Raw genomic sequence first — 57671 nt, 5'->3', positions numbered from 1 at the left:
ATACCTCGTTACTCGGTCATCTGCTCGATCTCGACCTTGGGACCGCGATTCCACCACAACTCTACGACGTCATGGCAGAACTCCTCTTATTGATCGAAGAACTGGACCACGCGAAAGGACGACAGACATGACAGAACAAGAACTGTATCAGATGACCCCACAACAATTGACGGAAAAAATGTTACAAGGACTCGTTTTCCAGTATGAACAAGCGATCACGGCGATTGAAGCAAAAACGTTTGATCACATGAATGAACGTCTTCAAAAAGCCTACGCGCTACTGACGAAGCTCTCAGAAGGACTGCATGACGACGGCGGAATTATCACGTCTCAACTCGAAGCGTTGTACTTCTACCTCGGTCAACAGACACTGCTTGCTTACACAGAACATCACGTGCTCACAGAAGCACTTTTTCTTGCTGAAGAACTGCTGGTTACATGGCAAGCAGCAAGTACAAATAAGCGCCCGCTCGCTCGGGCAGCCCATCATGCAGGATATGAAAGGATGGCATACGAATGAAAATCTCAAACAATGTCCAAGCACTAAAGGCGTATCGTAACCTGACGGCGAATCAATTGAGTATTAAGACGACGATGGACAAACTATCGAGTGGACAAAAAATCAATCGGGCTGCGGACGATGCAGCTGGTCTCGCTCTTTCTGAAAAGATGAGGAATCGCTTGCAAGCCCTCGATAAAGCGGAACAGAACGTCCTTGACGGAATCTCGATGGTACAAACGTTAGAAGGTGGTATGACTGAAACACATAGTCTCTTGCAACGGATGCGCGAACTTGCCGTCCAAGCAAGTAACGGAACACTTGCTCCTGAAGACCGTTCTTCACTTCAATCAGAAATTGACCAGTTGACGAATGAGGTGACGCGCATCGCGAAGACGACTCAGTTCAACGGAAAAGATATTTTGACGGGTGACTTCAGTGAAGGAAAGAATGCTATCTTCATTCAATCGAATGCTGGTGCAAATGAAGGAATTTCAATCACTGTAGAAGACATGCGTGCATTATCACTTGGAATCAGTACCACAGTACGCCCTTCACCAACAAGTGCACAGCTATCAGAGACAAGTGGTTCGATAGAATACTCACTGAGTGTAATGACTCGTGAAAGTGCTGATTCAGCTATTTCTTTATACACCAAAGCGATTGATAGTGTCTCCAATCAACGAGCAAAACTTGGGGCTATCCAAAATCGCTTCGAAGCAACAAACTCCGTCCTCGGAATAAGTCGTGAAAATCTGACAGCATCTGAGTCGCGAATTCGCGATACCGATATGGCACAAGAAATGATGGAGTATGCAAAATATAATATCCTCAACCAATCCGGTATGGCCATGATTGCGCAAGCGAACGCGTTACCACAAGGCGTCTTGCAACTACTCAACTAAGAAGGGAGTGTCAGTTATGGACATTCGCCGCATTCAAGAAACCCAACGGCTCCAGCTAGCTCGGTCCGGTACTCGGGAAGTCGAGGCATCGACGACCTTCTCTGCCTTAATGCAGGATAAACGAGAACATAAAGGTTATGAACGTCTTCAGCAAAAGTTACTGCTTGTTGAAGAACATGGTCAACTCCTCGCTGAGAGTCATACGATCGAAAACCTAGAGAGCTACAAGGAGAAGATCAAGGACTTCCTGAAGGATGCACTGGATCAGTCACAACAACTAGAAGAGAAACGCGGCTTCAATCGTCGCGGACGAACGAAAATCTATAAAGTCGTCGAACAAGTCGATACGAAACTATTGCAATTGACGGACACCGTCTTATCCGGAGAATCAAGACGACTTGATATTTTAGATCAAGTCGGTGAAATCAAAGGCATGCTTGTCAACGTCTTTGTCTAATCCGACAACACGAGGAGATTATCCATGCCTGAGTTATATTCAAAAAAATGTAAGTGTACGTATTGCTTAAAAGAAACAGAGACGAAGCGTGTCTTGTCGCGTCATATTCGGGTCGAGCGAACGGATTTTGATGGTTTCGTCCATTACCAAGGATCGAACCCCTACCTGTACGAACCGATTCAGTGCTCCCACTGCCGCTTCATCTTTCATGAGTCGTTTGAAAAGTTGCGGACGGACGTGCGTCAGACGCTCGAAGAGCAAATCTTGCCGACGCTCCCAGTATTACCGTTCGCAGCCACAGAACGAACGATTGAACAAGCTTTACAGTTGTATAAATTAGCACTCTATACCGCCCAAGTAACGGGACAAAAAGAAGCGATTCTTGCCATGCTCGGCGTCCGGATCGCTTGGATGTACCGGATACTCGGTGACGAAGCACAAGAATTGCAGTGGATGGAACGATCGGTCACGAAGTACGAAGCCCTGTATCTCAACTATACCGATGCGGTTCGTACCGGCATTCCCCACGATGTCCTGTTATTACGCATCAGTGATTTGTATGCTGTCTTAAAACGGACAGATGATGCAAAACAATGGTATGGTCTCATCTTCCAAAGTAAGATCGTGTCGGACCGGACAAAAAAAGAAGCACGGGAACATTGGGAATTGTACCGTGAAACACATAACGTCTAACGAAACTACATAAAAAGGAGGATCACGCATGCGGCACATGTCTTGCGTCCAGTGGTATGTCATCGTTACCTACATTGCCATTCTCGGATCAAGCTGGTTTCATGCTGGTCCGATTTTTGCTGTCTTCAGTACGATTGCTGGACTCCTCTACTGCTCATGGGTAGCTCGTTCGTCCGGTACGTTACCGATTATCCGGCGAGCAATCGAGTGGTTCACGATCGGTATCACCTTGAACTTTGCCTTCAGCTTCTTACCAACTGCCTGGCATCCACCGGAGCTCGATACCGTCGTCAACCTGACAATTACCGGCTTTTTTATCCTGACGGCACGGACATTCGCGAAACAGATTAATTGGACGACGGTCCGGCGCTTACCGCTTCTTTACGTCGACGGGATTTTACTCTTCGGTATGACATTCGTCTTCGGCTATACGATCATCTTACGGTATATACCGGATATTGCTCGTTCTTCCATTGAACTCGTTGGGATGAGCGGTTTTGCGCTTAGCTTTATCGCACAACTGTTCTTTTTCTTCTTACTTTATACAACCAGCTTGCACAGTACATCACATCGCTTACTGATTCGATCGATGCTTCTCTTCATCTTTGCAATTTTTGGTTACTATACGTTTTTCATCCGGGATCAGCTCGACATCGCCAGTTGGTTCTTCCCGTTGTATCCGGTCAGCTTATACGGTCTCTTGCATTATTATCGAAAAACACACTCGCCCGAAGCCTCTGAACGATGGACGATCTCGTATCTTCCCTACCTCAGTCTCTTAATCGTCGTCGGTGGGATCTCGTATGTGTCGATCCCATCTACCATCTACTGGAGTAGTCTCATTGGTTTCTTCTCGCTCTTTTTCGTACGCCAATTTTTCTCCGAGCGTCAAAACACACTACTCTTGCGTGAGTTGGGCCTCTCGGAAAATGAGTTGTTGCAACGCGTCAACGAAAAAACGGAGCGCCTGGAACTGCGAAAGGAAGAGTACCGACGGCTATTTTTGAATCATCCGTACCCAATCGTTCGGATGGATGCCAACGGTCATGAAAAAGCGATGAATCCGATTGCGGAACAGTACTTTCCTGCCGGACAGCTTCCGGATCAACTGATGGAACAGATCGTTCCGATCAGTTGGCAAGGAACACCAATCGAACATCAACTAATGCAACTCGACGACGGGCGCGCTTTTGAAGTGACCGTCATTTCGATTCCGCGCGAGCATGACTTCTACATCATCTTAGCGGACCGAACACATGCTTTGACAGAAGAACGGATGCTACGTTCGCTCGGATACCAGGACGCGCTCACTGGATTACCGAATCGTCGTTACTTCGAGGAAGTTCTATCAAATGAATTACCACATTGGCAAGAAGGATCGTTATTGTTCATCGACTTAGATGGCTTTAAAGACATCAATGATCAGTTCGGTCATGACGCGGGGGACTTCGTTCTACAAGAGACCGCAAGACGGCTAGAAGCGAACCTACAGGAAGCGGAGATGGCAGCACGGCTTGGCGGTGACGAATTCATCGTCTTCTTGCATCGGAATCGAGCGGACACGATCCATTACGCAGAAAGTATTCTCAAGCATCTGAATGAGGTATTTCTTTATCAAGCGCAGACGATGCACGTCACGCCTTCGATCGGGATCGCACGTTACCCGGAAGATGGAACGACGACGAGTCTTCTACTGATTCGTGCTGACGAAGCGATGTACACCGTTAAACAAGCAGACAAAAATGCCTATCGCTTCAAATAAAAAGAACGGAATCCGCAGATTCCGTTCTTTTTATCGTGTCATGATTCACGGCGATACTTTTCTTCCTCATACACATCCGGTTGTTCCGAAATCGGACGCTCGAGCGCTTCCCACGATTCGGTCTCGACATCCGGTTCAATGAACTGATCATACGAACCGTCCGATTGGAAATAGGTTTGTGGGACACGGCGTTTACCCTGCTCTTGTTTCTTCACGAAAGATTCCTCCCTCACGCAAAAACATTACTGACGCGAATCAAAATACGGTGAAATCGTACCCTCGACCTCTTCATAGGGGTCAACATAAGACCGACGATTTGTTTGTTTCTTTCGAATGTGACCTAATTGTAATCCTAATTTAGCTGTTTCAGCAGATAATTTCAAGTCAATTTGTCGACTATCATCAACTAGCTCCTGAATGATCGTTTGATTGGCTTCAGCCAACAAGTTAGAATGTGCTGCAATAAACGCTTCGCGTTCATCAAGTAAATGTTGAATCTTATTGATCCAGTCATCATAACTTTCATCGTTAGGTATTTGATCAAGTAATTCCATTAGTCGTTTCGTCTTGAGGCGAAGCGGATCAAGCGGGCTCATCGTTGCTTCGCGAGTTTCATCGCTTCTTTCCAAGTCTCACGGAATTCTTCTGCAAATCCAATGACTTCATCAATCGCAACGATATCATTCTTGATATTCGCATCGATTAATCGTACTTGCATATAATCGTATAAAGCATTTAAATCTTTTGACAGTGCAATCGACTGATTAAGCGTCAATTGAAGTTCACTGATGATCGCTTGCGCCTTTTGAATATTTGTATTTTTTTGTTCAATCATTCCTTGTTCAATTGCTTGCTTTGAAAGCATCGAAAATTTAATCAACCCTTCGTATAACATAAGCGTTAAATCTTGAGGTAACGCAGTAGTTACTGAGTTTGTTTGATAGGATGCGTATGGGTTCATCTAATTCTCTCCTTACTGTCCTAAATAGGAAGCTAACGATGCAGATTGGCTATTCGCCTGATTCATTGCTTTCTCCATAGCTGCAAAACGACGATAATATGAATTTTCTTTAGTGGTCAACATATCATTTAATCTTTTAATTCGTGAATCCATTTCAGTCATTTCACGTCCCATGGAATACGTAGGAGATCCAGCCCCTTCGAAACCAGCAATACGTGTAATATTAGTTCGTGCGTCAGCAGCTGCATCGCGTATTTGAGGAAGTAGACCTTTTTCTGGATTCGTAAATAATTGATAAACCTCTTCAGGATTGCGTTCAATCGCAGCTTTCAATTTTTCTTCATCTAATTCAATTTTGCCGCCATTCGTAAAATCAGCACCTGTCGCTAAACCGATTTGATACAGTTGGCTCGCTTCTTTACTGTTTGTCGTTGCTGTAGATGAAGTCCATTTTCCTCTTAACGAGTCCATGGCACCTCGAACGATCGTATCACTTTTGAGCATGCCACTCATTGCTTTCTCTTCCCATTTTTTTATCTCGTCTTCAGACAGTTCATCTCTTTGGGCTTTTGTTAAAGGCGTAAAGGTACGATAGCGCTCTTCACGTGTTTTCTTGTTCATCAAATCAATCGTTTCATTATACTTATCAACGAAACCTTTGATATTATCAAAAATCTTTTGAGTATCAGTCGCTGAAGATAAATTTACTGCCTTTCCATCTGTAAATGCTGATTTCAGTGAAATCGTCAGATTATCGATGGTGAAGGTATTTGATGATTGAATTAAATCAATACCATTGACCTTCACTAATGCATCTTTTCCAGCAGTATTCGATGGTAAATTGAATAATGTTTTCGAGGCACTATCCGTGAATTCAATAATTGAAGAAGACCCTGTCGACTTCCCAGTAATGGATATTTTTCCTGATGCCTCATCAAAGAACGCACTGACACCCGTTTTAGCTCCGTTTAAAGCACTAATCACATCTTTAAATGTAGCACCTTGATCAAGAAAAACAGTTTGTGGCTGTCCCGTAGAAGAAGTACGCAATTGTATTTGATACCCAGCTTCATACTGAACAGTTGCTCCTTCCGGAATAACGACTCCATCATCAAATGTTATTTTCCCAGTCGAAGCATCAAATGTATGAGCAAGTGTCAACGTATTACCATCCTTATCCTTAAAAGAAGGAGCATTGTTTGGTAAAGGCTTAATGGTAATCTCCTTTGCCGAAGTAGATAATACCTGACTTCTTTTTCCGACATCCAATCCTAGTGTAGAAACTGCTGTCGTATTTTTAACAGCACTTCCTCCATTACTCACTGTTGCTACATGCGATGGTGATGTTGCTAATTGTGTGACAGAATCAATTGAGATAGCGGTATTTCCACTAGATGGTCCACTGACGACCGTAGCTTTACTTTCATCTGAAGAAGTCGCCTTTTTAGCATAAAAGTTACGACTAAATATCAAATCAACTGCACTACTACGCAAAGTCAAGAGAGAGCGGTTAATTTCACGATAAGCATCTCGTTTCCATTCCGTCACTTGCTTTTTCTGCTCTAAGCGATCGACTGGCACACGCTCCGCCTGCATTAACTGCTTGATTACACTATCAGTATCAATTCCACTTGCTAAACCACCGAATCGAATAGGTGATGACATAGTACTCCTCCTTTTGATGTGTTAAATTCGCTGATCAAAAAGATGATTAAATTCCATGAAAGCAGCAAAAAAATCTAATGATTTCTTACTAGGAATTTCACGAATCACTTCATTTTTTGAATCAACAATTTGAATATAGTAATCGTTTAATTTTTCATGTTTTACGAATTTCAATCCAGTACGTTGCTGTTCCAATACGCTGTTCGCTTTTTCCACTGCTGTTTCTAGTTTTGTAATATGCTGTGGAGTAGGCAACACGACGACTCCTTCTTCAGCGAGTCGATCCTGATTTGCCTCAACGAACACATTTTTAGTTTGTTCATAAGGTAAAACGGAAGACGGTAAATGGAGCCTTACTTCAGATAAGGTCGGATTCATAGATTTCTCCCTCACGTTTTTATTCTCATGTTTTATATCGACCAAAATGTATTTTTTTTTAGTTTTCTTTTTTGTTCTCTAAATCGTTAAAAATAAAAAAGAGGTAAAACATACCTCTTAAAAAATATTAATTCTATTTAATTTATTTGATCCCATTGAAGAGGAGTTCCACGTTCGATATCATATCGCGCTGTTTTTCCCATGATAGAAATCATATACTTAGGGGGTAATCCATGTCCCGGTCGAATTGATTTCACATGCTCTTTTGTAAAAGCTTCGCCTGCTTTTATATCTTTTACGACAAAAAGAGATCGTGAAAAATTACGATTTTTCACCTTTTTTTCATTTAGTTGGTAGTCTATTTTCCCTAATGATGCTTCTGCATCACGCACAGCATCAACCATTGCCTTAAACTCTTGTGGATCAAGAGAAAACGAAGCATCTGGTCCTCCGATTGCTTTATCAAGAATAAAATGCTTTTCAATTACTTTAGCACCTAATGTCGTCGCAACAACTGGTGCTATGATCCCTAATGTATGATCTGACAATCCGACTTCCACATCAAATGTTGCTTTCATGTTCTGCATAGTTTTTAAATTCGCTTCTTCAATTTTAGCAGGATAAGACGAAGTACATTTTAATAAAATAATTTCTTCATTACCAGCTCGTTTGCAAGCAGCTATCGCCTCGTCAATTTCTTGCATCGTCGCAATACCAGTCGAGATGATGACTGGTTTTTGTTTAGAAGCAACATATTCAATAAGAGGTACATCCGTAATTTCAAACGATGCAATTTTATATGCGGGCACGTTGAGACTTTCTAAAAAATCTACGGCAGAAGAATCAAAAGGACTTGAAAAACAAATAATTCCTATCTCTTTGGCATAATCCATTAACTCCTTATGCCATTCCCATGGCGTGTACGCTTCTTTATATAAATCGTACAGCGTTCTTCCGTCCCAAATCGTTCCTTGATTTAATTGAAAATATTGATTAGAGCAATCAATCGTGATTGTATCGGGTGTGTATGTTTGTAATTTAATCGCATCTGCTCCTGCTTCTTTCGCTGCCATCATTGTCTTTTTTGCAATTTGAATGTCATTTCCATGATTTGCAGATAGTTCAGCAATGATAAATACGCCATTTGAAATATCTTTATTCGCAATCTTCATTAGTCTTATCCCCTAATCTCGTACGTATATTGAGAAGCACCATTTAAAATTGATTGTGCAAATGATCGTTTGAAACCAACTCTTTCAAAAGTTTTTATAGATGCTTTGTTTTCATCTGAAATCCAAGCAAATACTTGTGAAACATTAGGAAATTTTTGCTGGAGGTAATCTATACTTTGGTAAATGAGAGTTTTGCTTAATCCTTTACCTAAAATAGATTGAGCTAGACTAATACTAATTGTTGCTGATTTATCATTAATTTCATATCTTATTTGACCTACTAATTGATCAAACTCGTCAATAACTACTAAAAACAAATGAGTTTTAGAATTTATTGTTTCTTTGAACCACTGGATATGAGATTCCCATTCAATTGGTCGAGCATTCAAAGAATATTTTCGAACATACTCTTGATTAGATAGTTCAAAAACAAAAGCACAATCGCTTTCTTTCGCAGTTCTAATACTTAGTCGATGACTAGTTACTTCTTCGTAACATAAAGCATTAATAATTCGTTCTGAACCTAGTCCATCTATCAATCCATCTAGTCGTTCCATGATTTTTTTACGAAATGGTATCGAAAACATCCGCTGCAATTCTATCTCAAATTTCTCAGAAAATTTTTCCTCTTCCCAACAAAGTATCGTTTGAATGAGTTGTTTATTTCTTAATGAGCTTAGATTTCCTCTTTGATTATCTGCGATTTGTATCGGAATGAATGGTGTAGAGGTTGCAATCAATTCGTAAATAGTTTGCCCGGCTGCAGTAATTGCAAAATCCGAAGCAATCATTAATTTTTGCATTTCGTGACTCGATAAATAATTATGTAAAACGATATTCCTATATTCCTGAATCAATCCTTCTCCGAAATGCGACGAATCTAAATTCCCTAACACAATATTAATTTTACATTCCGGATAAATTTCGTTGATTTTTTTTAATATCGTTCGAATTAATTCTATTTGATTCGTTCCACCCATCGTTAATAGAATTTCATTAGTCTTCTGAACATGCTTTTTGTTGGCAATTGATTTATAAGCGTCTCTTAATATAATGTATTTGCTACCCATTAGCAGATCTCTAGTTTCTTTTGTAGCTTGAAGAGAGGCCCTTACAACAATTCCTTTAGGATATTCAATTCTTGACGTATCGTCTAGGTATAATACTTTTTTTGAATGTTCACTAACGAATTGACAGACTTGTTTTGAAGCAATATATGAATCCACAATATAATGAACAGATGTTTGAATATTATTTCTTAGATATTCGAAAGAAGTCCAATCAACAATGGAATAATTTCGATTCTGTAAAATATCGATAGTAAGAAGTTCACTATTAATAATCATTTCGACATCAATTTTCCTTTTTACTAATTCATCATATAGTGAACTGCACCTCGAAAGATGTCCATAACCAGTTTTCTTTCCTCCCTCAGTCAGAATTACGACCTTCATTTCCATCTCATCCTTTTGATTTAATTTCTTTTTGTTGAATATGCATATTAATATCATTCAACTTCTTTTCTTGCTTAAAAATTTCTAAAATATCATTTAGATAGAAGTCGTGTTTTCCATAATAAAGCCGTTCATAGATTTCGTTAATTAGTTTAAAATCTTCTGGAGTATCTAATGTCCATCTGTACATAGAGTAGTTAACTGGATTCTTCAGCAATTCTACTTTTGAAATATGTTCGTACATAAATGGTGTTACATGTTCACGTTGGTAATCAAAATCGGCTTTCTCAAAAGCCTGTTGTAATGCTTGAAAAGAAAAAATTTCTGCATCTAATCCCCTAGGAAAAGTCCTATCTTCGACTTTTTTACCAACATTCGTAGCGATTTCGCAATTTGATTCATGATATTTACGGACTAATTCATTCAAAACAATAGGATCAACTAAAGGGCAATCCGAAGTAATCCTAACGATATGATCAGCATCACTTGATACTGCAGCTTGGTAGTAACGTTCTAGTACGTTTTCAGAACTTCCACGAAATACCTTTACCCCATAACGTTTAGCTTCTACTTCCACTACATCATCTTCTTTTAAAATTGTAGTTGCTACAATAATTTCATCTATTTCTCTCGATTGTTGTACGCGTTCAATCACATGATTCAAAACCGTCTTCTCTTTTAACTTCATCATGATTTTTCCAGGTAATCGTGTTGATCCCATTCTCGCTTGAATGATTGCTACTGTTTTCATCAGGTCTCTTCACTTTCTATACTGATTCAGAATTTTTATAACTGCGGTAATGACATCATTAATATCATCTACACTCATTTTAGGAAAAAGTGGAAGTGTCAAAATTTCTTCGTATAATTTCTCAGCAACTGGATATGTCTCTTTACCGTACCCAAGTTGCTGATAGTAAGGCATCTTGTGAACAGGGATATAATGAACGTTGACCCCGATATTTTCTTTCATCAGCTCTTCGTAGATCACTTTTCTAGAAACTTTCATCTTTTCTGTTTGAAGTCGAATGATGTATAAATGCCAACTTGAATCACCGTCAGGATGTTGAGCAGGAATACGAATCTCATCCCTACTTTCAAATGCTTCATTATATAAAGAAACATAATGTTTTCTTCTCGATAAGAAGTGGTCTATCTTTTTTAATTGATTTGCTCCAAGAGCTGCTTGTATATCTGTCATTCGATAATTGAAACCTAAAGACTGCATTTCATAGTACCAAGGCCCATGAGATTCGGTCATTAACTGCTGATCCTTGATAATGCCATGTGAACGGAATTGTAATAATTTTTGATAATAGACGTCATCGTTAGTCGTAATGACACCACCCTCACCCGACGTGACGTGCTTTACCGGATGGAAGCTAAACATCGTCATATCACTTAATCCACCAATGCGCTTCTTTTTATACGAAGCACCTAACGCATGTGCAGCATCTTCAATAACGATTAAGTTGTGTTCTTGAGCGAGACGATGAATTTCATCCAACTCAGCTGGTTGTCCGGTAAAATGGACTGGAATGATCGCTTTCGTTTTTGAGGTGATTTTTTCTTCAATTTGCTTAGGATCTATATTGTAGGTACTATCATCGATATCAGCAAATACTGGAGTTCCTCCCTGATAGAGTACACAATTCGCACTGGCAGCGAACGTCATCGGGGTCGTGATGACTTCATCCCCCTCTTGAATTCCTGCCGCAAAGCATGCGCCATGTAAAGCTGCCGTTCCATTTGAAAAAGAAACTGCATACTTTGCGCCGACATAATGAGCAACCGCTTCTTCAAACTCCAATATGGCAGGTCCTGTTGTCAGAAAATCACTTTTTAATATCTTTACGACAGCCTCGATATCATCATCTTCAATCCATTGTCTACCATAAGGTAAAAATGTATCTCTTACTGGCGCTTGACTCACTGTAAACATCCCCCCATCAAACTATTCAGTCTGTCACCAATGCCCGTAGCTCTTCTACACTCAACCAATCATCATTCACATTACTTATGTAAGTAAAACCCTCTGGAAGAGATGTGCCGCCATTCATATGTTCATTACTCCACCATGGGAATTCTGGTTGAATTACAAAATGGTCCGCATACTCTAGTGTATGGCGAGCATCATCTTCGGTAATCATTGCCTCATGCAATTTTTCTCCAGGTCGAATACCTACGATTTCAGTAGCACATTCCGGTGCAATCGCTTTAGCTAAATCGAGGATATTCATACTTGGGATTTTAGGAATGAAGATTTCCCCACCTTTCATGCGTTCTAGACTATCAATCACGAATTGTACACCTTGATCTAAAGTAATCCAAAAGCGTGTCATGCGCTCATCGGTAACCGGAATGACCGTCGCTCCATCCTCTTTCAATTTTTTAAAGAACGGCACCACGCTACCTCGGCTACCAACTACATTTCCATAGCGAACTACAGAAAAGCGAGTTTCTTTATCCCCAGCATATGAATTCCCAGCAACGAACAATTTATCAGAAGCTAATTTCGTCGCACCATATAGGTTGATTGGACTCGCCGCTTTATCTGTACTTAAAGCAATGACCTTTTTTACACCACGATCAATAGCAGCTTCTATGATATTCTGTGCTCCATGAATATTTGTCTTAACTGCCTCGAATGGATTATATTCGCATGCTCCGACATGTTTTAATGCTGCAGCATGGATAACAATATCGACGCCATCAAAAGCACGATATAAGCGATCCTTGTCTCGGACATCTCCGATGAAAAAGCGAACTCTCGGATCCGTAAATTCCTGAGCCATTTCATACTGTTTTAATTCGTCACGACTAAAGACAATCACTTTTTTTACATTTTGTTTAAGTACTGACGCTATAAACCTTTTACCAAATGAACCTGTTCCACCTGTAACTAATATCGTCTGATTCGTAAACATTTTTAAATACTTCCTCTCTCATGCAAAAATGCATCAGTTAAATATTTTTGTTACCTTATCGTTTCTACACATGTTTGCTTAATGGTATAAAGTTGATTTTCTAGTTCTTGAATCGATTCAACCATCCGTGACAAAATAGAAAGACGCATTGCGCTTGTCCGATTATATCGATTATGAATTTTTATTTTGTTTTGAATGATTAACAAATTAACTAGTTGCAGCGGCATTATATGTGTACGGAAAAAAGGAGCCTCAATCATCGCATCCCAATCAAGTAGTATTTTTTCAAATTCATCTACGGTTACTGCTTTTTTATACATGGTACGCTTCAATCGTTTTTCGAGTGTTTGTAAGCGTTTCAAAATACTATCTAATAAACCTTGAACATACTGGATTGATGCGTCCAGTTCTAAAATATTCTTGTTATCCACTTTTTTTAGGTTGCGTTTTTTGATTAAATTTGTTTGTAATGATTTAAGTGATTGATAGGGTACACCTTCAATAAGGGCACCTTTTTCCGCAAAGTTAACTAATTTTTCTGATAAGCCACAGTTTAATTTGATTAAAGCTTGATATCCACTTAAAAATCCAAATAAGATTGGTGTCGTCTTTCCCATCTGACCATTATTTAAAGGAACATCGTATAACGTTTCATGCATTTGGCCATCTGTAGAAGAAACCTGTTTAACAGAAGCACTATAATATTCGCCTTTCCTTAATGCTAAATCCTGTCCAATTAATCCAATAGAATCAAATCCTAAATAATTTGCAAAGGCAACTGCTGCTAATGCCACAGTAGGGTAAGAGGTAAATGATGTTTTTGAATACGCCAACAATTCTTGTGATATTTGTGAATCTGCATATGGAATCAACAGCCCTTTTGCACGTTGTGGTATCTGATGGTTTACTTGTAACGAATAAACTAATGGGACATCTAATTCAATGTCTTTAAAGAAGTGAGCATTTGCTTCTCCTGCATCAATCGAAACTACAAAATCAGGACGAATTCCATGTTCATACAATACTTTTACCGTCTGACCAATCGCAATAATGTAATATGCGTTCTGTGCTTGTTTAAGATATGGAATAGCTTCTTCTAATGAAGGTCCCCCTGCGATCATCAAAGCATTACTTCCTATATATTGATGTTTCAAACAGCTAACATCTAAAATATAATCTGATTTTCCACTTAAGTACTTAGCATTTCGAAACGATTCTTGATACCAACTTTCTGTATATACTTTTCGTGTCGTTAAATTGATTAAGCTTTCTCCCAAATAGTTTCTAACCAATTTTAAAAGTTCAAGCAATACTTGGGTATCTTTGTAAAGAGGATGTTTGATGACTTCCGTTTTCAAACCAACAAAGGATTGAAACTTTGATTGCAATAACATCTTACTATCGTCTTTTGAATCAAGAAACGATAGTACCGTATCGGTTTTCACATTCGAAGGTAAGTTGAATGGATCGATTGTAAGAACATGATAACTTTTTAACAACTCTTTATGAATCATTCCACTTCCATATCCTAAAAGAATGATTGCTTCTGTATCATCATTAATTTCTAATTGTAATTGCTTTAAAGTTGACGTTGTTTCATTTATAAAGTAATAACTGTCGTCATGTTGCTTCACAAGAGCCATTTCATTCTCGTGATATCGAAACGGATAGACGATTTGCTTCTGATGTTCAACTGCTAATAACGATTCGTATTCTGTAATTAATAATTGTAAATTATCGTAGACTACATTAGCATACAATGGTAAATTTTTTTTCTTTATAGATTGAAGATCCAACATATTTTCCGCCGTTCTAATACCATTAGAATGAATACTTTCCCCAAACAGCCGAATCATTTCAACAATTTCGTCGAATAAATCCCATTCTTCGTTTTCACCAAGTACGGAAATCTGATTCGAAATATCTCGAAGCTCTTTTACTATGTTCTGTAATTGTGACATAAGTAACTCCTTTATTTTTCAAAAAATATATCCATATATAGTATACATTTTCAATGTATGAATATCGATAGACTAACAATTTTATAAAAAAAAGGGAGACAGACATAATGTCTGCACCCTCTTTTTTAAACGGATCAAAGTTATGATTAACGTAACAACTGAAGTACAGCTTGTGGCTGTTGGTTTGCTTGAGCAAGCATAGCTTGAGCAGCTTGGTTCAAAATGTTGTTTTTCGTGAAACTCATCATCTCTTTAGCCATATCCACGTCGCGTACACGTGATTCAGCAGCTTGGAGGTTTTCAGATCCAACATTTAAGTTGTTGATTGTATGTTCAAGACGGTTTTGTGTTGCACCGAGTCTAGAACGTTCAGAAGAAACAGTTTTAATCGCAGTATTAACTGTAGTGATAGCAGCATCAGCACCTGCTTGAGTAGAAATATCAACTGCATCTACACCTAAACCAGTCGCTGTCATATTTGAAATTTTCAATTCGATGTTTTGAGTAGCGTTAGCACCGATGTGGAACTTAAGACCAGAACCAGATGCTGAGAAACCACCGCTCATAAGTGTTTTTGTATTGAATTCTGTGTTGTTTGCAATCCGTGAAACTTCACTTGTGAGTTCTGCTACTTCTTTTTGAAGCTCAGCACGGTCTTCATTTGTGTTCGTATCGTTTGATGATTGAACAGAAAGTTCACGCATCCGTTGAAGAATCGAATGTGTCTCGTTCAAAGCGCCTTCAGCTGTTTGAATGAGTGAGATACCGTCCTGTGCGTTACGCGAAGCTTGATCCAAACCACGAATCTGACCACGCATTTTTTCAGAGATTGCAAGACCAGCTGCATCATCTCCAGCACGGTTGATACGAAGACCTGAAGAAAGTTTCTCCATTGATTTCCCAGAGTTGACTGTGTTAGCTGTCATGTTACGGTGCGCGTTCATTGCATTAAGGTTGTGATTGATAATCATTGTAATTTCCCTCCATAGGATAAGTTTTTTGTCTCTTCGAAGATCCGTCTTCTCCGAGATGTGCCCCCTGGCCGGCCCAAGGGCGACACGGTAGAATTAGTCGATGACTGCTTCCACCCTATATATCGTCGTTCTCCCGAAATGTTTAATGCTTTTTTCAAAAAAATCCAAAAAAAATCATACATCCTGTTTTTAGGATGTATGATTTCTCATCAATCAGAGACGCGTTGCTCCTGTCTCTTCCTGTAATTGCTCCGCCACCGCAACTAGTTCTTCCATCGCGCCATTCACTTCACCAAGTGAAGCCGCTTGATGGCTCGATGCCTGTAAGACTTGCTCTGCGTGTTTTGATGCTTCCTCGACCATCGCGAGGATATTCGCTGTTGTCAGACCGACTTGATCAATTTCTTGATCGGATTTGACGACGAGTTGGTCAACTGATTTCACGCGTGAGTAGACATGCTCCGTCGAATGATGAATCTCTTCAAATGATGAACCAGCTTGTTCGACGAGTCCGACACCTGTCGCGACTTCATTTTGGACATCCGTCATCGCGTTCGCCGTATCATTGACGAGACGTTTGACACCTGAAATCAAATCCGTGATCTCTTTTGCTGATGTTGCAGTTTGTTCTGCGAGCTTCTTAACTTCTGCTGCAACGACAGCAAATCCACGCCCTGCTTCACCCGCACGTGCCGCTTCAATCGAAGCATTCAAGCTGAGTAAGTTCGTCTGAGCAGAAATATCACTGATGACATCTGTGATGCGCGAGATTTCTCCAGTCATGTCCGTCAATCGACCGTTGAGCGTCGCTGACTGCTCCATCTTCTTCGAAATCATATGCATCGCTTCGACCGAATCCGTCGCAAGCGTTTTCCCGTTCTGCGCTTCCGTCTGCATGACTGTTGCTGATTTCAACGCTTCGTTCATTTCTGCTGCGACTTCATCCATCGTCCGCTTGACCGCACCGAGTGCATCCATCGATAGGTAAGCTTGATCGACGTTTTCGTTCATTTTTGCGGATAGTTCCGCCATCGCCGAGCGAATGCTTTCGCCAGACGCGTTGCCTTCTTGCACAGCTGCTGCGATTTCTTGCGCTGAAGCCGTCAGTTTATCGCTTGAGCTCCCCATCTGTGTTGCTTGTTTGCGGATATGTAGGACCATTACTTCGAGCTCATGCATGAGCTGATCGACTTCATCTCCACGTTTCGCTTCTTCAAAATCAACATCGAAGTTGCCGTTTGCGACTTCGCGTGCTGTCTCAGTCGCCTTTTCGATCGCTTTGATCGGTTGACGGAGAATGAGTTGTGTCAACGTCGTTCCAATCAATGAGAGGAGAAGACCGATACCGGCTCCGACCCAGATCGCATTCGTATCCGCGACATCGAGCCCTCGGTGTAGATATAAGACGAGTTGTGCTGAGATACCACTTGTGACGGCTGAGATCACCAATACCCAAAAGAACAATCGTAACTTCAAGTTTCTTCGAAATCTTTTCATAACTGCGACTTCCCTTCTTGGTTCTTCTTTTCACCGTTCTCTCTATCGGCTGATGATGAAAGCGGTTTTAGTGAATTGACCTGATTTCAGAATAAAATTACCAAATCTCTCCCATACAAAAAATCCTCTTTTCCTTGTGTCATCAGGAAAAGAGGATACGGGTGTCAGTTACGGTTGATTTCGACATATTTATAGGAAATATCCGTTCCGACATTGTGTCGCGCGAGATTCTTCACTTCTGTGTTTTGCAAGAAGGCATTCTTCCGTTGGTAAACCGGTGAGATCGCTTGATCATCAAGCAAGACGCTTTCTGCTTTACTGAGTAAGGCAAGACGCTTATCCTGGTCGAGCTCACTTTCAGCCTGTTTCAAGAGACGGTCATACTGTTTGTTCGAATAATCCATCATGTTGAAGGGGTTACCGGTCGTGAACAAGTTCAAGTAAGTCGTCGCGTCTTGATAGTCTGGTGCCCAGCTTGCGAGTGATAGATCGTAATCCCCTCGTCCTTCACGGGCGAGACGCTCTTTCTTCGGTAGTGACAACAATTTGACTTCGACGTTCTGTTTCTTCAACGCCCCTTGAATATACTCACCGATTTTTTTCGAGACATCATCGTCTTCAATCAACATCGTCAATTCAAGGTTTTGTTTTGTGAGCACCTTGCTTGCAGCTGCTGCATCATACGACGATTCGATTTGGCGCGCATTGTCATACTTCGGATCGAGTTCTTGCGGCACGATGTAGTCCGCCGGCAGTGATCCATTTCCGAGTAACGTCTCCGTCAACGCCTTTTTATCGTACGCCGCGTCGATTGCTTGACGTGTTTGTTTATCTTTCAACGCGTCCGTCTTTTCGTTCATCCGGATGAAGAACATCCGCGAATCGCTGAACGTGTTGTACTCTTTTTTGCCTTTGTACGTGACGACGTTCTCCGAGTTGAGTGGTGCGACATCGAGTTCACCTGACTCGAATAGATTGATCGCAAGCATCGGATTCTTGATGATCTTGACGTCGACTTCGTCGATCTTGACGTTCTTCCGGTCTGCGTACTCAGCGTTTTTCGCGAGCGTATAACCTTGCTCCGCTTGATACTTCTTGAACGTAAACGGTCCGTTGTAGACGTTCGTTTTCGGATCCGTCCCGAACTGCTCGCCTTCTGCTTTGACGATATCTTCTCGTACAGGCATATAGGTACCGAACGTCGTCATGCTGAGGAAGTATGGTGTCGGGCGTTTCAGTTCGATCCGGAGTGTCTCGTCGTCGACCGCTGTCGTTTTTTCAACTGGCTCGAGCAAATAAGCGAATGGTGAGTTCGTTTTGATGACGCGCTCAAATGCATAACGGAAGTTCTCTGCAGTGACGGGCTTTCCGTCAGACCATTTGGCATTCGGGTCAAGCTTGAACGTATAGACCTTACCGTCTTCAGACACACTATGTGATTTCGCTGCCGCCGGAACAAGTTCGTTGTTCGCGTCGAAGCGATAGAGTCCTTCGTAGATTTGGTTGAAGATGTTTGACGTGATAGCATCTGCCGGATCAACCGACAGAAGATCATAGCTCTCCATAGTATGCAGGACCTTCTTATCTGCTTTTTTCTCTTCTGCTGGTTCTGTCGTTGCACATCCTGCTAGTAGGACTGCCGTACTCGCCGCTGCGATCAATGTCTTTTTCATGTGTCGTGCCTCCTGAGAAATATGATGAGCGTTGGATGATTCGGCATACCTTGACGTACAACAAAAGGCGCCCTCTACGCATAGCTAACAGCTAATGCATAGAGGACGCCTGTATCCGCGCGGTGCCACCTCTGATTGAGACGAAGAATCGTCTCCACTTGTCGCTGGTCCAACAACCAGCTAGCCCGGTAACGGGGGCAACCGTCCTGTCTACTCGAAGGTTCAACAGGCTCTCAGCGGTCCATTCTCGTTCAGCTTACCGTGTCAGGCTCTCACCATTCCTGACTCGCTTGGTCGGCAGTGTTGACGATACTTACTCCGCGTCATCGATGTAATTGATATGGCTTAACTTGTTGTTTACTTTACACGGCTTGTTTTTCGCTGTCAACGAAAAAAACTCAGAACGGATGGTCTTCTTGTTTTTCTTGCTCCCGACGGACCGGACGTGGTCGAATCGGTTCGACATGTTTGACATGTGTTCGTGTAACGATTCGGTTGCTGAACGCTGCGTCAAGTAAGATCGTAATCGCTGCTGCCATGTGTAACAGCATCCCGACGACCGGAATGACACCAACCGTTGATGCGACGATTCCGACGATGTTCCCTTTTGAGACATTTCCGGCACGTGCCGTCAATACGACGACGACGATATGAAACGCGAGCATTAACCACAGGGCATTGTAACCTGAGAAAATGACGATTGAACCACCTAAGAGCGGAATCCCAAGCACCGCTTCCATTCCACCTGATACCCACTTCAACGTCCGCAATGAATCCTGTCGACTCTCCATGACGTCGCCTCCTCTTTTTTTCCATATGTCTAGTATACGACGGATTGCAGAAAAGGTTCCAACGTTTATTTTACTAAGTAAAACTTATTTAATTCGCTGTATCTTGTTTTAAAAGTTCTAACTGAATCTCATTGTTTAGAGACTTCATCATTTCATTGACAATTAAATTGTTCATTGTATCAAATTCATTTTTTATACCTTCCACAATTTGATCAGGTAATTGTTCAGCCATTTTATTTGGTAAGTTTGAAATTTCATAAGCTAAAAAACCAACTAATACAGGCAACAATATCCATAGAATTGGCATACCGCTCGATATTCCTACTAAGCCCAAAACAGCAATTAATGCTTTTCCGATAGCTAACTTAGCTATTGTAGCTAGACTTAGTGTACCTAAAACTTTAATAACAATAGGTTTTAATACCGAAACTATAACTGAGGAAGTTAATACTTTAGCTATAATGACTCCTATAGCAGTAGATGAGGTCGTAGCAAGAAGTGAAGAGATTTTAGACATCGCTACATCACCTACATAATTCATTGCCATTTTACCTCCGCGATTTCTAATTTCCTCAGCAAGCGATTTTGATTTAGATAAGTTAGTAGTGACATTATTTGAAACACTTAACTCTGCTAATTGAATTTGATATACGTTAGAAATTTGATCAACACTTTTACTATTCCCGTAAAAATCTAATACACACTCCTCAACGACTTTCAAAATCTCAGGGGTTAAAAAGCTATCGACATCAAAATCTTTATATTTTTTTTTCATAATAAATGCAATTAATATCGAGGCAAACTCTTTGTTTGCTGAAGGTTTGATAACTTTAAAAATTTTTTCATCTTTTTTTAAAACTAATGTCAAAATTTCTTTAGCATTCAGAGATAAAATTTTTTCTGTAGTTCTAATTTTAATATCGTTATACAGTTTACCTTCACTTTTTTTGAAATAGTCAATTATCGGTCTATTGTTTATGTACATATCAAGAACACTATTATTCATCACTTTCACACCCACCTTTTTAAAGTTAAGCTAATCAGGATATAATTTACATTTAAAAGTTTATTCAATTTTATCAAAAAAATATCACTGTCCTATTGAGATTTCAAAAGTAGGATAGTGATATTTCGAGTTAATTTTTATACCGCCAACACGTGGAACTGATAGCCACGATGCACAACGAATCCTGCCTCTTTGTAAAGATCGAGTGCGCGATCGTTATCTGTTTCAACGTCGAGTTCGAGTTGTGTCCGACCTGTTCGGAACAACGCTTGAACCATCAGCTTCAGCATCTTTTTACCATAACCATTACCTTGCGCTTCTGGACGAACCGCGAACGCATGGATGCTCGCTTGCGTATCGGAAGCAAGGTAGGCACGGATGACGCCGACCGGTTTGCCGCTTGCGACACCGATGAACGTGATGCGGTCATCAGATTCGATTGCTTGATAGATCGACTCTGCTTCTTCATCCGTGTTCCCGAACGATTTACCAAGCGTCTCGACGATGAACGGACGATCGCCCGCTGTCGCTTCGCGTAATTCGAAATCCGGATCGGCTTTTAAGAACAACTGTGCCTTCTTCAAAATCATATTGTACTCGGTCATCCGGTACTCGGCACCTAATCCTTCAAGGACGGCTTGACCTGAGCTACTTGCATCGTCAATGACGAACGTGAATGCTTCGACGCCTGCTTCCGTTGCGCGCGCCCGTGCCGCTTCAACGAGTGCCGTGAAGATTCCTTGTTTCCGGTAATCCGGATCAACGAAGACGTTTAGTTCCCATTCCGTCGGTAAGTACGCGAATGCTTGTAAGTACCCGACGAGTTGCTCACCGTCATAAATTGCGAAGTCGTTCTCGCCAACCCAATCGGCTGCGACTTTTAATTCAATGCCATCGTGATCGTTGACACATTTTTCGAGTTGTAATACATCTGTTGTTTGTTTGACGTCTGTGACGTTCCATTCCATATTCATTCACCTCATTTTCAACTATACCGAACGAACAAAAGAAGCACTAGCAAAAGCTAGTGCTCATTGCAGTTTAAATGTCTTCATCATCTGCGGGACGTCCTTGACGATCAAGTTCTCGACCGCTTTCTTGCCGACAGCGCCTTTGACAGCTTCCGTCGGTAAGACGTAGTAGTACGTTTTACTCCCTTTCGTCCCGAGATATGTACCATATCCGATTTCACGGTCGAACTGTTTTTTCGAGAGCTTCTTCGGCTCGTAGTTCAAATTGACGAGCAGCTGATCCGCGCCTTTGACTTTATAATACAACGCGAACGTACCGCTCCGCGTGATGACACCGTATTTCGATTTGACCGTCTTGTTCTTGACGAGCTCGACTTTATCTTGTTGGATCGCCTTTTTTAACGCGTCCGTCGTCTTGACCGTATAGCCGAACGATTCGTTCGCGACGACCCCTTTACTATATGTCACGTTGCTTGCAGCAAAACCCGTCACCGGAGTCAGACATGCTCCGAGTAAGACTCCTGTCATTGCGATTCGTTTCATGCTGACTCCCCCTTAAAATAATCGATAGTAATGGATTCCCTTTTGTGAAATAGGTAAACTCTATTCTCGAAAAAGATTTGACGGAATTGTCTAAATTTCTTACGATAGGGATAACGAAACGAAATGGGGTTAAAGCGATGACTGAACAAGAACAATTAACGCAAGAACAGCTCGATAACTTGCTCAAAAATGCGTTTGCAATGCAGGTTCCAATCCTCGAGAAGTTCATGAAGGATACACACGATCGCTATGCACTCGCAACGACGTCGTTCAAGCGTGATATGGAAGCGATGAAAGAGACGGAATGGCATCAGTTCTTCGCGAGTAAACTGTTACCACACTTCTTCCTCGAACACCTCGGATTCGGTGCCTCGTTCCGCTTCAACGGACACGATAAGGAAGTCGATCTTCCGGAAAACGTCGTACCGGTCCGTAATGATGCCGATGAGCAAATCGATAAAGTCGTCCTTGGGGTCAAAAAGGCGATGCAAGACGAGCACATCAAGAACCACGATCTCGTCGCGAACTTCTATAAAGAAACACTCGAACTCGCTTGCCAGATGGGCAGTCGTGTCGGGATGAGCGATGAGTTCTATACTCTCGTTAAACCAAGTCTCGTTCATGCGAACGAAGGCGAATAATCGTTGAAATTCAAGAGAGGTCAGTTCCGGAAAGCTTTCCGAGAACTGACCTCTCTTTTTGTGTAACGAATTGGTCCAATCAAAACCGAACGTAGAACACCGCTCCCCCACCACTCCGGTCTCGAACACCATAATCAAATTGATGACTATCAAGTATCATCCGACTGATCGCAAGACCAAGTCCATGACCGGCACTGCCTTCTTGTTTGACGTAGACGTCCCAAATCGTCGCCCGGTCTTCTTCTCGGACTCCCGCTCCTTCGTCCTCGACCGTCAATTCGTCATGCGTTAAGCGAACGGTAACCGTCCCGCCGACGGGTGAAGCAAAATGGGCGTTCATCAGAAAGTTCATCAAGACGCGTTCAAACATGCGTAGATCAAGGGACTGCCTAACCGGTTGCAACTCTGTCGCCAGCGTCAGTCCTGCCTGCGTGAACGTCCCGCGCAGGCGTTCGACTGTCGCAAGCACGAGTTCATCGAGTGCCACATCCGTCTTTTCAAGCGGCATCCGTCCACCAGCAAGCTTCGAGTAAAGCAACGTCTCATCAATCAGATGACCGAGTCGATCCGTCTCCTCGATGATGCTTGTCGTCACGTCGGGCAGTTCAGCGACGGGAATGACACCTGCTGCGAGCGCCTCCGTCTCGTTTCGAATGATCGCGAGCGGCGTCCGCAAATCGTGGGTGATGCCGGCAATGAACGTCTTCTGCAGATGATCCTTTTGTTTCAATTGTGTCTGCATCTCATCGACCGCGTCAATCAACTCTCCGACTTCATCCTTCGGTCGTGCTGGCAAGACGACGTCTGTCTCGCCGGCACCAATCTTTTGAGCGACAGACCGAAGCGTGACGATCGGTCGCGTCAGGTGTCGTCCCATATAGTAGGCGAGCAAGGATGCCAGCAACAACGTCACGAGTAACGCGAGTCCGATTGCAAGATAAACACCACTCAGCGCACTACTCGCCAGTGGTGCTTGCCGGACCGTCGTGATGCGCGTTCCGTCAACAGTCAGCTGATACGTCAGCAATCGTTCGTCTTGTACTTCGATGACGTCTTCCTTCTTAAGATTATCGAGAAGTGGTAACCGTCCGGCCGGTCCGCGCGCACCGATCCGTTGCGTTAATCCATCGGTCGTCAAAAATCCTTGGATGTCACGCGGAATTGGCGTGTCGGCTTCAAGCGCTTGTTTGATGATGTTCGCTTCCCGGGCGAGTTGATCGTACCGTTCACCTTCTGCGAACCGATTGACGAGGAACGCCGTCAAGACGAAACTGAGGATCCCCATCACGAGCAGCGGACCAACGACAGCGTATAAAAACTTACGCATCAAAGAACGTCGTTTCATTCGATCGCCTCCAATCGATAGCCGACCCGGTGGACCGTCTTCAGTTGTCGTTTAATGATAGGCAGCTTATCCCGCAATTGTTTGACGTGTGTATCGACGGTCCGGGTATCGCCACCGAATGCATAGCCCCAGACATCGTCAAGAATCTGATCCCGACTGAGTGCCTCCCCGAGATGTTCAATGAAATAGAGTAACAGTTCAAACTCCATCTTCGCGAGACTGACCGCCCGCTCACCTGTTTTGACTTGGCGTCCCTTCTCATCGATCGTCAAGTCACCGAACGCATGGCGAGCGACCGGACGGACTTTTAATGCCCGTTCAAGCCGAATCATCAACTCCTTCAGGACGACCGGTTTGACGAGATAGTCATCAGCACCGAGTTCAAGTCCGAAGACGCGATCATCCGCCTCTCCACGCGATGTCATCATGAAGACGACCGGCGGTTGAACTTGTGATTTGATGCCTGGCACGAGCGACCAACCGTCACCGTCCGGTAAGCGGACGTCGATCAAAACGGCATCAAACGCTGTCGTCAGATATTGTTTCGCCTCTGCTAACGAACCAGCAATCGTCACCTCATACGCATGGTGCCGAAGGAAACGTGCCGTCACCTGCGCTAATTTTTGCTCATCTTCAATCAATAGTACGTTCATCATCATCCCTCCACTCTTAGTGTAGCGCCTTTTTGCCTTCATTTGCCTTTCTTCGCAGTTTCTTTGCAACTTCCTCACAACTTCTCTTTCCTGACCCTCTACCATAAAAGGTGAAAGGAGTGATCATCCCATGACATTCAAAAAACAATGGATCACTGCATTGACAATTAGCGCATTAACAGTCGGAGGCGCATCAGCATATGCTGCGACGAACGACGACTCGAGCACGACAAAACAAGCGAAACACGGGCACCACTTCGAAGGTATGAAAAAACACGACATGACGTTACTGTTGAAAAAATTAAACCTGACACAAGCTGAGGCAGACACTGCCCGCGAGAAAGGACAATCGATCGCCGATCTCGCGAAAGCAAAAGGGATTTCGTTCGCTAATTACAAGAAGGCGGAACTCGCAGCAGCGAAAGAACAACTGGCAAGTCTCGTCAAATCAGGCGACTTAACGCAAACGCAAGCAGACGACATGCTGAAGCGTCAAACGGAACGGTTCAGTGGCGTCAAGAGCTACGATGAACTCAAAGACAAGATGCCGATGGGTCGCCACGGTGGACCCGGTTTCTTCAATGAATCATTGATCGCCGACGTCCTGAAGGCACTCGGACTGAGCCAGTCGAAATTCGACGCAGCGAATCAATCGCTCGCTGCTTATGCGAAGGCACAGTCGATCAAGTTCGCCGACTACAAAAAAGCATTACTTGCGGCACAGACGAGTGAACTCAGTCAACTCGTCAAAGACGGAAAGATGACAAAAAAACAAGCAACGGAAATCAAGTCTCGTCTGACTGAGGAATATAAGGACGCGAAGAGCTACGACGATCTTCCGGAGCGCGGCGAACACGGCAAGCGTGGTGACCATGGACCAGGTGGTGTCTTCGGCGACTCGACGTCAGCGATTCTAAAAGCACTTGGACTCGATGAAGCGAAGTTCAAGGAAGCGAATCAACCCTTACCTGAATTCGCGGAAGCAAACAAGATTGCTTACGCCGATTTCGAGAAAGCCGTCCTGACAGCACAAACTGCTGCGATTGATCAACAAGTCAAAGATGGCAAGCTGACAGAAAAACAAGCGAAACAGATTAAGGAACACATCCAGTCCCGCGCAGATGATGTCTCAAGCTACGCTGACCTCAAAAAAGGTCCAGCACGCGATGGTCATGGTCCAGGACACGGACATGGTCCGGATGGTGACATGCCAGGCGCACCGGATCAAGGAGCAGATGCGGATCCGAACGCCAGTGACACTTCGATCGATTTAGCGATTTAACATATAAAACGAAGCTCATACCGTTGAGCTTCGATTTTTGTCGTACTTGACCTCTTAATTTTGAAATAAAATTGCATCGTTTTCTAACTTTCCATTCGTTTTTTTGAAATAATAGTCTATTGTTTAAGGAATCATTGCAACGATTCTCCCCTTCATCCGATAGTAAGACTGAAGCGTTACTACGTATGGAGGTGAAGAGATGGCGTTTTTTGAGGCCATGAAAACAATCCGACGATCGGATACGGCACCGATTCATATCGGCGGGCTTGAAGTATCTCGTCTTGAACAATCAGAAGCCTTTTTCCATCATCAAACCGATGCGATTTTTGTCTTTGATGCTGCTGGTACGATTATCTATTTCAATGAACATCTTCCAGAAATCCTAGGATACTCGGAACATACCTTATACGAGCACTTTTCCGTGTTTAATCCTCCGGATCAAATGGAGGCGGTCTCGCAATTTTTCCAGCGTGCGTTACAAGGGGAAACGGTTCATTATACAGCAAGAGGATTGCACGCAGACCAACATCTCGTCACCTTAAAAATCACGAATATGCCGATTGAACAGGAAGGACATGTCATCGGTGTCTATGGAGTCGCGCGTGATGTGACACGCGAAAAACAACTCGAAGAAGACGTCTCGGAAATTCGCTCCCAACTGGAGCTGACCAAGCAGGTGCCTGAGTTAGTCTTATTCTATTATGACTTGCGGTCGCATCAAATCGAGCCTTCGCCTTCGCTCCTGAAGTTTCTCGGTTTAAGGGAGGATCAGTCATCAATTGAGCAACAACGGTTACTCGAACGGATTCATCCTTGGGATTTTGACCCGCTCCGCTTTGAAATCGAGCGCATGGCAGCAGGAAAGCAGGATCAGTTCGAACAAGAGCTGTCCTTGTTGACGTCAGACGGTTCGTATCAATTGTTGCGCTTGAAGGCAGTACGTCGCGCAGGGCATGCGCATCAGGCTTCAATCGTCTTGTATGACTTATCGGAAATCGATGCGGCCCGTCAACAATTGAAGATGGAACGCGCACAAGCCCGTGACATTTATGAGGCTGTGAACGCGGCGATCTCACAAATTGATTTGACGACCGGACGGATTTTATTTCATTCGCAAGGTTTTTTGCACATCTACGAGGAGTTACCAAAAAATTTGATTTTAAATGATACGTGGTTATTGTCGCGAATCGATCCTCGAGATCACGATGCGATGCGAAAGTTCATGCAACGCTTGTTACAAGGACATGCCGGAACACTTCAGTATCGCCTCCGTTTTCCCGATGGGCGGATCAAATGGGTCGAGGATCAACAAATTCCGATCTTTCACTCTGACGGATCGATTGCGTATTCCAACAGCATCTTGCATGATATCACGTTACAAAAAGCGTACGAAGAACAGTTACGGCAACTCGCTCTCCGGGACGTCGTGACCGGTCTTCCGAATCGCCAAGCACTGATTGAGACGATTGAATCGTGGCAAGCACGCACTGTTCCTTTTTTCGTTCTCTCGGTTTCTTTCAACCGCATTACGGAGATCAATAACGCGTTCGGTCACGGTTCCGGCGATCAGTGGCTCCAAGCGACTGCTGCCCGCTTAAACGATGTCAAACCGGACGAGGTCTTTCTTGGTCACCTCGGTGGGGATGAATATGCACTGCTCGTCTCGACCGACTATGAACAAGATGTCACGCCGTGTGCGGAAAGACTACTTACGATCTCGACACAACCGATTTCAATTGAACCCTACGCCTTGTTCGCCCGGGTTTCGATCGGTATCAGTCGCTATCCTCAAGACAGCACGGACGCCGTTGAGTTATTAAAGCATTCTTACACAGCACTACGCCGCTCACGACGCGACGATCACAGTGCGTTTCATCATTATGCTTCGAATCTCGATATTGACTATTACCGGCGCTATCGTTTGGAGCAAGACTTGCATTATGCCATTGAACGTGATCAGTTGTTCCTCGAGTACCAACCAAAGGTCGATAGCTGGACGGGGAAGATCGTCGGAATGGAAGCCTTGATCCGCTGGCAACATCCGGAATGGGGACGAATCCCGCCGAACGACTTCATTCCGCTTTCAGAAGAAAGTGCGCTGCATATCGACATCGGGGACTGGGTCCTCGAAGCAGCCTGCCGGCAGATGAACGAGTGGTCCAAGACCGGTGCCTCTCTCGTCCCGATCTCGATCAATGTCTCACCAAAGCGGCTGTTGATTCCAGGATTCGAGCATCAAATCGAACAGACCTTAATACGATATGCGCTCGACCCGGCCCTGCTTGAACTTGAAATCACAGAAGCGGCCCTCATCATGGATGATCCGATGACGAGTCGCACGCTTGAATCGGTCAGTGCCCTGGGTGTCCGGATCGCCTTAGATGATTTCGGTAAAGGTTACTCTTCGATGGTCTATTTGCAACGTTATCCGATCGACGTCATCAAAATCGATCGTCAGTTCGCGACGCACATTTACGATGATGCGAAAGCGCAAGCGATTGTTAAAAGTATCTTGTACATGGCGAACGAATTTAACCTACATGTCGTAGCAGAGGGCATCGAGACGATTCAGCAGCTCGATACGTTTCGGATGCTCGAATGCCCACGTATCCAAGGATATCTCTTCAGTCGACCGGTTCCGAGTGATGTGATGGAAGGCTTTTTAATCCGCGAAATCCTCTATCCGATCGAGGCTTGTGCTCTATCAAGTGATACGGTTCCACGGTTTTCCGTTCCCGGAAAGATTCGGATGCTGACACATCATACGGAGTCCTTCACGCTCGCTTTTTCTGACTTACAGGCACATCAGACAAGTACGAAGGTCTTGTATTTCTCGACTGAGACACCCCTTCCTTCACATGCCGCGACGTGTGACATTCGATTAAACGAAGGGCTGCAACTCGTCACCTGTACTGTCACGATCATCGGTCAGCAAGACGGACAATATATGGGGGAATATACGAACGAAACGGAAGCCGAACAGATCATGCGCTTCTTCCAATCGTTACGTTACACCCCTTGACTCACTCACGAAGACGTTCACAGACGTCTTCGTGCTTTTTTGTTATATTAATCTTAAAGTAATTTACTCTAGATGGGAGGAATGACATGCAGTCCCCACTACCGATGAAACATCATCGTCGTTCGACGAAAGGTCAACTCTTTCGACGTCTCCTCATGCTAACGATCGGTGCCATCATCTTTGCTGTCGGTCTGAAAGGATTCTTAGTTCCGAATAACATCATCGATGGCGGAATCGTCGGGATCTCGATCATCGGCTCGAAAGTCACGGACACGACCCTCGCCTTTTGGTTATTCTTTCTGAATATCCCGTTTATCTTCTTCGGCTACAAACAGATCGGGAAGACGTTCGCCCTATCGACGTTATACGCGATCTTCATCATGGCGATCGCAACGAAACTCCTCGAACACATCGGTCCGTTGACAAGCGTCGACTTACTCGCGACCGTCTTTGGTGGATTGATTCTCGGAATCGGTGTTGGCATCGTCATCCGTTCGAGTGGATCACTCGATGGAACGGAGATTCTTGCTGTCTCGTTTAGCCGTTCGACACCGTTTTCGGTCGGTGAGATCGTCATGTTCTTCAACGTCTTCATTTTGGGTGCCGCTGGTTTTGTCTTTGGATGGGACCGGGCGATGTATTCCTTGATTACATATTTCGTCGCTTTCAAGACGATTGACGTCGTCATCGATGGACTCGATCAATCGAAAAGCGTCTGGATCATTTCCGAGAACTATGAAGAGATTGGTCTTGCGATCATGGATCGTCTCGGACGAAGCATGACGTATTTAAATGGAGAAGGTGCCTTTACGGGTGATGGGAAGAAAGTGATTTTTTGTGTCATCAGTCGCTTGGAAGAATCAAAGTTGAAGGACATCGTTCGTGACTTTGATGAACAAGCCTTTATTGCGATCGGCAACATCCATGATGTCCATGGCGGTCGCTTCAAGAAAAAAGATATCCATTAACCGAACGAAAGGAAGGAACGCGGGTGTGGAAAAAACATCGTAAAAAAATCATCGCTGCCATCATCATCATCGTCACCTTAGTCGTCGTCATCATCGTTGGTATTTCCGGTTATGTCGGCTCATCCTTGACACAACCGGAGCGCGAGGCACTGACGACAAATCCGAAGAAGGCAGAAAATCTAGACTATGAGGACGTGACATTTCGGTCCTATAAAGATCGAACCCGCTTATCCGGCTGGTGGATGCCGAGTGAGGATGCAAAGTTAACAATCGTCTTTGCGCATGGATACGGGAAGAACCGGGAGCAAGAAGATGTTCCGGTTTTACCGCTCTTTAAGAAGTTTCATGATGCCGGTTACAATGTGTTGACGTTTGATTTCCGAGGTTCCGGCGAATCGGACGGCAAACGCGTCACTGTCGGAGCCAAGGAGCAAGACGACTTGTTGACGGCTGTGCGGTACGCGAAGTCACGTTCGGCGAAGCCGGTCGTGCTCTATGGTATCTCGATGGGCGCGGCGACTTCGCTCGTCACCGCTCCGAATGCCGATGTCGTAGGTGTCATCGCCGATAGTCCATTCAGTGATTTAGAAAACTATCTCGCCACGAATCTTCCGGTTTGGAGCGGGCTGCCGAACTTCCCATTCACACCAATCATTCTAGAAATCACACCTCCGTTGACAGGACTCAATCCCGAACGCGTCAAACCGGTCGAATCCGTCCGGCGGATTGATTACCCGATTCTGTTGATCCACGGGAAAGATGACGATGCGATTCCAGTGACGGAAAGTATGAAGATTCAAAAGGCAGCGCCACGATCGGAACTTTACGTCACAGAAAACGGCGGTCATGTCCAGTCGTATGCCCACGATCGAAAAGCCTATGAAGAGAAAGTGCTCGCGTACTTAGCTGACTTGCACTGATAGGAGGAAATCGGAATGCAACAACTCTCCGTGTTCTTGACGTTTTTCATCGCACTGACGGTCATGGGGATCGGTTTACTCATTTCGCGACGTGCTGGGTATCGGTTCCCTTACGGACGAGCGGTTCTTCTCATTTGGATCGGTTCCGCACTCATTGGATTGACGATGTATATCTTACGATGACAGACAAAAACAGCTGCCCGCTTCCTATATGGAAACGGGCAGCTGTTTGTTTGTGCTTATCGTTTTAATACAGCAGCACCGACGATTTTCAAAACTTCCGGACGACTGAGTTTCTCCTTCCCTCTTGCAAGGGCATCCAGCGTTCCATGCGCGAGTGCAAGTGGAATGTGACAGAATTCATAAATCGTCGTCTCCTTCGGAATGGACGCAAGGTAGGCGTCGGCTTCTGCGAGATTCTCACGCGCATAAGCAAACATCGTATCCGTCGTCCAACCAGGTGGGAAGTAACCGACACCACGCTCCGCATCCTCCTGTTGGTTACGCAGAATGTTGACGGCTTGTAAACCACGACCAAATCCAATCGCTTGTTGCTTATCCGTGACAATGCCTGCTTTCCAGTACCAAATGTCTGACAGCATCACACCGACAAGTCCAGCGACATAATACGTGTACTCATCGAGATCCGCTTCTGTTTTGACTGTCCAGTCGCGCTCTGCCCAGACCGCCATTCCTTCTGCCATCTCCGCCGTCGAATCGAGGACCTTCGGACGAATTGCGGCCGGACAATAGGCAATCCACTCCGGTAGACGGAGTGTCACTTCCGGCAGATGCGCCGTGTAAGGCGCGATCAACTCGAGATAGGCCGTAGCGGAGAACGTGCCACGCATCATCAATGCCGTCTCACGTAGTAACGTCGTCTTGATGTCCGTCGCTAGTTCTTCATGGTCTTCGATCTCATCGATGGCACGCATGCATAGATAAGCAGCACCGACCGCTTCCTGTAAGTCTTGCGATAGTCGACTAATCGGGATATAGAAGGTGCGACTCGTCGCTTTTAGTACACGGTTCGCGTCTTTTTTCAGCTGCTTCGTCTCATTCATTCCTGACAACTCCCTCTTTGATTCAAAAGGTTTCTTTTCTTCTCCATTTACTATACACGATTCAACGCGTTTGAGCATTTATTTCATGATAAGAAAGACTCCCTGCACTCGTATGATACGTGCAGGGAGTCGATTTGTATTCTTTTTTCCAGAGAATGCCTGAATCACGAGAGGATACACTGGCATTCACTTGACCTTACTTTTCTTGTTGTTTCAAGAGTTGTCCGATCAACCCTGTACTCCGTGATGCTTCCGTATTCTCTTCTTGGATGGCTAAATAGACTTCCTTCCGATGGATGTCGACTTGTCGCGGAGCACGGATTCCGAGCTTAACTTGATCTCCTTCAATTGCAAGAATCATCAGTTCGATATCGTCTCCGATTTGAATCGCTTCGCCGTTCTTTCGTTTTAATACGAGCATCAGCGTCCACCTACTTCTGTCAGACTTCCAATCTTTTGACGATTCGGATATGTATCTTCTAAGATGATTTGTTTCGCGAGCCGCTGTTTCGTTTCCATAACGAATGGTGCACGTAAATTTGTCGTCGATTCCTGGAAAGGCTCACGTAACGTCACCGTCGTGTATACAGCGACTTGCGCTGTTTCTTCGATACTCAACTGTTCTTTTGCAGAATCCGTTAACTCAAAGACATAATCTGGATCAATCCAAAAAGGATTCGTGACGATGAATGCGCATTCCGGCTGATCAATGGATTGGAAGGACCAAAACGGTACCCCTTCTCCAAACGGCAACAAGACAAATTGTTTGGCATCCGGAAACCCCGGTAATTCAGAAGCGAAGGTAATGATCTCACTTGGCTCGATCGTAATCGCCCCAAAAAAATCTGTTTCGATTTGCATAATATTATCCTTTCTCGTCGTATATGCCACCCACTGGCCATATATCTAGCTGATTTCGTTCCCGAAGGAAAATGTCGGTTTTCCCTTCTGTGACCTCTAATTCCGGACGATGCGTCGTGACATCGATGACCGGCTTACGAGCAGTGTAACGAACATTCACTTCAGCCGGTGTGAAATTAATTTTGACCCGGTCCAAACTCCGAGGAATGAAGCCCATCGTCGTCACTTCTGCTGGAGGCGTATCGTTCATCTTCGCAATCCGCGCGATGACCTCGCCTTTTTGCTCGATTCGCATCAATTGATCTCCTTCACTCGCGACGCGTCCCGTTCCTTCACGTACCATTTGTTGACCAAGATCCGCATACCGTCTGACGGATTCGAATGCTGGGATTCGTCCCATCTCGATCCAAGCTTGCGACGAATCGATTTCGAGACGAGCCGCTACAGTTTCAATCGTTAGCTCCCCTTGCGGTTGTTCAATCGAAAGATCAGCCGGACGTTGCGTTTGCCGCATCTCAAGTGGTATCGTCTGCATACCGATTTTAGCAGAGGTCTGTCGCATCTCTAAGTGAGGAAGATTCATCCCGGTTCACTCCTTATCGAAGAAAATCAAGTAACGATGGTTGGATGATGCGTGCTCCGGCACTGAGTGCAGCACGGTGCAACGTTTCATGTGACTTCAGTTCCATAATGACCTGTTCGGTTTCGATGTCTTCGTTATCAGACATGACCGTTTTTGCGATGATTTCTTGATCTTCTAAGCGCGACGCATTTAGTTCTAGTCGATTCACGCGTGCCCCTAAATCCGAACGTACTTCGACCGTTTTGTTCAACATCGCTGTTAAGTCTTTCAACATGCCGGATAATTCAGTTCCGTTATTCGTGCTACTGCCAGGACTTCCATCTGCTTTTGTACCACCGAGTGCATTAAATAACTTCTTTAGCGTCGTGAACGTATCTTTTCCAAACACACCACCGTCACCACCATCTGTAGGTGTGACGTTGACTTGTACCTTGATTCCTGAAGACACTTCATACTCGATCTTTCCGTCACTTGTTCCGAGGGTTTCTGTAAAAATCTTATCAACGTCTGCGGTATTTACAGTGTCTTTTAAAAATGCTTTCAGTTCTTCCATATTGATGAACGGTTGATCCGTTTGTGTACCGTTAAAGATTTGCTTCTCGTTATATTTCGTATTCGCCAGTGTCCCGATGTGTTCAATCAACTGTCCAACTTCGCTTTGGATGGCTTTCCGCTGTGTGCCATCATACGTATCGTTTGCTGCTTGTGTCGTCAATTCGTTGATCCGGCGCATGGCAGACGTCACTTCATCTAAAGCAGAATCGGTTAGGTCCATCCAGCCTGTCGCTTCATCGACATTTTTCTTGAACTGATCGACTTCCCGGACTTCTGTCCGGTACCGGATCCCCTGCATTGCAACGACTGGATCTTGAGACGGCTTTTGAATTTTTTTACCGCTAATTAGTTGTTCTTGTAACGTACTTAGTTTTTGGTAACTCGAAGATAAATGACCAATATTCGTCTTCGTCAGCATCGTTTGTGTGACCCGCATGTCCTCATTCCTTCCTTATTAGCGACCGACTAATCCCATACCGTTAATGATTTTATCGAGCATTTCATCGACCGTCGTGATGTTTCGCGCCGCTGCGTTATATGCATGCTGGTACTGAATCATCATCGTCATCTCTTCGTCGAGTGAGACTGCTGAGACTGACATTCGGCGTTGATCGGCATTCTCCATCAAAACACTAGCATTTTTTCCTAGGTCAATCGTTTGGCTTGTCGCTACCCCCATGTCACCGATGATCGATTGATAGAACGAACCGATCGGAGCACTTAAATCACTCAATGATGTTGTTTTGATGTTGGCTAAGATCAATGCCCCAGAACCATCCCCGATATTTCCGTCTCGTGAACTCATAATGTTCGAAAGGTCTTTCCAAATCGTATCTCCGACTGAAATCGTTCCGGCCTTGACCGTTCCACCATCTGAAGCAATAAAAAATTCATTTGTCCCATACGTATTGCTGACAGTTCCAGAAGCATCCTTGGATTTAATGAAGTTTTTTGAATGAGCATCATTAAATTCCTTCGCAAAAGCAGCAGCCATCTTATCTAGATTATCGAGCATCTTAGGATATTCACCTGTCAGTGTCGTTTCACCATCTCTTTGGTAACCGTGCATTTGTAATAAAGCCCAAAGTTTACCGTTTGAAAAGCTATTTGATGCTGTGAATAAAACTGGTCCTGTTGTAGTGTTGTATCCAGTGATTGCTTTTGTCGTAGGATCCTCCGTGAATGTAAGAGAACGTGCTTGTGTGATTGACATATCAACCGCATGTAATGACGAACCTCCCGGAACGATGATTTCCACATCCATACGTCCTTCAGCAATCTTTGAAGCATTCCCCATGCCTCCACTTGTAATAGCAGTTGCATCAATCGGCACTTTTTTAAAATCCACATATGTCGATAATTCATCGAAGTAACGATCACGTTCATCGTATAAGTCGTTTGGCAAGACGCCAATCGGTTCAATTTCGTGAATTTGTGTATTGACGTTATAGATTTTCTGAAGGAGATCATTTACTTTTTTCGTCGAGACGTCTAGTTCATTCTTTAAGTCCCCTTGTACCTTCGTCAAAGAAGTCGCTAAGTAGTTGAATGTCTTTGACACGGTATCCGCTTGCTGCCGAACGACGCTTCGCGCTCCCGAGTCTTGCGGGTTCTTTGACAATCCTTGTAACGATGCCCAAAAACTATCGAGTGTTTTCGCAAGCCCCGTTTCAGACGGTTCGTTGATGATATCTTCCATTCGCCCGAATGCTGCTGCTTTCGTTGAATAGTACGCATACTTCGTCGATTCATCGCGATATTGTTTATCGACCATTACGTCACGTAATCGCTCGACGAGTTCTCCACGGACACCGGTTCCGAATTGAACGTTTTTTCCGCCGCCTAGGGAGACCGAAAGTTGTTCCGTCGTCGCTTGGACGAGACGCTGTCTTGAAAATCCTGCTGTTCCGGCATTTGATACGTTATTTCCTGTCGCTTGTAACGCCCATTGACTCGTCGTCAGCGCACGACGTCCCGTTTCAAGCCCCATGAATGTTGAACCCATTCGACTTCCTCCTTATGCATTTCGATTGAAGTGTGTCCGGTCAAACGTCGATTGACCATATGTAAAGTCATCCGCTTCCGGTACGAGCAATTGCAAATGCCATTCGATGTAATGTAACGATTGTTCTAATAACTCTGCGTTCAGCGCGTTCGCTTTTCGCAGTTGCCCCATCGTCGATAAGAGAGCTCGAAGCGTTTCGACATCTTCAGGGTGCGACGCGATCCACTCCGTCATCGTCACGGTTCCCATGGATTCGATGCGCTCTTGCTCTAATGTCGCGATGCGTTTTAGCAAAACGGGTTCTTCCTTGACGATTTTCGAAAGGCGACTCATGTCGTTTTGAATCAATGCCTCTTTTTTCGAAAAGGCGAGCGCTAATAATGCTTCATGCGCCTCCGTCAACTGTCGGATGATTTCCATATCGTGTTTGCTCCTTTTATCATGAGTCCGACTACTTTACTACCTTGCTATCGTTTCATATAAAAAGCGACCCGCGCATCCGTGCCCCGAGTCGCTTCTAATGTCAGTTTCATTCACCTTATTACAAGTTCAAGAAACGTTCCGCGATTTTGTTCGCATCCGGTTTATAGGTTCCATCCTGAATGGCTTGTTTAAGGGAGGCAATTTTATCTGCCCGCGATGAAGTCGTTCCTTCGAAGCGCACGCGTGCTTCTTTTGAAATCGTCACTTCGTCTGTTCGATTCATTCGTTTTGTTTCTGTTCCTTCTACGGGTTGATTTCTTTCATACGTCTTGGGCATGTTCACCCATTTAGTCGAATCAATTCGCATGTGAACACCTGCTTTCTAGATTACGAGATTCTTGATTTAAGTTCGATACGTTCTCGGTTTCGAAGGGTCCACAGAATCTTGCATCGCTTGGGCGAGGTCACGTCGCAATTTATCACGACAGTCAGCACAAATCGTCCCTTCATGAGAGGGTTTTCCGCAACTCTCACACGTGATTTCCATTTGAGAAATCTCAGAAATCAACAAGCGCCCTTCCTTGATATAACGAAAGACGGTTTCGCGTTTGACTCCTGTTTGCATCTCGACATCATTCGGTGAAGTTCGGACTTTTCGCCGCTCTCGCAAGAATTCGCGTACCTTTTCGAAATTCAGATGATCTTGACGCATACACGTCGGACAAAGATCAGAAGATTGTTTTACAAAAATTTTCCCGCAAGATTTGCAGTTTACTACATCCATTTCCTTCACCTCATTCAGAGTATCGGCAGGAATGATGAAATATTAAATACTCCGAAATAAAGTTACTGCAGAAATTTCACTTGCGCCCGCTTCCTTGAGACGCACCATCGCTTGCCGGAGTGTTATTCCTGTTGTGTAGACATCGTCGACCAGCAAGATATTTTTCCCTGCAACTTCTTTCGTGACATGAAATGGATTCGATCGTTTAAGACGTTCTTCTCTTGATTTCCTACTCTGCGGTGTCCCTTCGTCGCGCTTTAATGCTAAGGTGACCTTCCCATTCATTCGTCTAGCGATCTCTTCTGCTTGATTGAATTTTCGTTCAGACAAGCGGTCACGGCTAAGCGGAATCGGAACGATCCATCCTCTTCTCATTTTTACCTTCTTCAACTCATCAGTAAACATCCGAATTAGGACAGTATCTCCTAAAAATTTATAACGATACATGAATGTCTTTGCTTCTTCATTGTAAATATACATCGTACGGGTATGAAGTGGTAAACCGAGATTTTGCCATCGTCGACAGTCCTGACAGAGCTCGATACCTGGTTTGCCACAGTCCACACATCCACCACTTTTTACAAATTTCATTTTACAGGGATTACAAATGTTTTGGCTAGTCCACATATTACTCAGTTCCCAGTTAGGTATAAAGTCATGCTGACAGCATAAACACTTCATGAAGTCGTCCATCGATTCGCTTTTTGAATCTGATGGATGGCATAAAATAGGGCATCCGACCGATCATTGGCGAAAAATGAAATATCCCCGTCCGGGTAAGCCGCATCTCGTCCGACACGACCACTGATTTGAATCAAGGCTTTCGTACTAAACCCTTGATCAGCATCCAGGACGGCCACTTGTACGTTAGAGATCGTCACGCCACGCTCTAAAATCGTCGTCGTGAGCAAAATACCGTTCGTCGTACGAAATGCTTGGATTTTCTCAATGCGGTCCGGATCTTCCGCATGGACGGTCGTCACATCAATACCGACTTCTTTCAATCGTGTTTGCCATGCTTCGAGCGCTGCGATTCGGGGGACGAACACGAGACGCGGTTGCTGTTCATACTGATGCAACCACTCAACGATCGACTGCATCGTAAACGGTGACTTCAATCGTGGAACCGGTAAGGGATGTCCATGATAACGCCGCATTAATCGTACTGTCGGATAGCGACGATGCCACATCGATGGCGTCGCACTTAATAAAATCAACGCTGCTTTTTGCGTCATCGCCCGTTTGACGTATCGATGTAGCGTCCAGTTCATATGAAACGGAAAGGCATCGACTTCATCTAATAAGACGACATCAAAACAAGACCGGTAATGAATCAGTTGATGTGTCGTGCTGACCGTGATTTCACCTAAGAGAAGACGATCCGCTGATCCACCATATAAAGATACGACGTGAGCAGTCGGAAATGCCTGTTTGATATGATGCGTCAATTCACGGACGACATCCGCACGTGGCGCCGTCACAAGAACACGCTTTCCGTTCGCCAATGCTCTTTCGATACCGGGGAAGAACATCGGTGTCTTCCCTGCTCCACAAACCGCGTGAACTAGCAACCTTCCACCACGGAGAATCGTCTGTTCAATTGTCCGCGCGACAGTCGTTTGAGCAGGTGTCAAACGAACCGGTCGATGCTGAGCGGGGCGTACGGGATCGAGCGTACGGGTATCCGTAATGAGCTGATCACATGTGCGCAACTTCCCATAAGCGATGCATTGTCGACAATAATAGCAACGTTTTCCGCACGTGCAAGGGCCTTTGACCGGAAAGGCTCCACACCGCTGACACGTAAACGTCACGGCTGGAATGAGTTGATGCGTCGACAATCGGGTTTCCATCTGTTTTGCTGAAATCCATCTCCCGCGTATATCCATTGCTTCACTTCCTTCGTTTCCCATTTGCTTCATCTTGACGGACGAATGGGAAAATCGACAACGTATGCTGTATAAGAGATGTATGGATGGAATACGCAGTTTCTCAAAAAATAGTTTTGCTACCTCATATATCTGGACAAGAAAAAACACATTGACGATAGACTCCATCAATGTGTTTTCATCTTATTTTTTGTACCATGTGATACCGATTGCACCCGGTCCGAGGTGTGTACCGATGACAGGACCAAATACACTCATCTCGATTTGCGCATTTGGAAACTTCGTCTGTAAGGACGCAATCTCCTGTTCTGCTTTCGTAGAATCTTCTGCATGAATGACGCCGATCGTATACCCGGTTCCGTCTCCCTCGATATCTTCGTGCATCATCTCTTCGATTCGGTTGACGGCTCGCTTGAACGTTCGAATTTTTTCGAACGGAACGATTTTTCCGTCAACGAAATGAAGAACGGGTTTAATCTTTAAGAACGAACCGACGAATGCTTGCGCGACACTGAGACGACCTCCGCGTTGGAGGTGTTCGAGATCATCCACGACAAAATACGCACGAATGCGTTCTTTTAGTTCCTCTAAATGATGGACGATCGTTTCCGCCGTGGCTCCTGCATCTCGCAAACGAACCGCTTCTTGGACGAGAAACGCTTGCGGCATACAGGAAATACGTGAGTCGATAGGATGGACGTTCACATGATCAATCATCATATTGATCGTGTGCAACGCTTGATATGTCCCACTGATCCCGCTTGAAAGGGTGATGCCAATGATATCCGTTCCTTCTGGCAGTTGTTCAAACGTCGCAACGAGATCTCCAATATTCGGCTGTGAAGTCGTCGGAAGGCTACCCGTCCGAATCCGTTCATAAAAATCAGCAACCGAGATATCAAATCCTTCCCGATAAGCCTCCCCTTCAAAGATGACGCTAAGCGGTGCGACGTGCACTTGATGTTCTTCACAATACGTTGTTGGCAGATAGGCAGTGCTATCCGTTACGATCACAATCTGACTCATCCGTGATTTCCTCGCTTTTATAGTTCCGTCGTGACGTATACTTTCATACGTCACAATCGTTTATAAGTGTAGCACTTCTGAGTGGATAAAAAAAGGAAGATGGGAGTCCTGCTCCCGTCTTCCTATCCGTTCATACGACGACGACCCATCCACGGCGAATCGCTTCGACGACCGCACCGGTGCGGTCTGGAACGTTCATTTTCCGAAGAATCGAAGATACGTGGTTTTTAACTGTCTTTTCACTGATATATAATGTATCGCTAATCGCACGGTTCGAGAATCCATCTGCCAGTAGCTGCAAAACTTCACATTCACGCCGTGTCAATACGTGCAGTGGTGCTTCAGCCACCTGACGTTCAACGGGTTGTGACGCCATCGTTTGTTTCATCTTCATGAGACGTCTGTATTCCTGAAGTAGATTTGGTGTCACTTTCGGGTGTACATATCCACCTTCACGATAGACGGAACGAATCGCGTTGACGAGTTCATCCGTCGCCATCTCCTTCAATAAATATCCGACGGCTCCCGCTCCTAAGGCGTGCATGACATATGTCTCATCATCATGGATCGATAAGATGATGACCCGAACTTCCGGGTGTACTTCCATTAAACGTTTCGTTGCATCGACACCGTTGACTTGTGGCATATTGATATCCATCAATACGATGTCTGGTTGGTGTGCTTCGACGAGAGGAATGACATCTACGCCGCTCTCTCCTTCCGCTACGACTACGAACTCTTCCTCGAAGTCAAGAATTCGTTTTACTCCCTCACGGAATAACTGATGATCGTCAATGATGACTACTTTCACTTGCTCGTTGTTCACAGTGTTTCCCCTCTCGCTTCGGATTCCTCGATCGGAATCTTTACCTTGATGACCGTCCCGCCCCCAGGGTACGTTTCGACCTCGAATTCTCCATCGATCAATTCAATGCGTTCACGCATCCCGATCAATCCAAACGACTCGTCATGTGAGTCGACGATCGAGTCGAAGTCGAATCCGACTCCGTTATCCTTTACGTGAATGCGAATGGAATGTTGATATTGTTCTATGATAATACGAATGTCCTTTGCATTGGAATGCTTCACGGCATTTTGGACAGCTTCTTGAACGATCCGGAAGACCGCGACCTCATAGGTGGAGTCAATCCGTTCGCCACCGCCTAGATATTTAAATTGAATCTCAATATTCGAAATTTCTTGCATATGTCGTAAATACCGCTCAAGCGTCGGGACGAAACCAAGATCGTCCAACGTCATTGGACGGAGATCATAAATAATGCGACGAATGTCCGCTAATCCGTCTCGAATCAAGACACGAAGACGATGAATTTCCTCAAAAGCAGCTTCTGCTCCATTGTGTTGATGAATTTTTTCAATCAGATCCGCCCGAATTAATACGTGCGCCAATGTCTGCGCTGGACCATCATGCATTTCGCGAGATAACCGCCGTCGTTCGTTTTCAGCAGATTGAAAAACTTTTAAGCCCATTTCCTGTTTTTGCATCGCTTTTTCGTACTTCTCATTCATGACTTGCATATCGTCCGTCAAAAAATTCAAGACAACGGATACACGTCCAATCAGCATATCCGCTCGTTCGATTGTTTCGTCTAACTGAATGAGACGACGTTCCAACTCATCACGCCGCTTCCGGCAATTCATCTCATCCCGTTGATTGATAAACGACTCCAGTTGTAGTGAGTTCGCTGTTTCATAGGCTTTCCGAACATCTTGCTCCGAATAGTTTTCGAAATTTTTGCTGACGATGACTAGTCGTGTCTTGGCATCCTTAATATGACGTTCTAGTCGCTCTGCTTCTTTTATATAATCATGGACACGAACTTTCAAGTCGCGCAATTCTTGCTGGATTTCAGCATATTGCTCTCTCGAATCCTCCGTGATCCGAACGATTTCTTCGCGACTTTCCTCTACGACACCAATGATGTTTTGTACGATATCATTCAACGACAGTCGCTCCTTCATTTCATGCGTCATCGTGACTCCCTCCGGTCCTTACCACTCAAATGGTTGTCTCTCTCTCTGAACGTCGTTATGCTAGAAAGAACTAGTCAACGAGGAGGACATTAATAGTATGACATTATCTCATTATTATACAGTAAAAGAAAACGGTTTCCACGAAATCATTATTCAAAAGTCTCGATTCATTACATATATTTCTCGCATTTCTTCCGAAACAGAGGCACAAGGCTTCATTGCGCAGATTAAAAAGAAGCATCATGATGCAAATCATAACTGTTCTGCGTATGTCATCGGGGAACAAAATCAAATCCAAAAAGCGAGTGATGATGGTGAACCTAGCGGAACAGCAGGCGTCCCGATGCTTGAAGTACTGAAAAAAAGAGATTTACGCGATACCGTTGTTGTGGTCACACGTTATTTTGGCGGCATTAAGCTTGGTGGCGGTGGATTAATTCGTGCCTATGGCTCAAGCGTCTCGGAAGCATTGAATGCAATCGGCGTTGTTGAACGGATTCAGCATCAAGTGTTAGAAGTGCACATTGACTATACGTGGCTTGGAAAAATTGAGAATGAACTTCGATCAAGCATTCATCCGATTGATCAGATTCATTATTTGGATCAAGTTCAAGTCGATGTCTTAGTCAAAACGGCAGATGTTCCTACCTTTATTGAATGGATGACAGATCTGACGAATGCGCAAGCCCACTTCCAAGAAGGTGCTTTTCGCTACCTCGAACGTGACATTCTTTCCTGACCTGCTATACTGATTGTAAAGATTCCGAAAGTTTTTTAATAATTCTGTTAAGTAAGGGGTACTTGAAATGGATGAACCGATACGATCACGGTCAAAGAAAAAAAAGAAGCGTTCTTGGTTCAAGCGTCTTGTTTTTTTATTTTTGATCATTTTAGTAACTGGCGGTGCAGCATTCGCTTACGTCGCCAACAAGACTCTTCAAACGGCTAATGAGACAAAAGTCGACTTAGCACGTGGAGACAAGTCAGAAAAACGTGAAGCGGCAGTCGACTTGACGAAGGACCATTTCTCCGTCTTGCTTGTCGGAACGGATGAACGTCCCGGAGACACTTCTTCTCGCGCTGATACGATGATCATCGCCACATTCAATAAAACAGATCAAACCGTAGACATGGTCAGCATCCCTCGAGATTCTCTCGTACAAATCCCTTCTGTCGGATATGAAGATAAAATCAACCATTCGTATGCTTATGGAGGAATTGATTCAACGATTGAGACAGTCGAAACGTTGTTTGATATTCCTGTAGACTATTACGCCTCCATCAACTTTAATGGTGTCGTTGCTATCGTCGATGCGCTTGGCGGTATTGATGTCGACGTCAAACTACCGATCGACACACTCGACTCTTCCGATAAACGAAACAGTATCAAACTCGAACCTGGTCAGCAGACACTCAATGGGGAAGAAGCGTTGGCCTACGCCAGAATGCGTTATGAAGACCCTGAGGGTGATATCGGACGTACAAAACGCCAGCAACAAATCGTACAAGCGATTATCGAACAGTCGACTTCCTTCGGTTCGATCACGAAACTCAATGACTTGATGGATGCTACAGGCGATAACTTCAAAACGAATATGTCACTAACGGAAGCCTTCCAGCTACAACCGTTCGTCAAATCACTCGGATCCATTAATCGTATTGATTTAACGGGATCAGATACGAAAATCAATGGCGTCTATTACTATCAAATCGATCCACTTTCACTTGCCGAAGCTAAAACAACATTAAAAGAACAGCTCAATTTACCTGCTGATGACGCTACTGACATGACGACATCAGAAGAGGCGACGGATGATACGACGACTACGATCAACTGATCATGCAGCTTTGCTAGAACTTCAACGTCTTGCTTATCGAATCGAAGCGCGTCTACTGGAAACAGTAGACTTTCCACCTTTATCGGAAACGATCGATGACATCGAAGCGGAGCAACCGAACGGGTTCGTTTATCTCTTGCATGATAGCGTAGTCGGTGCGATCACATATGTTGATGGAACGATCACGCGCCTCGTTGTGAATCCGGAATATTTTCGCCAAGGCATCGCCCAATCCTTACTGCACCACCTGCTTCAGCATGATCACGTGAAGCATGTCATGACAGGTGCGCGTAATCTTCCTGCCCTTACGCTCTACGCTCGTTTTGGCTTTACGGAAGTCCAACGTGAGTGGCGCCACGATATCGAACTTGTCTTTTTGACTCGAATTTAAAGCTTCATTAAGCGAAAACAAAGAAGCAGCAGACGCCTGTCTGCTGCTTCTTTGTGCGTTTTAAAAGAATAGGAGTCCGAGAACGGCTCCAATCAACACGATTCGTAACGGCGACTGTTTATAAAAACGAAGTAAACAGAACAAACCGAAGGCAATCAAGAAGTCAAGACCACTCTTGATGCTTGACGTAAAGATTGGATCATAAAGGGCAGCAAGTAAAATACCAACGACTGCAGCATTGACGCCGATCAAGATCCGACCGACCGATTGATTCTTCCGAATACGATCCCAGTACGGTAAAACACCGATGACGAGTAGGAATCCTGGTAGGAAGATCGCGAGCGTCGCAAGAATTCCTCCAGAAACACCAGAAACGATCGTACCGAGATACGTCGCGAACGTAAAGAGTGGTCCCGGTACCGCCTGTGCAGCGGCGTAACCAACAAGGAACGTATCCGTGTTCATCAATCCAGGTACGAGTGTCTGCTCAAGGAATGGCAAGACGACATGTCCGCCACCAAAGACGAGGGCACCGGCACTGTACATGATACTCGTCAGTTGGACGGTTCCCGTCGCAGATTGCGCGAGAAACGGTGTGACGGCAAGTAAGACGAAGAATAAGACGAGTGCCGTGATGCTAAGTAGGCGTGGTACGCGAATCGACAAGGACCCACCCGTCTCCGTCTCTTCTTTAAACCAGAAGAACGCAAGAAGACCTGCGAGCAACAAGACACCGACTTGTGCCAGTGGATGTGCGATCAAGAGTACGCCTGCTAGCGCCAGTAGCATCAACGTCATCCGTTTGACGCCTGTCGCAAGTTTCATTCCCATGCCAAGGACGGCGTCAGCAACAATTGCAACCGCAACGAGTTTCAAGCCATGAATGAATCCGGCTTCTGCGACATCAAACTGTGTCGCAAGAATCGCGAACAGAATCAAGGCGATACTCGACGGTAACGTAAAGCCGACGAAGGAAATGATCGCCCCTGCTACGCCTCCACGGATCAAACCGATTCCCATTCCGACCTGACTCGAAGCGGGACCCGGGAGGAATTGACAGAGCGCAACTAAGTCAGCATATGCTTTCTCATCAATCCATTTTTTCCGTTTGACATATTCTTCATAAAAATACCCGAGATGGGCGACCGGACCTCCGAACGACGTCAGTCCGAGCTTGAACGATACAAGAAAGATTTCAATTAAACGATGCATGTTTCACCTCCATCCTTCATTCTACATAAAAGATGTTAAGTTCTTGTGAACTTCAACGGTTTTTCTTTCCATAAGTCCCTTTTCGCCACAATTTCTCCATGGGACCTTGTGGATGAGACTGGAGATATCTGTTTGAAGCAACACCTTGTGCGATCAAAAGCAGGAAAACGAGTAACAGTCCTTGCCATAACGGTGTCGTTCCATGTTGTCCACTGAAGAAGACGAACACGGTAAAGACGACTGTATGCATCAAATAATTCGTCAATGCCATCCGTCCCAGTCCAGCAAACCATTGCATGCGTCCAGCACGAACGAGTAGCGCAACGGCACAAGCATAGGTGATCGCAAGCGTGCGTCCTGAGAGCCAGACGTAAAATAGATTGATGGATCCGTCTGGTACGTCAGCATGCGCCTGTATGATTCCTGCAAATGATGGAAGTGTCAGGAGTAAACTAATTCCAAGCGTCCACCACAGGAAACGATTCGTCGGTGGCGCTGCGCTGAAGCGTTCCATCAAATAGGCTCCAATCAAGAACAGGGATAAAATTTCTGGCCAAATGACACCAGAATTCATGAGGGCTTCCGGTAATTGAACTGTCGCGTGATGTGATAAAAATCCGAGGAGATCGCGCGATGCGACGAACGACTGAAGTGTCTTATCTAGCTCGACGACGGGAGTGTCGCCCAATTGACGAGCCCCAAAGAAAATAAGTAGGTAGAGCAAAAGAGCATAGATTTGAAATGCTGCCGCAAACAAGAGCTTCGTGATCGGCTTTGTTTTTATAAATAACAATAAGATAAAACCGGTCAACGCATACGTATGTAAAATATCTCCCTGCCAAATACATAAGTGTAGTAGTCCAATGACGAGAAGAATCCCGAGACGTCGTGCAAAAATTGTCTTCGGTAATCCTTTTTGCTGCAAACGCTGGATGAACAGATAAAAACCTGCTCCAAACAAGACACTAAACAGCGTATAGAATTTTGTCTGGATGAAGAGGTCAAACACCAAACGAATCGCTTGATCGACGTCTCCCATCATCGCATTCGGTCGATCGCCAAGAAAACTTGGCATGTTGACAAATAGAATGCCACATAAAGCAAATCCCCTCAAAATATCCAAGTACTGAATGCGTTCATTTTTATTTATTTCTTGCATTTTCTCATCTCCCTTAAAAAAAGACCGCACATTGAGATGAGCGATCTTTTTAAATCATTTCGTTGTAAGACGTTCTAATAGTTTGAGAATCGGTCGATATTTATCCCCTAACAAACCCAATGATTCGACTAAAATATCTAGTACGATCAATAAGATAACGAGAGAAATAAAAGCACCGAGCGAATTCGTTTGCGAAAAGAGGATTGCCGTCATTCCGAACACACCACAAAGTCCATAAATCACTAAAACGGCTTGTCTCATCGTAAATCCTAAATCGAGTAAGCGGTGATGCAAGTGCTCTTTATCGGGTGCGAACGGCGGTCTCCCTTGTAACATACGACGCACGATAGCGAACAGCGTGTCTGAAATCGGAATCCCGAGCAAAATGACTGGTACAGCAAGTGAGAATAAAGTTACATTTTTGAATCCAAGTAGGGAAAGTACGGCCAGCATATATCCAAGATACAGCGAACCCGTGTCTCCCATGAAAATTTTTGCCGGATAAAAATTATGAAACAGAAAACCGAGCGTACTCATAAGCAAGAGGATCGCAACGATCGTCACGTAGACGTTCCCTTGAATCACAGCTAAACTGATTAGCGTCAACAAGACGATACTCGATACGCCAGCAGCTAGTCCGTCTAATCCATCAATCAAGTTGACGGCATTCGTGATACCGATGACCCACAAGAAGGTCAGTGGCACACTCCACCACCCGAGATACAGCTGTTGATCAAACGGCAAATTGATGAACTCGATTCGAATCCCACCATTTAAAACAATGACTGCCGCTACGATTTGTCCCATTAACTTCAGCCTAGCATTCAGTTGAAAACGATCATCCAACATACCGGTCATGATGATCACGAAACTACCGACTAATATATGAGTCGCATATGGACTCGATGGTTGTAAGATAAAGTATCCGATCATGAATGAGATATAAATCGCAAGCCCACCTAGACGTGGCATGATTCGAACATGTACTTTTCGTGCATCCGGACTATCCACCGCGCCCACTGCAATGGCAAAACGTTTGACAACGGGGGTAATCAGCAATGCAGCGATGAAACAGACAATGGACGCTGTCCATAACATAATAACATCACGCTCCTGCGCGAATTATACCACATTCTTCTTCCAAAAATCGTTCGTTCCCATTCTGTAAACAAAAAGCATAGGCTTATGCTTGTGCGACTCGGAATTGCAACACGTCTTGGTCTTGCCACTCCGTCACGTCTAAGAAGACTTTGATTGCAAGGGTCGTTTTAGCTTCGATTGGGGACGTTAACGGTACCTGCAATGTCTGCAAGATTTGTTCCCCGTTCATAAGTTGTAACGGAAGCGTTCCGAGTTGAATCGCCTGTTCATATCCGTTTCGAATCAAAAACAATCCTGTCATCCTATTTTCGTTCTTCTCGTTCCAAACATTCATGACATTGACTTCTTCATTCTTCAACGTCGGGGTTGAATAGAATGTCTGACGTACACGTCGCGCTTCAGCATCAAGGAAGTCCGGTGGAATCTCGAGATCATGCGTCTCTTCTAAACTAAATAAGAGACGAATCTTTTCCGGGAAATTTTCTTCTTCCGTTAAGAAAAGTTCTTCCTCGGAAAAATCAAGCCAACATGGCATACTACTCATCGGTACGAACTCCGGAATATCTTCCGTCGTCAAAACCTTTCTGCCAATCAGACGATTGGCTTCGTCTAACACGAGTAATGGAAGACCATCTACATGAAAACTATTTTCTAATGTATTTCGAAACAACGCGACGATTGAAATCGGCGAGGAGGATAGGTCCACTTGCAGCGCTTCGACGGACAGTTGATTTAACTCCAAGTCTGGCAATTGATTAGCATGGTAACGGAAAAGATATTCATCTTCTTTCTCGATCAACATATCTTCTGTAAAAATCAATCGAGGCTTATACAGTCCTGTATTTTCTGGTGTCTCTGCTTCTAAAATGATTTGTTTTCTGCGATTAAACATCTAACTCCATCTCCTCGATTTCTTCATCTAGCATGATATATTCGGACAATCGTTGTAAGACATAGGCAACGGGATACTCGATTTCAGCAATCGTGTAGTTAAAGATTTCAAAGCCTTCCTTTTCGTACATCCGAACAGGCTGTTCCTGACCGTAACTCCGAAGATGAATGCCTTCTTTTAGCGTATTCATCGTCGTCAAATGTTCCGTCCAGTGCTCTTCGATCGATGCCAATAGCTGATCTCGGATCAGCTCGTCTACTGCAGGATTCTTTAGTTCCTCTATCCATTTTTCACGACGAGCGGAAACAATGTTCACATAATACGCTTTGACCTCTTCCGGCTGTTCTAAATCATCTGGAAGTGGTACTTCGTCGTTTAGTAATTCGTCCATCGCGAACTGGAACTCTTCCTTTGGCCACTCTTCCGGTACGAGTTCTGCAGAAAGATAACGATCCACGATACGTTCGATCGTCCGCTCGACCATTGGTAGTACCATATCTTGAATGTCTTCCGCATCTAGTACTTGGTTACGGATCGCATAGATGACAAGACGGTGCTGATGAAGGACGTCATCGAGTTTAACAAGTTCCTCTCGAATCGAATAACCTGTCCCCTCGCATGTTTCTTGCGCATAGCTCAATAACGCTTGTGCTTCTTTTAACGTAACCGGTTCATGCTGACTCGTCTTCACTTTTTTCAAGACTTTCTCCAGTCGATCCTTTGCAAAACGCCGGACGAGGTCATCTTCGAGTGATACGATGAATTGACTTTTACCTGGATCTCCTTGACGTCCTGAACGTCCTCTTAGCTGGTTATCGATCCGAACCGACTCATGACGCTCGGTACCGATGACAAACAACCCACCTGCTTCTTTCGCAATCTCATCCAACGTAATATCTGTCCCTCGTCCTGCCATGTTCGTCGCGATCGTGATGCGTCCGTGTTGCCCGGCTTCACGAATGATGTCAGTTTCTTGGTCGACCGTCTTTGCATTCAGGATTTGATACGGTAACTGATGTGTATCTAAAGCTTCAGCTACGGCAAATGATTGTTCGATGGACGTCGTTCCGATCAATACGGGTTGCCGTCTTGCATGTGCTTCCTTCGTCGCACGCGCCACAGCTTCATATTTCTCCTCTTTCGTCGCGTAAATGATGTCAGAAGAATCTTCACGGAGTTTCGGGCGATTGGTCGGGACTTGTACGACATCCATTCCGTATGTCTTCAGAAGCTCTTGTCGTGAAGTTTGTGCCGTACCTGTCATGCCTGAAACGAGCTCGTACATCCGGAAATAATGTTGGATCGTAACTTGGGCCGTCGTTTTATTTTCTTCCGTGATGTCAATGCCTTCTTTTGCTTCAATGGCTTGATGGAGCCCATCCGACAAACTTCGTCCTTCCATGATGCGTCCTGTAAATAAATCAACCAACTCGATTTTCCCATCTTTTACGATGTAATCAACGTCTCGTTTCATGACGACGTGAGCACGCAAGGCTTGAACCATGTAATGATAAAGTACTTGATGCTCAGCTGCGAAAAGATTATCGATGGCGAAGTTCTCTTCGATGATCGAAATTCCTTTATCCGTAAGCGAAACTGCTTTGATCTCTTCGTCGTATTCGTATGCATCCGCAGGAAACTTTGATACGATCAGCTTCGCGACGGTTTGTAATCCTTCGTGCACCGAGCCCTTACCTGCCATGATGAGTGGTGTTTTCGCTTCGTCGATTAAAATACTATCGACTTCATCGATGATGGCAAAATGATGTTTTCGTTGTACACGGTCTTCCTTCCGATTGACGAGATGATCGCGCAAGTAGTCGAAGCCAAATTCTGTACCGACTCCATATGTAATATCTGCGCCATAGGCAGCACGTTTCTCATCAGGTGAAAGATCGGGAACATTTAGTCCGACTGTTAAACCAAGAAAACGGTGAATTTCTCCGATCTGATCCACGTCTCGTCGTGCCAAGTAGTCATTGACGGTGATGACATGAACCCCTTTACCACTTAAGGCTTTTGTAAAACTCGGTAACGACGCGACTAATGTTTTTCCTTCCCCCGTCGCCATTTCTGCGATATGACCGTCTAGTAATGCAAGACCACCGATCAATTGAACATCGTAATGACGCATGCCTAACGTACGAACACTTGCCTCTCGGACAAGAGCAAATGCCTCCGTCTTCAGTTGATCAATCGTCTCACCAGCTTCGATGCGTTCCTTCAGGTGGATCGTTTGATTTTTTAATTCATCATCCGTCATCGCTTGATAGCGACTTTCTAACGCATTGATTTCTTTTACGATTTTCATATAGTTCTTCAGTCGCTTAGACTGTTCGTTGAATGTATTTTTTACGAGTTGAAGCACTGTTTTTCTCCTCTCCCCACGTCCACGTGACGTCAGGTCCGACAATTTTTTCATCTACGTATCCATTATATCAGTTAAAAAATGGAACAGAAGAGATAAAACCCATTTTTAAGAAAATCATTTACTTATTTTAAAAATAAATCTTTATTTTGGAATTCATTCAACAAAAAAAACGCCTTTCTTTAAAAAAGAAACGACGTTTTTTGAAAAAACTACATAAAAATCGGAACTTCTGCCGATGAATCATATGTATAGATTCCACGACCCACTTTTTGAATCGCCGGGTTTGCCTGTTCAACTTTTGCCATGAGCTGATAAATGTTACTGATTTGGTGACGATAACGAAGTTCGAGTTCCATCTGAATATCTCGTGCTGACATCGACTCGCGTTCGCGCATCAAATCACTGATTTGGTGTACGTAAACTTCCAGTGGATACCGCTGATTCACTCTTCGTTGTTTCAATGGACGCTCTAGTGCAACAGAAACTTCCTGTGCATGATCTTGATTCGTTCGACTTAATTCAGCTACTAAGTACTCTGCTCTTCGTTGAAGACGGCGATATTCTTCTTCGATTTCCATCAGCTCTCTGTAAATATGTTCATTCGGATCCATACTTTTTACCTTCTTTCTTGTATTGATGACACAATAATATTTCAATTATGTTTCAATTGTATGTTTTTTGAAATAATATTACCATTTATTTACCTTTTTGTTATATGATTTCTATGTTATTTTAATTTTTTTGTAATATTGGCAATTTTTTATCTGTTGCTGATTTCCATTTTTATCTTAACAGAAAGGAGCGAACCTAGAACATAAAATTATTGTTTTTAATATATAATTTTAAATCTTTCTTCATTTTGTCATTTTTATATCCTGTTTTACAATACTAAATTTAAAAGGAGAGCACACTATGCCTACTAAAACTTCCGTCTTGATCGCAAGTATTGCTTCGGCCGTACTTTTCACGGTAGCCGCCCCAACACCCGAGGCATCTGCTGCTTCTATCACGAAAGCTACTTATCAAACAACAGATGCATTGAATCTTCGCGCTTCTGCTACTACTTCCTCTAAAAAATTGTTGACGATTCCTAAAGGAAAATCAGTCGTTTCTTCGTATAAAACAGGAAACTGGTACAAAGTCTCTTACAGTTCTAAGACGGGTTATGTCTCAGGAAGTTACTTGAAGAAGAAAGCGGCCGTTAAAGCTAGTACTGTCGGTACATCCTTTACGAAGACGAACTACACGACGACGGATTCGTTGAGCCTTCGTAAGTCTGATTCTGCTACTTCGACTAAATTATTGACGATTCCTAAAGGAACAACACTTTCCTCTTCTTACAAGAAGGGAAGCTGGTATAAAGTATCTTACAAATCAAAAACCGGTTATGTTGCTGGTTCTTACTTGAAAAAGAAAGCGGTCGTCACAGCAAGTGCTACCGGTACGACATTCGCGAAAACGAACTACATTACGTTGGACGCATTGAATTTACGTACATCGAATTCTGCTACCTCAGCTAAACTACTAACGATTCCTAAAGGAAAGATCGTTACCTCTTCGTATCGGAAGGATAACTGGTACCAAGTGTCTTACGGTAGTAAAAAAGGCTATGTCTCAGGAAGTTACTTGAAGAAAACGACGTCTTCTTCTGCTTCTTTACCACCTGTCGGATCTGCAGCTGATTATTCAGGTACGACGATGTATGTTCTCGTTCCTTTTAATGATTCATTGACATTACGGTCTGGTGCAAGTTCGATCAGCCCTTCTATCGGTACACTGCCACGTGGTTCCGTTGTTACGGTAACGAATGCTTTACATAAGACAAAAGGATTCGTCGCTGTCAAAACATCTGATGGACGTTATGGATATGTCGAAGCGACGTATCTCTCGCTCTTCCAGCCTTCTATGTCTGCTCGTCCACTCGTCGTCTTAGATCCTGGGCATGGTGGACATGATGTTGGTGCCGCACGATACGGTATTTATGAACGTGATATCGTCATGTCAGTCGCTAAACTCGTAGCCGAGCGCCTATCTAAAACAGTCGATGTGAAGTTGACACGTTATACGAATGATTACTATCCTTCGTTAACAGATCGTAGCGTCATCTCGAACGCCCATAAGACAAACATCTTCGTCAGTATCCATATTAATGCTGCATCTTCAACAAGTGCTTATGGCGCTGAAAACTTCTATTACAGAGGTAATGCATCTGTTGCTCTATCACGAAATCTCCAAAACAATCTTGTTAACTCGATTGGATTACGTGATCGTGGTATTAAATTCGGGAACCTCGCTGTTCTTCGCGGTACGAATGCACCCGCTACATTAACGGAACTTGGTTTCCTATCCAATGCTAATGACCGGGCGAAACTCGTTTCTCCTTCTTATCAGCAACGCTATGCTGATGCAGTAGCAAACGCGATTCTTTCTTCCCTCTAACCAAAAAATAACGCTCAGCCGAATCATACGGCTGAGCGTTATTTTTTTGAAAAAGAAGAGATTCAGGGAAATCACTTCTTTTTCTGACACATAAAAGAAAAGAGAGGTTGATTGCGATTCAATCATCAGGGAATGAATGAATCTCAGTTAGCGACTAGCGAGGATTTGCTCAAGGGAAAGCAAATCTGTCGAATCGACACGATAGTCTGCCTCATGGAGCGCCGACTCCGGTCCTACACCGACGGCATACATACCGGCAGCGTGGATGGCAGTGATGCCCGCTGTCGCATCTTCTACACCGATGCAACGGCTTGGTTCGACGTCGAGCGCTTCCGCAGCACGGAGAAACACTTCAGGGTGTGGTTTCGATTGTGCAACAGTTGCAGCATCTACGATGTCATCGAAGTAATGTCGAACCTTTAATGCCTCGACGACCATCAGCGCATTTTTAGAAGCGGACGCCATCCCGATTTTCAGCCCAGCGTTTCGGATTTCATCAAGGAATGCAGTGATTCCAGGAAGAAGATCCTGTTCAGAGATGTGCTGGATCAATGTGACATAGTGTTCGTTCTTCTTCGCAGCGAGTGCTAGCTTCTCGTCTTCCGAAAAAGCATCCTGTTTTCCACCAAGCGCAAGGATACGCTCGAGTGAATCCATCCGGCTGACACCTTTTAATGTCTCATTGAATTCCCGGTCGAACGGGATATCCAAATCCTCTCCTAATTGTTTCCACGCTAAGTAGTGATACTCTGCTGTATCCGTGATTACGCCGTCTAAATCAAAAATGACCGCTTCGATCGTTGGTGCCATCCGACATCCATCCTTTCATACATCGTCCATGAAAGGCAAGAAATCGAATGACACGTTGTGCAAACGATTGCACTTGCCTCACAAACAATTTTACTAATTCTCTCATCTCTTTGCAAGCGTTATCAAATGTTTTACTTAAAAAGAAAAACACCTTGCGATTTCAGCAAAGTGTTTTTCGTCCTGTTATCCTTTTAAGAGACCAATCACTCGGACGTTGATTGCTTTCGGTTGGAACGCGAGCATGTTCTCCATGTCTTGCGCAATCCGTTCCTGCACTTTCCCCGCCGTCTTGATGATCGACATTCCGTACTTGATATGAACAGACAAACTGATCGTAATCTCGCCGCCGACATCCTCGACCTTCACGAGTTTAACCATCTGTTTCTCTTGCAGTTTTGAATCATCTGCTGTGAAGGCGATCCCTTCCGTTTCTTGAACGGCTACGCCTGCGATGACCTCGATGACTTGTTGCGAGACGTTCACGACACCGTCTGCGTTATTTAAATTATATGACATTCCTTCCACGCCCTTCGTCTTGTAATCCATCTATCTTAAAGTGTAAAGCATTCCGTCTTATTTTGAAAGGTCTTCCCGTTTCTCGACGATTGGACGAATATCAATCTCAATCAAAGGACGGAGGACACGAACGACGAGCGGGTGTATGATGATACCGACGATCAGCAAGGCAACGCCAATCATGATCAGTAACGCTAGCCACGGTTGCGGTACGAATGCTTCCGTCACATACTGGCGCCACGCCATGACGAAAAAGACGTGAAGCAAATAGACATAGAGGCTGAGTTCCCCCGCCCGTGTGATGAGCGGAAGGCGACGCATCGGAATCAACATCATGAAACCAAGGGAAGCCGCAATTGACAAGAAATAAATGACACTATGTTTGATGACACCTAACCAGGCATCGCTATCGTATTGATCAACATAAGGGAAACGATGCTTGAAGGCATTCGCGAAATCAACGATCTCTTGTGGTGTGTCACGCCACGCTTCAAATAACAAAAAGCCCATGACGGCCACAAATGTGATCCCACCGATTAAGCGGACGTTCATCCGTCGTTTAAAGTTTTTCGGCATTTCAAAGATCCGGATGAATTCGTGTTCTGATAAATAGTTTCCGAGTAAGAAGTACGGATAGAACATGATCAACTTACGAAGTGCTAAGAAGCCTGTATTCTCAAGCTCAAAACCATATAATAGAGCGAACGCGAGACCGAACCAGACGTAGCCGCGTAAATGGACGACATAAGGCGTCACGATATACCAGACGACCATGACGAATAAATACCAAAGTGCCCAGTATGGCCGTAATAGATGCGTTCCAATGTTTTCTCCTGAGAAAATCGGGTTTCCTTCCCCGAGTGTCGCCCAAGATCCGATCAAGATCTGCCAGACACAATACACCGCGAAAAGCTGGATGACACGTAAATACTTGTTTTCGCGGAAGAAATAACCGCTTAAAATAATGAATAATGGCATATGAAACGAATAAATCAATAGATAGACCGTTTCGAGTAATTTTCCATCATAATCAAACCGTAAATCTGTCAGCATGTGACCGATGACGACGAAAATGACAAGAAAACCTTTAATATTATCAAACCACGGATTCCGATTCATGTTACACTACCCCTTATACTCCCTCGAAAGGAACGAATGTTTATGAAAAAGACACTCCTGATTCTATCCATCGTCTTGAACGTCGTTCTCCTTGCATTGTTACTGGGACGTAAACCGCTCGAACTGTTCGAAAGCGTCTTACCTGCAACGAGTACGACTCCAGTCACGACATTCCAATACGATAAGAATCCGAACTATGTCCGTTTGAATAGTCTATTCCATACTTATCAATACCCAAAATCAGCGAACGCTGTCATGTTAGGTGACTCGATGACGAATTTTGCCGATTGGCGCATCTTGATGGATGATCCGACAATTATTAATTTCGGGATTCCTGGCGATACGACAGAAGGCTTTTTGACTCGTCTCGACCTGATTCTCGAGATGAAACCAAAACGCGTCTTCCTGATGGGTGGTATTAATGATATCCGTCACTATACGCCGATTCCACAAATTACCGAGAACATGACGACGATCGTGACGACACTTCGAAAAAATAACATTGACGTCGTCGTTCAGTCAACCGTTCCTGTGGCACCGAAGTATTCAGACTCCGTCCGAATCAACCGTGATGTCGAAGCGTTGAACCGGAATTTACAAAATCTCGCTCAATCGCTTAAGGTTCCATTCGTCGACTTACGACCTGTCTTGACGAATAAACAAGGATATCTTCAGAATCGCTTGACGTATGATGGATTACATCTCGTCGGTGGCGGTTATCTACGCTGGAGCGATGCCCTGAAACCTTATGCATTGCAAGCAGATATAACAGCAAACAAATAATCGATGGCACATCAAAAAAACGGCTCATCCCGATGATCAGGATGAGCCGTTTTTCGATTCTTAATCTTCTTGGTTCTTGACACCCATGTACGCTGCGACACTCGATGCTGAGAAAACCGCAACGGCAACGATACCGACAGCAATCCAAATCACTTGATCCATCATTTCTTTATATCCCCCTTTATGTAACCGCTCACTTCTACATTTAGCGTACACGAATTTCGTCAAGAAAGAAACACATTTTCCATGTCTAATGACTAGACGATTCGGGAAAAAGTAACTATAGTAGAAGGACAACTACAAATTGTCAGAAAATTCGATTATTTAACAAGGAGGTGTTTCTGATGGCCACTTCATTGCTTACGCCGAAAGTGACGTTACGACATCGAAGTACTCTCAACTTTGGATATTGGCTTGTCATCGGATGCATAGGATGGGGGATGCTTGCCCTCGTCACGAATGTTGGTACCGTTCTTAGTCGTCTTCCTTTATATGAAAGCATTCCCCTCGCCATCCTTGTACTTGGCCTCACAGGTGTCGTACTAAAAATGGCGCGTGACGAGTGGTGGATTCGTTATCTCGAACGTCAGACCCAGTATTGCATCGGACACGAGACCGTGACCGGTTGGTGTACGACGATTGATAGCATGTGGCTGATCCGTAAGACGATGCGCCGTGAACTTCGCTTGCTCTACCGACAACTTGCCAAGACGAAAGCATCGGAAGAAGTGAAAC

Annotated in this window: 61 protein-coding genes and 1 other annotated feature (2 of these 62 only partly in view); of the genes, 18 read left to right on the top strand and 43 right to left on the bottom strand. The window is 44.3% G+C overall.

What is annotated here, in order from left to right; genetic code table 11:
• The 6 genes in view from NOM72_RS01755 to NOM72_RS01730 are tightly spaced (at most 28 nt apart) and all read left to right on the top strand, a layout consistent with a single transcriptional unit that may run on beyond the window.
• On the top strand, positions 1-131 hold the final stretch of the coding sequence (locus NOM72_RS01755; RefSeq protein ID WP_255997568.1) for an EscU/YscU/HrcU family type III secretion system export apparatus switch protein. The gene continues 160 nt to the left of window position 1, outside the view; only the last 131 of its 291 coding nucleotides appear in the window; the start codon falls outside the window, past its left edge; its stop codon occupies positions 129-131.
• A complete protein-coding gene (locus tag NOM72_RS01750; RefSeq protein ID WP_255997566.1) occupies positions 128-520 on the top strand; it encodes a flagellar export chaperone FliS in 393 nt (130 codons plus the stop codon). The genes NOM72_RS01755 and NOM72_RS01750 overlap by 4 nt, the downstream gene beginning before the upstream one ends.
• Positions 517-1404, top strand: a complete 888-nt coding sequence (locus NOM72_RS01745) for a flagellin N-terminal helical domain-containing protein (protein WP_023469253.1) — start codon at positions 517-519, stop codon at positions 1402-1404. The genes NOM72_RS01750 and NOM72_RS01745 overlap by 4 nt, the downstream gene beginning before the upstream one ends.
• A 16-nt stretch (positions 1405-1420) precedes the next feature.
• Positions 1421-1861 carry a YaaR family protein gene (locus NOM72_RS01740; RefSeq protein WP_255997563.1) on the top strand — a complete coding sequence of 147 codons (441 nt, stop codon included), beginning with the start codon at positions 1421-1423 and terminating at the stop codon, positions 1859-1861.
• Positions 1862-1885: 24 nt separating this feature from the next.
• Positions 1886-2554, top strand: coding sequence for a DUF2225 domain-containing protein (locus NOM72_RS01735; RefSeq protein ID WP_255997561.1), 669 nt, complete (start codon positions 1886-1888; stop codon positions 2552-2554).
• Between the two features lie 28 nt (positions 2555-2582).
• Positions 2583-4316, top strand: coding sequence for a GGDEF domain-containing protein (locus NOM72_RS01730; protein ID WP_255997559.1), 1734 nt, complete (start codon positions 2583-2585; stop codon positions 4314-4316).
• Between the two features lie 38 nt (positions 4317-4354).
• Here the strand turns inward: NOM72_RS01730 and NOM72_RS01725 are convergent, their stop codons facing one another.
• From NOM72_RS01725 to NOM72_RS01640, 18 genes are all read right to left on the bottom strand, one after another.
• Complete coding sequence (locus NOM72_RS01725) at positions 4355-4531, bottom strand: hypothetical protein (RefSeq protein WP_023469257.1); 177 nt, start codon at positions 4529-4531, stop codon at positions 4355-4357.
• Positions 4532-4558: 27 nt separating this feature from the next.
• A complete protein-coding gene (locus NOM72_RS01720; RefSeq protein ID WP_255997557.1) occupies positions 4559-4912 on the bottom strand; it encodes a hypothetical protein in 354 nt (117 codons plus the stop codon).
• A complete protein-coding gene (gene fliS / locus NOM72_RS01715; RefSeq protein WP_023469259.1) occupies positions 4909-5277 on the bottom strand; it encodes a flagellar export chaperone FliS in 369 nt (122 codons plus the stop codon). The genes NOM72_RS01720 and fliS overlap by 4 nt, the downstream gene beginning before the upstream one ends.
• Before the next feature lie 12 nt (positions 5278-5289).
• Entirely contained in the window at positions 5290-6942 is a 1653-nt protein-coding gene (fliD, locus tag NOM72_RS01710; protein ID WP_055968961.1) for a flagellar filament capping protein FliD, read from the bottom strand.
• 21 nt (positions 6943-6963) lie between these two features.
• Positions 6964-7320 carry a flagellar protein FlaG gene (locus tag NOM72_RS01705; protein ID WP_055968964.1) on the bottom strand — a complete coding sequence of 119 codons (357 nt, stop codon included), beginning with the start codon at positions 7318-7320 and terminating at the stop codon, positions 6964-6966.
• A gap of 137 nt (positions 7321-7457) precedes the next feature.
• The gene (pseI, locus tag NOM72_RS01700; protein ID WP_255997554.1) at positions 7458-8492 is read right to left on the bottom strand and encodes a pseudaminic acid synthase; all 1035 of its coding nucleotides are present in this window, start codon (positions 8490-8492) and stop codon (positions 7458-7460) included.
• A 5-nt stretch (positions 8493-8497) separates the two neighbouring features.
• On the bottom strand, positions 8498-9946 hold the full coding sequence (locus NOM72_RS01695; protein WP_255997545.1) for a bifunctional UDP-2,4-diacetamido-2,4,6-trideoxy-beta-L-altropyranose hydrolase/GNAT family N-acetyltransferase: 1449 nt from the start codon (positions 9944-9946) through the stop codon (positions 8498-8500).
• A gap of 7 nt (positions 9947-9953) precedes the next feature.
• Positions 9954-10697, bottom strand: coding sequence for a cytidylyltransferase domain-containing protein (locus tag NOM72_RS01690; RefSeq protein ID WP_255997544.1), 744 nt, complete (start codon positions 10695-10697; stop codon positions 9954-9956).
• Positions 10698-10706: 9 nt separating this feature from the next.
• Entirely contained in the window at positions 10707-11888 is a 1182-nt protein-coding gene (gene pseC / locus NOM72_RS01685) for a UDP-4-amino-4,6-dideoxy-N-acetyl-beta-L-altrosamine transaminase (RefSeq protein ID WP_370688644.1), read from the bottom strand.
• A 16-nt stretch (positions 11889-11904) separates the two neighbouring features.
• A complete protein-coding gene (pseB, locus tag NOM72_RS01680) occupies positions 11905-12873 on the bottom strand; it encodes a UDP-N-acetylglucosamine 4,6-dehydratase (inverting) (RefSeq protein WP_255997540.1) in 969 nt (322 codons plus the stop codon).
• 50 nt (positions 12874-12923) lie between these two features.
• Positions 12924-14834 (bottom strand): motility associated factor glycosyltransferase family protein, encoded by a 1911-nt coding sequence (locus NOM72_RS01675; RefSeq protein ID WP_255997538.1) that lies wholly within the window; start codon positions 14832-14834, stop codon positions 12924-12926.
• A 146-nt stretch (positions 14835-14980) separates the two neighbouring features.
• Positions 14981-15805 carry a flagellin N-terminal helical domain-containing protein gene (locus NOM72_RS01670; protein WP_214746756.1) on the bottom strand — a complete coding sequence of 275 codons (825 nt, stop codon included), beginning with the start codon at positions 15803-15805 and terminating at the stop codon, positions 14981-14983.
• A 216-nt stretch (positions 15806-16021) separates the two neighbouring features.
• Positions 16022-17284, bottom strand: coding sequence for a methyl-accepting chemotaxis protein (locus NOM72_RS01665; RefSeq protein WP_235504907.1), 1263 nt, complete (start codon positions 17282-17284; stop codon positions 16022-16024).
• A 185-nt stretch (positions 17285-17469) separates the two neighbouring features.
• A complete protein-coding gene (locus NOM72_RS01660) occupies positions 17470-18978 on the bottom strand; it encodes a peptide ABC transporter substrate-binding protein (protein WP_255997536.1) in 1509 nt (502 codons plus the stop codon).
• A gap of 98 nt (positions 18979-19076) precedes the next feature.
• Positions 19077-19314 (bottom strand) — a binding site (T-box leader).
• Between the two features lie 62 nt (positions 19315-19376).
• Positions 19377-19769, bottom strand: a complete 393-nt coding sequence (locus NOM72_RS01655; protein ID WP_255997535.1) for a hypothetical protein — start codon at positions 19767-19769, stop codon at positions 19377-19379.
• An 88-nt stretch (positions 19770-19857) separates the two neighbouring features.
• Positions 19858-20778: a hypothetical protein gene (locus NOM72_RS01650; protein WP_255997533.1), complete on the bottom strand. Its 921-nt coding sequence runs from the start codon at positions 20776-20778 to the stop codon at positions 19858-19860.
• A gap of 134 nt (positions 20779-20912) precedes the next feature.
• Positions 20913-21743: a GNAT family N-acetyltransferase gene (locus NOM72_RS01645; protein WP_055968996.1), complete on the bottom strand. Its 831-nt coding sequence runs from the start codon at positions 21741-21743 to the stop codon at positions 20913-20915.
• Positions 21744-21806: 63 nt separating this feature from the next.
• The gene (locus tag NOM72_RS01640) at positions 21807-22289 is read right to left on the bottom strand and encodes a hypothetical protein (RefSeq protein WP_255997530.1); all 483 of its coding nucleotides are present in this window, start codon (positions 22287-22289) and stop codon (positions 21807-21809) included.
• A 137-nt stretch (positions 22290-22426) separates the two neighbouring features.
• Here NOM72_RS01640 and NOM72_RS01635 point away from each other — a divergent pair, with 137 nt between their 5' ends.
• A complete protein-coding gene (locus NOM72_RS01635; protein ID WP_023469278.1) occupies positions 22427-22930 on the top strand; it encodes a hypothetical protein in 504 nt (167 codons plus the stop codon).
• 79 nt (positions 22931-23009) lie between these two features.
• On the opposite strand, the gene NOM72_RS01630 is transcribed toward NOM72_RS01635, so the two are convergent.
• Together NOM72_RS01630 and NOM72_RS01625 are read right to left on the bottom strand one after the other, a co-directional pair.
• Positions 23010-24275, bottom strand: coding sequence for a HAMP domain-containing sensor histidine kinase (locus NOM72_RS01630; protein ID WP_255997528.1), 1266 nt, complete (start codon positions 24273-24275; stop codon positions 23010-23012).
• Positions 24272-24928: a response regulator transcription factor gene (locus tag NOM72_RS01625; RefSeq protein ID WP_255997526.1), complete on the bottom strand. Its 657-nt coding sequence runs from the start codon at positions 24926-24928 to the stop codon at positions 24272-24274. The genes NOM72_RS01630 and NOM72_RS01625 overlap by 4 nt, the downstream gene beginning before the upstream one ends.
• Positions 24929-25058: 130 nt before the next feature.
• On the opposite strand from NOM72_RS01625, the gene NOM72_RS01620 reads away from it, so the two are divergent.
• The 5 genes from NOM72_RS01620 (at position 25059) to NOM72_RS01600 (ending at position 31303) form a co-directional block, all read left to right on the top strand.
• Positions 25059-26210: a hypothetical protein gene (locus NOM72_RS01620; RefSeq protein ID WP_255997524.1), complete on the top strand. Its 1152-nt coding sequence runs from the start codon at positions 25059-25061 to the stop codon at positions 26208-26210.
• 199 nt (positions 26211-26409) lie between these two features.
• The gene (locus NOM72_RS01615) at positions 26410-29232 is read left to right on the top strand and encodes a sensor domain-containing protein (RefSeq protein WP_255997522.1); all 2823 of its coding nucleotides are present in this window, start codon (positions 26410-26412) and stop codon (positions 29230-29232) included.
• An 86-nt stretch (positions 29233-29318) separates the two neighbouring features.
• Positions 29319-30200 (top strand): YitT family protein, encoded by an 882-nt coding sequence (locus tag NOM72_RS01610; protein WP_255997520.1) that lies wholly within the window; start codon positions 29319-29321, stop codon positions 30198-30200.
• 23 nt (positions 30201-30223) lie between these two features.
• Positions 30224-31120, top strand: a complete 897-nt coding sequence (locus tag NOM72_RS01605; RefSeq protein WP_214859395.1) for an alpha/beta hydrolase — start codon at positions 30224-30226, stop codon at positions 31118-31120.
• A 15-nt stretch (positions 31121-31135) separates the two neighbouring features.
• A complete protein-coding gene (locus NOM72_RS01600; protein ID WP_023469285.1) occupies positions 31136-31303 on the top strand; it encodes a hypothetical protein in 168 nt (55 codons plus the stop codon).
• Positions 31304-31359: 56 nt separating this feature from the next.
• On the opposite strand, the gene NOM72_RS01595 is transcribed toward NOM72_RS01600, so the two are convergent.
• The 14 genes from NOM72_RS01595 to NOM72_RS01530 form a co-directional block, all read right to left on the bottom strand.
• Positions 31360-32184, bottom strand: coding sequence for a squalene/phytoene synthase family protein (locus tag NOM72_RS01595; RefSeq protein WP_023469286.1), 825 nt, complete (start codon positions 32182-32184; stop codon positions 31360-31362).
• A gap of 196 nt (positions 32185-32380) precedes the next feature.
• On the bottom strand, positions 32381-32605 hold the full coding sequence (csrA, locus tag NOM72_RS01590) for a carbon storage regulator CsrA (RefSeq protein ID WP_255997516.1): 225 nt from the start codon (positions 32603-32605) through the stop codon (positions 32381-32383).
• Positions 32605-33045, bottom strand: coding sequence for a flagellar assembly protein FliW (fliW, locus tag NOM72_RS01585; protein ID WP_035396203.1), 441 nt, complete (start codon positions 33043-33045; stop codon positions 32605-32607). The genes csrA and fliW overlap by 1 nt, the downstream gene beginning before the upstream one ends.
• A 4-nt stretch (positions 33046-33049) precedes the next feature.
• Entirely contained in the window at positions 33050-33628 is a 579-nt protein-coding gene (locus NOM72_RS01580; RefSeq protein WP_255997506.1) for a DUF6470 family protein, read from the bottom strand.
• Positions 33629-33641: 13 nt separating this feature from the next.
• Positions 33642-34619, bottom strand: coding sequence for a flagellar hook-associated protein FlgL (flgL, locus tag NOM72_RS01575; protein WP_035396201.1), 978 nt, complete (start codon positions 34617-34619; stop codon positions 33642-33644).
• A gap of 18 nt (positions 34620-34637) precedes the next feature.
• Complete coding sequence (flgK, locus tag NOM72_RS01570) at positions 34638-36188, bottom strand: flagellar hook-associated protein FlgK (RefSeq protein ID WP_255997504.1); 1551 nt, start codon at positions 36186-36188, stop codon at positions 34638-34640.
• 12 nt (positions 36189-36200) lie between these two features.
• Complete coding sequence (locus tag NOM72_RS01565) at positions 36201-36608, bottom strand: flagellar protein FlgN (protein ID WP_023469292.1); 408 nt, start codon at positions 36606-36608, stop codon at positions 36201-36203.
• Positions 36609-36729: 121 nt separating this feature from the next.
• Entirely contained in the window at positions 36730-36948 is a 219-nt protein-coding gene (locus tag NOM72_RS01560; protein ID WP_241492300.1) for a flagellar biosynthesis anti-sigma factor FlgM, read from the bottom strand.
• Positions 36949-37014: 66 nt separating this feature from the next.
• Positions 37015-37323 (bottom strand): hypothetical protein, encoded by a 309-nt coding sequence (locus tag NOM72_RS01555; RefSeq protein WP_145981725.1) that lies wholly within the window; start codon positions 37321-37323, stop codon positions 37015-37017.
• A gap of 114 nt (positions 37324-37437) precedes the next feature.
• The gene (locus tag NOM72_RS01550; RefSeq protein ID WP_255997495.1) at positions 37438-37770 is read right to left on the bottom strand and encodes a ComF family protein; all 333 of its coding nucleotides are present in this window, start codon (positions 37768-37770) and stop codon (positions 37438-37440) included.
• 302 nt (positions 37771-38072) lie between these two features.
• Complete coding sequence (locus NOM72_RS01545; RefSeq protein WP_255997493.1) at positions 38073-39317, bottom strand: helicase-related protein; 1245 nt, start codon at positions 39315-39317, stop codon at positions 38073-38075.
• Positions 39318-39467: 150 nt separating this feature from the next.
• Positions 39468-40310: a DegV family protein gene (locus tag NOM72_RS01540; protein ID WP_023469297.1), complete on the bottom strand. Its 843-nt coding sequence runs from the start codon at positions 40308-40310 to the stop codon at positions 39468-39470.
• 130 nt (positions 40311-40440) lie between these two features.
• Positions 40441-41136 (bottom strand): response regulator, encoded by a 696-nt coding sequence (locus NOM72_RS01535; protein WP_023469298.1) that lies wholly within the window; start codon positions 41134-41136, stop codon positions 40441-40443.
• Entirely contained in the window at positions 41133-42305 is a 1173-nt protein-coding gene (locus NOM72_RS01530) for a sensor histidine kinase (RefSeq protein WP_023469299.1), read from the bottom strand. Before NOM72_RS01530 ends, NOM72_RS01535 begins: the two co-directional genes overlap by 4 nt.
• A gap of 97 nt (positions 42306-42402) precedes the next feature.
• Here NOM72_RS01530 and NOM72_RS01525 point away from each other — a divergent pair, with 97 nt between their 5' ends.
• The 3 genes from NOM72_RS01525 to NOM72_RS01515 all read left to right on the top strand — a co-directional run bounded on the left by NOM72_RS01525 (position 42403) and on the right by NOM72_RS01515 (position 44534).
• On the top strand, positions 42403-43044 hold the full coding sequence (locus NOM72_RS01525; RefSeq protein WP_255997490.1) for a YigZ family protein: 642 nt from the start codon (positions 42403-42405) through the stop codon (positions 43042-43044).
• Between the two features lie 67 nt (positions 43045-43111).
• Entirely contained in the window at positions 43112-44143 is a 1032-nt protein-coding gene (locus NOM72_RS01520) for an LCP family protein (protein ID WP_023469301.1), read from the top strand.
• Positions 44118-44534 carry a GNAT family N-acetyltransferase gene (locus NOM72_RS01515; protein ID WP_023469302.1) on the top strand — a complete coding sequence of 139 codons (417 nt, stop codon included), beginning with the start codon at positions 44118-44120 and terminating at the stop codon, positions 44532-44534. Before NOM72_RS01520 ends, NOM72_RS01515 begins: the two co-directional genes overlap by 26 nt.
• Before the next feature lie 60 nt (positions 44535-44594).
• Here NOM72_RS01515 and chrA read toward each other — a convergent pair whose 3' ends face one another.
• From chrA to NOM72_RS01485, 6 genes are all read right to left on the bottom strand, one after another.
• Positions 44595-45746 carry a chromate efflux transporter gene (gene chrA / locus NOM72_RS01510; protein ID WP_255997487.1) on the bottom strand — a complete coding sequence of 384 codons (1152 nt, stop codon included), beginning with the start codon at positions 45744-45746 and terminating at the stop codon, positions 44595-44597.
• A gap of 52 nt (positions 45747-45798) precedes the next feature.
• Positions 45799-46821, bottom strand: coding sequence for a DUF418 domain-containing protein (locus NOM72_RS01505; protein ID WP_255997484.1), 1023 nt, complete (start codon positions 46819-46821; stop codon positions 45799-45801).
• Positions 46822-46959: 138 nt separating this feature from the next.
• Positions 46960-48003, bottom strand: coding sequence for a glycosyltransferase family 4 protein (locus NOM72_RS01500; RefSeq protein ID WP_023469304.1), 1044 nt, complete (start codon positions 48001-48003; stop codon positions 46960-46962).
• Between the two features lie 85 nt (positions 48004-48088).
• A complete protein-coding gene (locus tag NOM72_RS01495) occupies positions 48089-48898 on the bottom strand; it encodes an SLAP domain-containing protein (RefSeq protein ID WP_255997481.1) in 810 nt (269 codons plus the stop codon).
• Positions 48891-51266: an accessory Sec system translocase SecA2 gene (gene secA2, locus NOM72_RS01490; RefSeq protein ID WP_255997479.1), complete on the bottom strand. Its 2376-nt coding sequence runs from the start codon at positions 51264-51266 to the stop codon at positions 48891-48893. The genes NOM72_RS01495 and secA2 overlap by 8 nt, the downstream gene beginning before the upstream one ends.
• Before the next feature lie 212 nt (positions 51267-51478).
• Positions 51479-51847 carry a Rok-like winged helix domain-containing protein gene (locus NOM72_RS01485; RefSeq protein WP_235147597.1) on the bottom strand — a complete coding sequence of 123 codons (369 nt, stop codon included), beginning with the start codon at positions 51845-51847 and terminating at the stop codon, positions 51479-51481.
• Between the two features lie 334 nt (positions 51848-52181).
• On the opposite strand from NOM72_RS01485, the gene NOM72_RS01480 reads away from it, so the two are divergent.
• A complete protein-coding gene (locus tag NOM72_RS01480) occupies positions 52182-53708 on the top strand; it encodes an N-acetylmuramoyl-L-alanine amidase (protein WP_255997477.1) in 1527 nt (508 codons plus the stop codon).
• A 147-nt stretch (positions 53709-53855) separates the two neighbouring features.
• On the opposite strand, the gene pgmB is transcribed toward NOM72_RS01480, so the two are convergent.
• From pgmB to NOM72_RS01465, 3 genes are all read right to left on the bottom strand, one after another.
• Positions 53856-54518: a beta-phosphoglucomutase gene (gene pgmB / locus NOM72_RS01475; protein WP_023469308.1), complete on the bottom strand. Its 663-nt coding sequence runs from the start codon at positions 54516-54518 to the stop codon at positions 53856-53858.
• Positions 54519-54701: 183 nt separating this feature from the next.
• The gene (locus tag NOM72_RS01470) at positions 54702-55034 is read right to left on the bottom strand and encodes an Asp23/Gls24 family envelope stress response protein (protein WP_035396186.1); all 333 of its coding nucleotides are present in this window, start codon (positions 55032-55034) and stop codon (positions 54702-54704) included.
• Between the two features lie 57 nt (positions 55035-55091).
• Complete coding sequence (locus NOM72_RS01465; RefSeq protein WP_035396182.1) at positions 55092-56153, bottom strand: acyltransferase family protein; 1062 nt, start codon at positions 56151-56153, stop codon at positions 55092-55094.
• 42 nt (positions 56154-56195) lie between these two features.
• Between NOM72_RS01465 and NOM72_RS01460 the strand changes: the two genes are divergently transcribed.
• Both NOM72_RS01460 and NOM72_RS01455 read left to right on the top strand, forming a co-directional pair.
• Positions 56196-56936, top strand: a complete 741-nt coding sequence (locus NOM72_RS01460) for an SGNH/GDSL hydrolase family protein (RefSeq protein ID WP_023469311.1) — start codon at positions 56196-56198, stop codon at positions 56934-56936.
• Between the two features lie 344 nt (positions 56937-57280).
• Positions 57281-57671, top strand: the 5' portion of a protein-coding gene (locus tag NOM72_RS01455; protein ID WP_255997474.1) for a hypothetical protein. Its footprint extends 77 nt past the window's final position; the window shows 391 of its 468 coding nt (coding positions 1-391); its start codon is at positions 57281-57283; its stop codon lies beyond the right edge, outside the window.

The sequence above is a fragment of the Exiguobacterium sp. LL15 genome (assembly GCF_024436095.1).
Lineage (GTDB): Bacteria > Bacillota > Bacilli > Exiguobacteriales > Exiguobacteriaceae > Exiguobacterium_A > Exiguobacterium_A indicum.
Note: the sequence above shows the minus strand (reverse complement) of the source record. Positions and strands in the feature narration are given on the sequence as shown.

Excerpts from the sequence above, each read along its gene's own strand:
- NOM72_RS01545 (WP_255997493.1), bottom strand. The coding sequence starts at position 39,317 with ATGAAGCAAATGGGAAACGAAGGAAGTGAAGCAATGGATATACGCGGG.
- csrA (WP_255997516.1), bottom strand. The coding sequence starts at position 32,605 with ATGCTCGTATTAAAACGAAAGAACGGCGAAGCGATTCAAATCGGAGAC.
- NOM72_RS01740 (WP_255997563.1), top strand. The coding sequence starts at position 1,421 with ATGGACATTCGCCGCATTCAAGAAACCCAACGGCTCCAGCTAGCTCGG.
- NOM72_RS01495 (WP_255997481.1), bottom strand. The coding sequence starts at position 48,898 with ATGTTTAATCGCAGAAAACAAATCATTTTAGAAGCAGAGACACCAGAA.
- NOM72_RS01645 (WP_055968996.1), bottom strand. The coding sequence starts at position 21,743 with ATGGAATGGAACGTCACAGACGTCAAACAAACAACAGATGTATTACAA.
- pseB (WP_255997540.1), bottom strand. The coding sequence starts at position 12,873 with ATGTTTACGAATCAGACGATATTAGTTACAGGTGGAACAGGTTCATTT.
- NOM72_RS01565 (WP_023469292.1), bottom strand. The coding sequence starts at position 36,608 with ATGGAAATCATCCGACAGTTGACGGAGGCGCATGAAGCATTATTAGCG.
- NOM72_RS01690 (WP_255997544.1), bottom strand. The coding sequence starts at position 10,697 with ATGAAAACAGTAGCAATCATTCAAGCGAGAATGGGATCAACACGATTA.
- fliS (WP_023469259.1), bottom strand. The coding sequence starts at position 5,277 with ATGAACCCATACGCATCCTATCAAACAAACTCAGTAACTACTGCGTTA.
- NOM72_RS01480 (WP_255997477.1), top strand. The coding sequence starts at position 52,182 with ATGCCTACTAAAACTTCCGTCTTGATCGCAAGTATTGCTTCGGCCGTA.
- fliD (WP_055968961.1), bottom strand. The coding sequence starts at position 6,942 with ATGTCATCACCTATTCGATTCGGTGGTTTAGCAAGTGGAATTGATACT.
- NOM72_RS01460 (WP_023469311.1), top strand. The coding sequence starts at position 56,196 with ATGAAAAAGACACTCCTGATTCTATCCATCGTCTTGAACGTCGTTCTC.
- NOM72_RS01600 (WP_023469285.1), top strand. The coding sequence starts at position 31,136 with ATGCAACAACTCTCCGTGTTCTTGACGTTTTTCATCGCACTGACGGTC.
- NOM72_RS01555 (WP_145981725.1), bottom strand. The coding sequence starts at position 37,323 with ATGCGTCAAGATCATCTGAATTTCGAAAAGGTACGCGAATTCTTGCGA.
- NOM72_RS01595 (WP_023469286.1), bottom strand. The coding sequence starts at position 32,184 with ATGAATGAGACGAAGCAGCTGAAAAAAGACGCGAACCGTGTACTAAAA.
- NOM72_RS01500 (WP_023469304.1), bottom strand. The coding sequence starts at position 48,003 with ATGTTATGGACAGCGTCCATTGTCTGTTTCATCGCTGCATTGCTGATT.
- NOM72_RS01640 (WP_255997530.1), bottom strand. The coding sequence starts at position 22,289 with ATGAAACGAATCGCAATGACAGGAGTCTTACTCGGAGCATGTCTGACT.
- NOM72_RS01735 (WP_255997561.1), top strand. The coding sequence starts at position 1,886 with ATGCCTGAGTTATATTCAAAAAAATGTAAGTGTACGTATTGCTTAAAA.
- pseI (WP_255997554.1), bottom strand. The coding sequence starts at position 8,492 with ATGAAGATTGCGAATAAAGATATTTCAAATGGCGTATTTATCATTGCT.
- NOM72_RS01670 (WP_214746756.1), bottom strand. The coding sequence starts at position 15,805 with ATGATTATCAATCACAACCTTAATGCAATGAACGCGCACCGTAACATG.
- NOM72_RS01505 (WP_255997484.1), bottom strand. The coding sequence starts at position 46,821 with ATGCCAAGTTTTCTTGGCGATCGACCGAATGCGATGATGGGAGACGTC.
- NOM72_RS01750 (WP_255997566.1), top strand. The coding sequence starts at position 128 with ATGACAGAACAAGAACTGTATCAGATGACCCCACAACAATTGACGGAA.
- NOM72_RS01525 (WP_255997490.1), top strand. The coding sequence starts at position 42,403 with ATGACATTATCTCATTATTATACAGTAAAAGAAAACGGTTTCCACGAA.
- chrA (WP_255997487.1), bottom strand. The coding sequence starts at position 45,746 with ATGCATCGTTTAATTGAAATCTTTCTTGTATCGTTCAAGCTCGGACTG.
- NOM72_RS01745 (WP_023469253.1), top strand. The coding sequence starts at position 517 with ATGAAAATCTCAAACAATGTCCAAGCACTAAAGGCGTATCGTAACCTG.
- NOM72_RS01620 (WP_255997524.1), top strand. The coding sequence starts at position 25,059 with ATGACATTCAAAAAACAATGGATCACTGCATTGACAATTAGCGCATTA.
- fliW (WP_035396203.1), bottom strand. The coding sequence starts at position 33,045 with ATGCAAATCGAAACAGATTTTTTTGGGGCGATTACGATCGAGCCAAGT.
- NOM72_RS01530 (WP_023469299.1), bottom strand. The coding sequence starts at position 42,305 with ATGACGCATGAAATGAAGGAGCGACTGTCGTTGAATGATATCGTACAA.
- NOM72_RS01730 (WP_255997559.1), top strand. The coding sequence starts at position 2,583 with ATGCGGCACATGTCTTGCGTCCAGTGGTATGTCATCGTTACCTACATT.
- flgK (WP_255997504.1), bottom strand. The coding sequence starts at position 36,188 with ATGGGTTCAACATTCATGGGGCTTGAAACGGGACGTCGTGCGCTGACG.
- NOM72_RS01630 (WP_255997528.1), bottom strand. The coding sequence starts at position 24,275 with ATGAAACGACGTTCTTTGATGCGTAAGTTTTTATACGCTGTCGTTGGT.
- NOM72_RS01485 (WP_235147597.1), bottom strand. The coding sequence starts at position 51,847 with ATGGAAATCGAAGAAGAATATCGCCGTCTTCAACGAAGAGCAGAGTAC.
- NOM72_RS01610 (WP_255997520.1), top strand. The coding sequence starts at position 29,319 with ATGCAGTCCCCACTACCGATGAAACATCATCGTCGTTCGACGAAAGGT.
- NOM72_RS01465 (WP_035396182.1), bottom strand. The coding sequence starts at position 56,153 with ATGAATCGGAATCCGTGGTTTGATAATATTAAAGGTTTTCTTGTCATT.
- pseC (WP_370688644.1), bottom strand. The coding sequence starts at position 11,888 with ATGTTTACAGTGAGTCAAGCGCCAGTAAGAGATACATTTTTACCTTAT.
- NOM72_RS01675 (WP_255997538.1), bottom strand. The coding sequence starts at position 14,834 with ATGTCACAATTACAGAACATAGTAAAAGAGCTTCGAGATATTTCGAAT.
- NOM72_RS01560 (WP_241492300.1), bottom strand. The coding sequence starts at position 36,948 with ATGCCCAAGACGTATGAAAGAAATCAACCCGTAGAAGGAACAGAAACA.
- NOM72_RS01635 (WP_023469278.1), top strand. The coding sequence starts at position 22,427 with ATGACTGAACAAGAACAATTAACGCAAGAACAGCTCGATAACTTGCTC.
- NOM72_RS01470 (WP_035396186.1), bottom strand. The coding sequence starts at position 55,034 with ATGTCATATAATTTAAATAACGCAGACGGTGTCGTGAACGTCTCGCAA.
- pgmB (WP_023469308.1), bottom strand. The coding sequence starts at position 54,518 with ATGGCACCAACGATCGAAGCGGTCATTTTTGATTTAGACGGCGTAATC.
- NOM72_RS01580 (WP_255997506.1), bottom strand. The coding sequence starts at position 33,628 with ATGAATCTTCCTCACTTAGAGATGCGACAGACCTCTGCTAAAATCGGT.
- NOM72_RS01660 (WP_255997536.1), bottom strand. The coding sequence starts at position 18,978 with ATGAAAAAGACATTGATCGCAGCGGCGAGTACGGCAGTCCTACTAGCA.
- NOM72_RS01615 (WP_255997522.1), top strand. The coding sequence starts at position 26,410 with ATGGCGTTTTTTGAGGCCATGAAAACAATCCGACGATCGGATACGGCA.
- NOM72_RS01705 (WP_055968964.1), bottom strand. The coding sequence starts at position 7,320 with ATGAATCCGACCTTATCTGAAGTAAGGCTCCATTTACCGTCTTCCGTT.
- NOM72_RS01550 (WP_255997495.1), bottom strand. The coding sequence starts at position 37,770 with ATGAGAAGAGGATGGATCGTTCCGATTCCGCTTAGCCGTGACCGCTTG.
- NOM72_RS01695 (WP_255997545.1), bottom strand. The coding sequence starts at position 9,946 with ATGAAGGTCGTAATTCTGACTGAGGGAGGAAAGAAAACTGGTTATGGA.
- NOM72_RS01720 (WP_255997557.1), bottom strand. The coding sequence starts at position 4,912 with ATGAGCCCGCTTGATCCGCTTCGCCTCAAGACGAAACGACTAATGGAA.
- NOM72_RS01540 (WP_023469297.1), bottom strand. The coding sequence starts at position 40,310 with ATGAGTCAGATTGTGATCGTAACGGATAGCACTGCCTATCTGCCAACA.
- NOM72_RS01625 (WP_255997526.1), bottom strand. The coding sequence starts at position 24,928 with ATGAACGTACTATTGATTGAAGATGAGCAAAAATTAGCGCAGGTGACG.
- flgL (WP_035396201.1), bottom strand. The coding sequence starts at position 34,619 with ATGCGGGTCACACAAACGATGCTGACGAAGACGAATATTGGTCATTTA.
- NOM72_RS01515 (WP_023469302.1), top strand. The coding sequence starts at position 44,118 with ATGATACGACGACTACGATCAACTGATCATGCAGCTTTGCTAGAACTT.
- NOM72_RS01520 (WP_023469301.1), top strand. The coding sequence starts at position 43,112 with ATGGATGAACCGATACGATCACGGTCAAAGAAAAAAAAGAAGCGTTCT.
- NOM72_RS01655 (WP_255997535.1), bottom strand. The coding sequence starts at position 19,769 with ATGGAGAGTCGACAGGATTCATTGCGGACGTTGAAGTGGGTATCAGGT.